We start from the raw sequence: 57390 nt of genomic DNA on the forward strand, positions 1-57390 counted from the left end.
CCACAGTTTCCTGGGGCGGGCAGCGCCCGCCCTGCACAACGCCAACATAGGCGACCGCCGGGCCGGCTGTCCGCATCCCGCACGACGGAATATCGGTGCGGGGGAGGCGGGCCGGCCGGGCCCGGGGCCGCGTGACCCGTCAGTTCTTGGTGACGGCGCCCTTCTGGATGGTCACCGGGTTCTTCGGGGCCCCGTCCTGGGCTCCGTCGGAGGTCCCGGCCTTGGCCACCTCCTCCAGCACCTTCAGGCCCGCGGCGTCGATCCTGCCGAAGGGCGTGTAGGACGGGGCGAGGGGGCTGTCCTTGTAGACGAGGAAGAACTGGCTGCCGCCGGTGCCGGGCCGGCCGGTGTTCGCCATCGCCACGGTGCCGGCCGGGTAGATCACCTGGCCCTGCTCGTTCGGCTTGCCCAGGGCGTCCAGGTTCTCGTCCGGGACGTTGTAGCCGGGCCCGCCCATGCCCGTGCCCTCCGGGTCGCCGCACTGGAGGACGAAGATCCCGCCCGTCACCAGGCGGTGGCACTTGGTGCCGTCGAAGAAGCCCTTGTCGGCGAGCGACTTGAACGAGTTCACCGTCTGCGGGGTCTTCGCGGCGTCCATCTCGAACTTCACGTCGCCCGCGCTGGTCTTCAGGTCGAAGGTGTACTTCGCCTTGTCGTCGATCGCCATCGCGGGGGAGGGGGACTTCTTCGGCGCCGGCGCCGACGGGCTCGCCGACGGGTCCGCCGCCGCGTCCTTCGTGTCCTCGCCGTCGAACACGCCGCCCGCGACGAGGCCGACCAGCGTGGCGACCACGACGGCCGCCGCCGCGCCGATGACCGCCATGCGCTGCCGCGACTTGCGGCGGGCCTCCGCGCGGCGCTTCTGCTGGCGCTCGAACTTCTCCCTGGCGAGCTGTCGCCGACGCTGATCGCTCGTGACCACCGGGTCGTCTCCTTGTGCGTCTCTGGTACCGCTGTCCGGGCTGGGTTAGGCCGTACCGTATATGGGTTCGCTGTGTGATGAGGGGCGCCGGTAGGCTCTGAGCAGCAGATTCCGATCCGCTGCCTCCCGCCGGACGACGATTGAGGACGAACGTGCTGATTGCCGGATTCCCCGCCGGGGCCTGGGGCACCAACTGCTACCTGGTCGCCCCCGCCGCCGGTGAGGAGTGCGTCATCATCGACCCGGGCCACCAGGCCGCCCAGGGCGTCGAGGAAACGCTGAAGAAGCACCGTCTCAAGCCCGTCGCGGTCGTCCTCACCCACGGCCACATCGATCATGTGGCCTCGGTGGTCCCGGTGTGCGGAGCACACGACGTACCGGCCTGGATCCACCCCGAGGACCGCTACATGATGAGCGACCCGGAGAAGGCGCTCGGCCGCTCCATCGGGATGCCGCTCATGGGGGAGCTGACCGTGGGCGAGCCGGACGACGTCCGCGAGCTGTCCGACGGCAGCAGCCTCAAGCTGGCCGGGATGGAGTTCTCGGTGGCGCACGCGCCCGGGCATACCAAGGGGTCGGTGACCTTCCGGATGCCCGAGCAGGCGGAGGTCCCGCCGGTCTTCTTCTCGGGTGACCTGCTCTTCGCCGGCTCCATCGGACGCACCGACCTGCCCGGCGGCTCCCACGCCGAGATGCTCCAGTCGCTGGCCCGCGTGTGCCTGCCGCTGGAGGACTCGACGGTGGTGCTGTCCGGCCACGGTCCCCAGACCACCATCGGCCGCGAGCGAGCGACCAACCCGTACTTGCGGGAAGTCGCTGCCGGCCTGGGGGACGGCACCGCCGCCCCACGACGAGGAATGTGACGAGAGTTTCGTGGCTACTTTTCAGGCCCCCAAGGGCACGTACGACCTGATCCCGCCGGTCTCCGTGAAGTACCTGGCGGTGCGCGAGGCCATCTCCGCGCCCCTGCGCAACTCCGGCTACGGCTACATCGAGACCCCCGGCTTCGAGGACGTCGGCCTCTTCGCCCGCGGCGTCGGCGAGTCCACCGACATCGTCTCCAAGGAGATGTACGCCTTCGAGACCAAGGGCGGCGACCAGCTCGCCCTGCGCCCGGAGGGCACCGCCTCCGTCCTGCGCGCCGCGCTGGAGGCCAGCCTGCACAAGAAGGGCAACCTGCCGGTCAAGCTCTGGTACTCGGGCTCGTACTACCGCTACGAGAAGCCGCAGAAGGGCCGCTACCGCCACTTCTCGCAGGTCGGTGCCGAGGCCATCGGCGCCGAGGACCCGGCGCTGGACGCCGAGCTGATCATCCTGGCCGACCAGGCGTACCGCTCGCTGGGCCTGCGGAACTTCCGCATCCTGCTGAACTCGCTCGGCGACAAGGAGTGCCGCCCCGTGTACCGGGAGGCGCTCCAGACCTTCCTGCGCGGCCTCGACCTCGACGAGGAGACCGTCCGCCGGGCCGAGATCAACCCGCTGCGCGTCCTCGACGACAAGCGGCCCGAGGTGCAGAAGCAGCTGGTGGGCGCGCCCGTGCTGCGCGACTACCTCTGCGACGCGTGCAAGGCGTACCACGAGGAGGTCCGGGCCCTGGTCACGGCCGCCGGCGTCGCCTTCGAGGACGACGAGAAGCTCGTGCGCGGCCTCGACTACTACACCCGCACCACCTTCGAGTTCGTCCACGACGGCCTGGGCTCGCAGTCCGCGGTCGGCGGCGGCGGCCGCTACGACGGCCTGTCCGAGATGATCGGCGGACCGGCGCTGCCGTCGGTCGGCTGGGCGCTCGGCGTGGACCGCACCGTCCTCGCCCTGGAGGCGGAGGGAGTGGAGCTGGACATCCCGGCCTCGACGGCGGTGTTCGCGGTCGCGCTGGGCGCGGCCAAGCCGGCCGTCTTCGCCCTGGTGACCGAGCTGCGCAAGGCCGGGGTCGCGGCCGACATGTCCTACGGTGGAAAGGGCCTCAAGGGCGCCATGAAGGACGCCAACCGCAGCGGCGCGCGCTTCGCGATCGTCGCGGGCGACCGCGACCTCGCCGAGGGCGTCGTCCAGCTCAAGGACATGGAGTCCGGCGAGCAGGCCGCCGTGCCGGTCGCCGACGTGGTCGCCCAGGTCCGGGCCCGTCTGGCCTGACGTACGCGTCCGCCCGGGGCGGGGCGGGGGACGTCCTCCCCCGCCCCGCCCCGGGCCGTTTTCCGAGGGGGCGCCCCGCCCGTCCTTATCCCCGCCGAACGGAAGGCGCAGGCCCCCGTACGGCACAATGGCCCCTGCTTGATGACCTTGCGGACGCGGAGCGGGCGGGATCGGGATGACGACAACAGGCGCGGGCGCGGACACCGCCCGGCGGACCTTCGGCGGGAGCCGGGCACTGGCCCTGCTGCTGGTCATCACGGGAGCGGCGGGCCTGCTGGCCGCCTGGGTGATCACCATCGACAAGTTCAAGCTGCTCGAGGACCCGAACTTCACGCCGGGCTGCAGCCTGAACCCGATCGTCTCCTGCGGCAACATCATGAAGAGCGAGCAGGCGGCCGTCTTCGGCTTCCCGAACCCGATGCTGGGCCTGGTCGCCTACGGGATCGTGGTCTGCGTCGGCATGAGCCTGCTGGCCGGCGCCCGCTTCGGCCGCTGGTACTGGCTGACCCTGAACGCCGGCACCCTGTTCGGCGTCGGCTTCTGCACCTGGCTGATGTACCAGTCGCTGTACAACATCAACTCGCTGTGCCTGTGGTGCTGCCTGGCCTGGGTCGCCACCATCCTGATGTTCTGGTACGTCACCTCGCACAACGTCCGCCAGGGCCTGCTGCCCGCCCCCGGCCCGCTGCGCGGCTTCCTGGACGAGTTCACCTGGGTCCTGCCCGTCCTGCACGTCGGGATCATCGGCATGCTGATCCTGACCCGCTGGTGGGACTTCTGGACCTCCTGAGCCCCGCCGCTCTGTCAGTGGCCTCGCATAGGCTTCCGGTGTGGAACCAGATCTCTTCACCGCCGCCGCCGAGGACCGCCGGGAGAAGGACCCCGCGAGTTCCCCGCTCGCCGTCCGCATGCGCCCGCGCAACCTGGACGAGGTCGTCGGCCAGCAGCACCTGCTGAAGCCGGGCTCGCCGCTGCGCCGGCTGGTGGGGGAGGGCGCCGGGGGACCGGCCGGGGCCTCGTCGGTGATCCTGTGGGGGCCGCCCGGCATCGGCAAGACCACCCTCGCCTACGTCGTCAGCCAGGCCACCCAGAAGCGGTTCGTCGAGCTGTCGGCGATCACCGCGGGCGTCAAGGAGGTCCGGGCCGTCATCGAGGGCGCCAAGCGCGCCGCCGGCGGCTACGGCAAGGAGACCGTCCTCTTCCTCGACGAGATCCACCGCTTCAGCAAGGCGCAGCAGGACTCGCTGCTGCCCGCCGTGGAGAACCGCTGGGTCACCCTGATCGCGGCTACCACGGAGAACCCGTACTTCTCGATCATCTCCCCGCTGCTGTCGCGCTCGCTCCTCCTCACCCTGGAGCCGCTGACCGACGAGGACCTGAGCGCGCTGTTGCGGCGCGCGCTGACGGAGGAGCGCGGGCTGGGCGGGGCGGTGGCCCTGCCGGCCGACGCCGAGGCGCACCTGCTGCGCATCGCCGGCGGCGACGCCCGCCGGGCGCTGACCGCGCTGGAGGCGGGGGCCGGTGCGGCCATCGCCAAGGGCGAGGAGGAGATCACCCTCCAGACGCTGGAGGAGGCGGTCGACCGGGCGGCGGTCCGCTACGACCGGGACGGCGACCAGCACTACGACGTGGCGAGCGCCCTGATCAAGTCGATCAGGGGTTCGGACGTGGACGCCGCCCTGCACTACCTGGCCCGGATGATCGAGGCGGGGGAGGACCCGCGGTTCATCGCGCGGCGCCTGATGATCTCCGCGAGCGAGGACATCGGTCTGGCGGACCCGACGGCCCTGCCGCTGGCGGTCGCGGCCGCCCAGGCGGTGGCGATGATCGGCTTCCCGGAAGCCGCCCTGACCCTGTCGCACGCCACCATCGCGCTGGCGCTCGCCCCCAAGTCGAACACCGCGACGACCGCGATCGGCGCCGCGCTGGCCGACGTCCGCGCCGGGCTGGCCGGGGCCGTGCCCGCGCACCTGCGGGACGGGCACTACAAGGGCGCGGCGAAGCTGGGGCACGCGGTCGGCTACGTCTACCCGCACGACGTGCCGGGCGGGATCGCGGCGCAGCAGTACGCCCCGGACGAGATCCACGGCAAGCGGTACTACGAGCCGACGCGCTACGGCGCCGAGGCGCGCTACGCGGACGTGGTCGACAAGGTGCGCGAACGCCTGCGCGGCGGCGGCTCCTGAGACCTCGGCAGCGCCGGGTTCCGGCCCGGGGCGGGCCTCAGCGAGCGGCGGCGAAGAGGGCGCCCATCGCCCGCCGCAGGCCGCAGACGTCCACCACCGGCTCCGGGAAGTCGAAGCGCGCGTCGAAGGAGGCCCGGCCGGGTCCGCCGGTGAAGCGCACGCGCAGCCCCAGGCGGTCCAGGGCCAGGGGTATGGCGCTCATCCCGGCCGTGCGCCGGGAGCCGAGCAGCCCGCACAGGTCGGCGACGCGTTCGGCGTGGGCGGAGGCCAGGTGCTGGAGCAGCTCCGTCTCGTGGGCGGTCAGCGGGTCCGGCGCGGCGGCCACCAGCTCGTCCGGGTCCACCGGCTCGGCGCCCCACAGGTCGTCCACCGCGATCTCGCCGACCTCCAGGCGCAGCATCATCTGGGCGGGGCGGCCGGTGTACGGGGGGTCCAGCGACTCGGTCAGGCCCAGCAGCTCGCCCACCGGGTGCCGCTCCGCGAGCAGCGCCGCACAGGGCGCGCGGTCGTCCCCGCGCACCGGCGTCAGCCACCCGGCCAGCCGCGCGCGGCCTCGGATACGATGGGGCACGGACACCGGCGCCACGTCCGTGATCTCGATCACGGCCGGGAGGTCGTCGTCCTGGGCGTGAGCGGCTGCCCTGGCAGCCGCGGATCCCCCTGGTACCAGGAGGAGCACGTCCCCGTCCGGGGTGACGGTCCGCGCGGCCGGCACCCCTGTCCACCACTCCGCCTGGTCAGGGGACCGCACCTGGTCGAAAGCACCGGGCAGCGTGAGGGATACTGAGGCGTTGGACTCTACGAGGGTTCGTACGCGTTCGGCTCCGGTGAGCTGCCGAACGCCTTCCCTGGGACGCGGCTGACCTTGCTTATCGTCGTCGAAAGCGGATTCCGTTTCGTTGGAATCCGAACTGCGGCGCGCACTGGGCAGGGGGATCCCATGTGGTCGAGACATTACGTCCTCCTCGATAAGGTAAGCCTCACCTAACTTACATGGAGGTAGGTTCCCCGTGAACCAGAAGCGACCCAAGGTCAAGAAGTCTCGTGCCCTCGGCATCGCCCTGACGCCGAAGGCCGTCAAGTACTTCGAGGCCCGCCCCTACCCGCCGGGCGAGCACGGCCGTGGCCGCAAGCAGAACTCGGACTACAAGGTCCGTCTGCTCGAGAAGCAGCGTCTGCGCGCCCAGTACGACATCTCCGAGCGCCAGATGGCCCGCGCGTACGACCGCGCGAAGAAGGCCGAGGGCAAGACGGGCGAGGCGCTCGTCGTCGAGCTCGAGCGTCGTCTGGACGCCCTGGTCCTGCGTGCCGGCATCGCCCGCACCATCTACCAGGCCCGCCAGATGGTCGTCCACGGCCACATCGAGGTCAACGGCGACAAGGTCGACAAGCCGTCGTTCCGCGTGCGTCCCGACGACGTCATCACGGTCCGCGAGCGCAGCCGCGAGAAGCACCCCTTCCAGGTCGCCCGCGAGGGTGGCTACGCCGGCGAGGGCGAGACCCCGCGTTACCTCCAGGTGAACCTGAAGGCCCTGGCCTTCCGCCTGGACCGCGACCCGAACCGCAAGGAAATCCCGGTCATCTGCGACGAGCAGCTCGTCGTCGAGTACTACGCCCGCTGATCCAGCGGCCGTAGCCCTCACAGGCTGGTATCGGCCCGCCGTCCCCTCCGGGGGGCGGCGGGCCTTTCCGTTCCCGGAAGCCGTCCGGGAATTCCGGTACTGCGGCGGATCTCCGGCGCGATAGGGTCGGAGAAGACTTTTCTCCGTAGGCAGTCCGTAGGCGAGCAGATCAGAAAGCGGTGCAACGTGTCCGGTGGAGAGGTGGCCGGCATCCTCGTGGCCGTCTTCTGGGCCATCCTGGTGTCCTTCCTCGCCGTGGTGCTGGTGCGGCTCGCGCAGGTGCTGCGGGCGGCCACCAAGCTCGTGGCCGACGTCACCGAGCAGGCGGTCCCGCTGCTGGCGGACGCCTCGACCACCGTCCGCTCCGCGCGCACCCAGCTCGACCGGGTCGACGCCATCGCGAGCGACGTCCAGGAGGTCACCTCCAACGCCTCAGCGCTCTCCTCCACCGTGGCCTCCACCTTCGGCGGACCCCTGGTCAAGGTCGCGGCCTTCGGCTACGGCGTCCGCAAGGCCCTTGGCCGCACGCAGGACGAGCCGCAGAAGACCACCCGGCGAACCGTGATCGTCGGCCGTACGGTGCCGCAGGCCCGGCGCCGGAAGCAGAAGGGCTGAAACCGCCGATGTTCCGCCGAGCCTTCTGGTTCACCGCAGGCGCCGCCGCTGGCGTGTGGGCCACCACCAAGGTCAACCGGCAGCTGAAGAAGCTGACGCCGGAGAGCCTCGCCGCCCAGGCCGCCGACAAGGCCGTGGAAGCCGGGCACCGCCTCAAGGAGTTCGCCCTCGACGTCAAGGCGGGAATGACGCAGCGCGAGGACGAGCTGAACGACGCACTGGGGTTGCACCAAGATCCCGACCGGCCCGACAACGTCACCGCCCTGCCCGGGCCGCGACGGCTGCGGGCCATCGAGTACCACCAGAACGACCAGACCACCCACCGTCCGAACCGCTCGACGGTCACGCACAACCGGAATGAGGACCACTGATGGAGTCGGCTGAGATCCGCCGCCGCTGGCTGAGCTTCTTCGAGGAGCGCGGTCACACCGTTGTCCCTTCGGCGTCGCTCATCGCGGACGACCCGACTCTGCTGCTGGTCAACGCGGGCATGGTGCCCTTCAAGCCGTACTTCCTCGGCGAGACCAAGCCCCCGGCCCCTCGCGCCACCAGCGTGCAGAAGTGCGTCCGCACGCCGGACATCGAAGAGGTCGGCAAGACCACCCGCCACGGCACGTTCTTCCAGATGTGCGGCAACTTCTCCTTCGGGGACTACTTCAAGGAAGGCGCCATCAAGTACGCCTGGGAGCTGCTCACCAGCTCCGTGGCGGACGGCGGCTACGGCCTCGAGCCCGAGAAGCTGTGGATCACGGTCTACCTCGACGACGACGAGGCGGAAACGATCTGGCGCGACGTGATCGGCGTCCCGCAGGAGCGCATCCAGCGGCTGGGCAAGAAGGACAACTTCTGGTCCATGGGCGTTCCCGGCCCCTGCGGCCCCTGCTCCGAGATCAACTACGACCGGGGCCCCGAGTTCGGCGTCGAGGGCGGCCCCGCCGTCAACGACGAGCGCTACGTGGAGATCTGGAACCTGGTCTTCATGCAGTACGAGCGCGGCGCCGGCGACGGCAAGGAGGACTTCCCGATCCTCGGGGACCTGCCGTCGAAGAACATCGACACCGGTCTCGGCCTCGAACGCCTCGCCATGATCCTGCAGGGCGTGCAGAACATGTACGAGACCGACACCCTGCGCGTGGTGATGGACAAGGCCACCGAGCTGACCGGCGTGCGCTACGGCGCCGCGCAGAGCACCGACGTCTCGATGCGCGTGGTCGCCGACCACATGCGCACCTCCGTCATGCTCATCGGCGACGGCGTCACCCCCGGCAACGAGGGCCGCGGGTACGTGCTGCGCCGCATCATGCGCCGCGCCATCCGCAACATGCGCCTCATGGGCGCCACCGGCCCCGTCGTCCAGGACCTGATCGACGTCGTCATCGACACGATGGGCCGGCAGTACCCGGAGCTGCTCACCGACCGCAAGCGCATCGAGACCGTGGCCCTCGCCGAAGAGGCCGCCTTCCTCAAGGCGGTCAAGGGCGGCACCAACATCCTCGACACCGCCGTGACCGAGACCAAGGCCGCCGGCGGCACCGTCCTCTCCGGCGACAAGGCGTTCCTGCTCCACGACACCTGGGGCTTCCCGATCGACCTCACCCTGGAGATGGCCGCCGAGCAGGGCCTCACCGTGGACGAGCCCGGCTTCCGCCGCCTGATGCAGGAACAGCGCGACCGCGCCAAGGCCGACGCCAAGGCCAAGAAGACCGGCCACGCCGACATGTCGGCCTACCGGGAGATCGCCGACGGCTCCGGCGCCACCGAGTTCACCGGCTACGCCACCAACCAGGGCGAGGCCACCATCGTCGGCCTCCTGGTCAACGGCGTCTCCGCGCCGGCCGCCTCCGAGGGCGACGACGTCGAGGTCGTCCTCGACCGCACCCCCTTCTACGCCGAGGGCGGCGGCCAGCTCGCCGACCAGGGCCGCATCAAGCTCGACTCGGGCGCCGTCATCGTCGTCCGCGACGTGCAGCAGCCGGTCCCGGGCGTCTCCGTGCACAAGGGCTCGGTACAGGTCGGCGAGGTGACCGTGGGCGCCTCCGCCTACGCCGCCATCGACGTCCACCGCCGCCGGGCCATCGCCCGGGCCCACTCGGCCACGCACCTGACCCACCAGGCGCTGCGCGACGCCCTCGGCCCGACGGCCGCCCAGGCCGGCTCCGAGAACTCGCCCGGCCGCTTCCGCTTCGACTTCGGCTCGCCGAACGCCGTTCCCGGCTCGGTGCTCACCGACGTCGAGCAGAAGATCAACGACGTGCTCTCCCGCGAGCTCGACGTCCACGCCGAGATCATGAGCATCGACGAGGCGAAGAAGCAGGGCGCCATCGCCGAGTTCGGCGAGAAGTACGGCGAGCGGGTCCGCGTCGTCACCATCGGAGACTTCTCCAAGGAGCTGTGCGGCGGCACGCACGTCGGCAACACCTCCCAGCTGGGTCTGGTGAAGCTGCTCGGCGAGTCCTCCATCGGCTCCGGCGTGCGCCGCGTCGAGGCCCTGGTCGGCGTCGACGCGTACAACTTCCTCGCCAAGGAGCACACGGTCGTCGCCCAGCTCCAGGAACTGGTCAAGGGCCGTCCGGAGGAGCTGCCGGAGAAGATCGCCTCCATGCTCGGCAAGCTGAAGGACGCCGAGAAGGAGATCGAGAAGTTCCGTGCGGAGAAGGTCCTCCAGGCCGCCGCCGGTCTCGCCGCGGGCGCCCAGGACATCCGCGGCACCGCCCTCGTCGTCGGCCAGGTGCCGGACGGCACGGGCGCCGACGACCTGCGCAAGCTGGTGCTGGACGTCCGCGGCCGCATCCAGGGCGACCGCCCGGCCGTCGTCGCGCTGTTCACCGTGGCGAACGACCGCCCGCTGACCGTCATCGCCACCAACGAGGCGGCCCGCGAGCGCGGCCTCAAGGCCGGTGACCTGGTCCGCACCGCCGCCAAGACCCTCGGCGGCGGCGGTGGCGGCAAGCCGGACGTGGCCCAGGGCGGCGGCCAGAACCCGGGCGCCGTCCCGGAGGCCATCGCCGCGGTCGAGCGCCTTGTGGCAGAGACGGCCTGACGATGAGCCTGCGCCGCGGCCGCCGACTGGCCATCGACGTCGGAGACGCCCGGATCGGGGTCGCGTCCTGCGACCCCGACGGGGTGCTGGCCACGCCGGTGGAGACCGTCCCGGGCCGGGACATCCCCTTCGCCCACCGGCGGCTGCGGCAGCTCGTCGAGGAGTACGAGCCCCTCGAAGTCGTGGTCGGCCTCCCCCGCTCGCTCAGCGGGCGGGAGGGGCCGGCCGCGGCCAAGGTGCGCGCATTCGCGAACGAACTGGCCAAGGGGATCAAGCCGGTGACGGTGCGGCTGGTGGACGAGCGGATGACCACGGTCACCGCCGCCCAGGGCCTGCGCGCCTCCGGCAGGAACGCGAAGAAGGGCCGGTCGGTCATCGACCAGGCGGCCGCTGTGGTCATCCTCCAGAACGCTCTTGAGACCGAACGGGTATCAGGTAATCCGCCCGGTGAGTGCGTCGAAGTGGTTGTCTGATCGCGATACGGTAACGTTCCGCGCGATGAGACGGCATTCGAACAGCCGTCGCTCACAAGAGGCGGAACCGGGTGTCGCGGCCGATGGAAGCCGTGGCCTTCGTCTCGCGGCTCTAGGGGACCGATGACTGAGTATGGCCGGGGCGGTGGCTCCGAACCGTGGCACCCCGGGGACCCGTTGTACGGGGACCAGGGGTGGACCGCGCACCAGACGCAGCAGGCGCAGGTGCCCTACTCCGGGGACCCGCAGCAGCACTACGCCCACCCGCAGGAGCCGCAGTACCAGCAGCAGTACGAGGGCCAGTACCCGCAGCAGTACCCCGAGCAGGGCTATGACCAGCAGGTCCAGCACCAGCCCATGGCCCAGCAGCCGATGGCGCCGCAGCCCCTGTACGACGGCAGCGGCGGCCAGGGCTGGGACACCGGCCAGGGCCAGTACGCGGCCGCCGCCGTGCAGGTCGACGCGTACGCGGTCGCGGACCCGTACGCCGGCGCGGACCCGTACGCGCAGCAGGCCGTGGCGGCCTACCCCGGCGAGGCCCCCGACCTGTACACCACGGCCGAGGCCTACCCGCCGCCCACGCCGCCCGGCCTGCGCCACCTCGAACCGGAACCGGTCGAAGAGGCTCCGGTCGAGGAGCCCGAGGAGGACTTCCTCGCCGAGGGCGGCCGCTCGGACGACGGCGACGAGCCGCCCTCGCGCGGGCGTCGCGCCGGCGGCCGCGCCAAGGGCGGCAAGGGCGGCAAACAGAAGAAACGCAGCGGCGCGGCCTGCCTGATCGCCGCCGTGGTGATCGTCGGCGTCGTCGGCGGTGGCGGCTACTACGGCTACACGTACCTCAAGGACCGCTTCGGCGCGGCCGAGGACTTCGCCGGCGAGGGCAGCGGCGAGACGGTCGAGGTCGAGATCCCCAAGAACGCCGGCCTGGGCCAGATGGGCCGGATCCTCAAGCAGGCCGGCGTGGTCGCCAGCGCCCAGGCCTTCGTCGACGCCGCCAACGCCAACCCCCGGGGCAAGTCGATCCAGCCCGGCGTCTACCCGCTGAAGAAGAAGATGTCGGCGGCGGCCGCCGTCGCGGTGATGATCGACCCCACCAAGCTGAACGTCCTCACCGTCACCGAGGGCATGCGCAACTCCAAGGTGTACGAGGCGATCGACAAGAAGCTCGGCAAGCCGGACGGCACCACGAAGGACATCGCCCAGCGCGAGGCGAAGAACCTCGGCCTGCCGGCCTGGGCCGGGAACAACCCGAAGATCGTGGACCCGCTCGAGGGCTTCCTGTTCCCGATGCGCTACGACCTCAGCAAGGACAGCACCCCCGAGTCCCTGCTGCGGCAGATGGTCAAGAACGCGGCCGACAAGTACCTGGAGATGGGGATCGAGGGCAAGGCCAAGGAGCTGGGCCTGGAGAACCCGCTCCAGGTGGTCACCGTCGCCAGCCTCGTCAACGCCGAGGGCAAGAACCACGACGACTTCCGGAAGATGTCCGAGGTGGTCTACAACCGCCTCAAGAAGACCAACGACGTCACGAACCAGAAGATCGAGTTCGACTCGACGTACAACTACGTCAAGAACCAGAGCGAGATCAACTTCAACCTCAAGGAAGCGCAGAGGTTCGACAACCCGTACAACACCCACTTCGTCAAGGGACTGCCGCCCGGCCCGATCGGGAACCCCGGCGCGGACGCGGTGACCGCTACGCTCAACCCCGACCACGGCGGCTGGATGTTCTTCGTGTCGGTCGACGGCGACAAGACGACCTTCACCAAGACCTACGACGAGCACCTGAAGCTCGTCGCGGAGTTCCAGGAGCGGCAGGCGCAGAAGAAGAACGGCGGGTAGGCACGACATGTCACGGATACGGGCCGCGGTGCTGGGTTCGCCCATCGAGCACTCCCTCTCACCGGTGCTGCACCGCGCCGCGTACCGGGAGCTGGGCCTCGCCGACTGGTCCTACGACCGGTTCGAGATCGACGAGGCCGCGCTGCCCGCCTTCGTGGCCGGCCTCGGCCCCGAGTGGGCCGGGCTGTCGCTGACCATGCCGCTCAAGCGGGCGGTCATGCCGCTGCTCGACGCGGTCAGCGACACCGCGGCCTCCGTGGAGGCCGTCAACACGGTCGTCCTCACCGAGGACGGACGCCGCCTCGGCGACAACACCGACATCCCCGGGATCGTCGCCGCCCTGCACGAGCGCGGCGTCGAGAAGGTGCCCGCCGCCGCCGTCCTGGGCGCGGGCGCCACCGCCTCCTCGGCGCTCGCCGCCCTCGCCCGCATCTGCACCGGCGAGGTCACGGCGTACGTCCGCTCCCGCGCCCGCGCCGACGAGATGCGCCAGTGGGGCGAGCGGCTCGGCGTCGACGTCCGCACCGCCGACTGGTCCGACGCGGCGCAGGCGCTGGCCGCCCCGCTGGTCATCGCCACCACCCCGGCCGGCGCCACGGACGACCTGGCCCCCGCCGTCCCGGCCGCCCCCGGCACCCTCTTCGACGTCCTCTACGACCCCTGGCCCACCGCCCTGGCGGCCTCCTGGACGCAGCGCGGCGGCACCCTCCTCGGCGGCCTCGACCTGCTCGTCCACCAGGCCGTGCTCCAGGTCGAGCAGATGACCGGCCGCACCCCGGGCCCCCTCGCGGCCATGCGGGCCGCCGGCGAAGCGGCACTGCGCGCCCGCCACTGACGCGTACGCGGCCGTACGCGACGGCCGCGGGCGCGGAACGTAGGGAACGGATAGCCGCGCCCGGCAGAGTCCCCGCGTACCCCTCGTCCGTCAGCTGGACCGAGATCCGCCGGACGGCCCGGACGTGGGAGGATTCGGGTACGGCGGTCCGGTCCGCGCATCCGGACGCGTCGTCGCAGTGCCAGGCGCGAGCATGAGGAGCATCGTTGAGCAGGTTGCGTTGGCTGACCGCAGGAGAGTCGCACGGACCGGCACTGGTCGCGACGCTGGAGGGCCTTCCCGCCGGCGTCCCGGTCACCACCGAGCTGGTGGCCGACCACCTGGCGAGGCGCCGGCTCGGCTATGGCCGCGGTGCCCGGATGAAGTTCGAGCAGGACGAGATCACCTTCCTCGGCGGCGTCCGCCACGGCCTGTCCCAGGGCGGCCCGGTCGCGGTCATGATCGGCAACACCGAGTGGCCCAAGTGGGAGACGGTCATGTCGGCCGACCCCGTCGACCCCTCGCTGCTCAAGGAAACCGGCCGCAACGCGCCGCTGACCCGCCCCCGCCCCGGCCACGCCGACCTCGCGGGCATGCAGAAGTACGGCTTCGACGAGGCCCGGCCGATCCTGGAGCGCGCCAGCGCCCGTGAGACGGCCGCCCGCGTCGCCCTCGGCGCCGTAGCCCGCTCCTTCATCAAGGAGGTCGCCGGCATCGAGATCGTCTCGCACGTGGTGGAGCTGGCCTCGGCCAAGGCGCCCTACGGCGTCTACCCGACCCCGGCCGACGTCGAGAAGCTCGACGCCGACCCGGTGCGCTGCCTCGACGCCGACGCGTCGAAGGCGATGGTCGCCGAGATCGACCAGGCCCACAAGGACGGCGACACCCTTGGCGGCGTCGTCGAGGTCCTCGCGTACGGCGTGCCCGTCGGCCTCGGCTCCCACGTCCACTGGGACCGCCGCCTCGACGCCCGCCTCGCCGCCGCGCTCATGGGCATCCAGGCCATCAAGGGCGTCGAGGTCGGCGACGGCTTCGAGCTGGCCCGCGTGCCCGGCTCGAAGGCGCACGACGAGATCGTCTCCACCCCCGAGGGCCTCAAGCGCACCTCCGGCCGCTCCGGCGGCACCGAGGGCGGCCTGACCACCGGCGAGCTGCTGCGCGTACGCGCCGCCATGAAGCCCATCGCCACCGTGCCGCGCGCCCTGGCCACCGTCGACGTCGCCACCGGCGAGGCGACGGTCGCGCACCACCAGCGCTCCGACGTCTGCGCCGTGCCCGCCGCGGGCATCGTCGCCGAGGCCATGGTCGCGCTCGTGCTGGCCGACGCGGTCGTCGAGAAGTTCGGCGGCGACTCGGTCCCCGAGACCCGCCGCAACGTCCGGTCGTACCTCGACAACCTGCAGATCCGGTGACGGGCGGCCCCCTGGTCGTACTCGTCGGACCCATGGGCTCCGGCAAGTCCACGGTCGGCGCGCTGCTCGCCCGGCGGCTCGGCGTCCCCTACCGGGACACCGACGCGGACATCGTCGCGGCCCAGGGCCGGGCGATCTCCGACATCTTCGTCGACGAGGGCGAGCCCTACTTCCGCGAGCTCGAGCGCGGGGCCGTCGCGGCCGCCGTCGCCGAGCACACCGGAGTGCTCGCCCTCGGCGGCGGCGCCGTCCTCGACGAGGGCACCCGCGCCCTGCTCGCCGGGCTGCCCGTCGCGTACCTGTCGATGGACGTCGAGGAGGCGGTGCGCCGCGTCGGCCTCGGCGCGGCCCGCCCCCTGCTGGCCGTCAACCCGCGCCGCCAGTGGCGCGAGCTGATGGAGGCCCGGCGCCCCCTGTACACCGAAGTCGCGCGCGTCGTCGTGGCCACCGACGACCGCACCCCCGAAGAGGTCGCCCAGGCGGTCCTCGACGCTCTGGAGTTGAAGGACGTATGACAGACCAGGTGACGCGGATCCAGGTCGGCGCCAGCGCCGGACACGACGCGTACGACGTGCTGGTCGGCCGGCAGCTGCTCGGCGAGCTCGGCGGCCTGATCGGCCCGAAGGCCCAGCGGGTCGCCGTGATCCACCCCGAGGCGCTCGCCGACACCGGCGAGGCGCTGCGCGCGGACCTCGCGGAGCAGGGCTACGAGGCGATCGCCATCCAGGTGCCGAACGCCGAGGAGGCCAAGACCATCGAGGTGGCCGCGTACTGCTGGAAGGCCCTCGGCCAGTCCGGCTTCACCCGCACCGACGTCATCGTCGGAGTGGGCGGCGGAGCCACCACCGACCTGGCGGGCTTCGTCGCCGCCGGCTGGCTGCGCGGAGTGCGCTGGGTCGCCGTACCGACCACGGTGCTGGGCATGGTGGACGCGGCCGTCGGCGGCAAGACCGGCATCAACACCGCCGAGGGCAAGAACCTCGTCGGAGCCTTCCACCCGCCGGCCGGGGTGCTCTGCGACCTCGCGGCGCTGGAGTCGCTGCCGGTCAACGACTACGTCAGCGGCCTGGCCGAGGTCATCAAGGCCGGCTTCATCGCCGACCCGGTGATCCTCGACCTGATCGAGGAGGACCCGGCCGCCGCCCGTACGCCCGCCGGCCCGCACACGGCCGAGCTGATCTGCCGCTCCATCCGGGTCAAGGCCGACGTGGTCTCCAGCGACCTCAAGGAGTCGGGGCTGCGCGAGATCCTGAACTACGGCCATACCCTCGCGCACGCCATCGAGAAGAACGAGCGCTACAAGTGGCGCCACGGCGCGGCGGTCTCCGTCGGCATGGTCTTCGCGGCCGAGCTCGGCCGGCTGGCCGGGCGCCTGGACGACGCCACGGCCGACCGCCACAGGGCGGTCCTGGCCTCGGTGGGCCTGCCGCTGACCTACCGCGGCGACCAGTGGACCAAGCTGCTCCAGACCATGCAGGTCGACAAGAAGTCCCGCGGCAACCTGCTGCGCTTCATCGTCCTGGACGGCCTGGCCAAGCCCACCGTGCTGGAGGGCCCCGACCCGGCCCACCTGGTCGCCGCGTACGGCGAGGTCTCGGCGTGAGCCGCCGGGTGCTGGTCCTGAACGGCCCGAACCTGGGCCGGCTCGGGTCCCGCGAGCCCGACGTGTACGGGGCCACCTCGTACGCCGGGCTGGTGGAGAGCTGCCGCGCCCTGGGCACGGAGCTCGGCTTCGACGTGGAGGTCCGCGAGACCAACGACGAGGGCGAGCTGGTGCGCTGGCTGCACGAGGCGGCGGACGGCAGGATCCCGGTGGTCATCAACCCGGGCGCCTTCACGCACTACTCGTACGCCATGCGGGACGCGGCCGCGCAGCGCACCGCGCCGCTGATCGAGGTGCACATCTCCAACCCGTACGCGCGGGAGGAGTTCCGGCACACCTCGGTCATCGCGGCCGTGGCGACCGGCACCGTCGCGGGCTTCGGACTGGGCTCCTACCGGCTGGCGCTGCGTGCGCTGGCGGAAGAGGTCACGGCCTGAGATAACGTTCTCGCATCAGTCGCCTGAACGAGACGGAGTGGCGCGGATGCAGCACGGAGTGGGGGGCTGGGGTCTGCCGGGACAGCCCCCGGCGGTTCCCCCGCAGCCGCCGATACCCCCTGCGCAGGGCTGGCCGGTGGCGCCGGTCCCCGACGCGACGGGGCACATACCGCTGCCTCCCGCCGCCGCGGCACCGCCCGAGGCGTCCGCGCCCGGCACCGGCGGGGCCACGCTCGCCGTGCTGCTCATCGGCCCGGCGGGCGCCGGCAAGACCACCGTGGCCCGGCACTGGGCGGGCACCCGCCCGGTGCCGACCGCGCACATCAGCCTGGACGACGTCCGCGAGTGGGTCTGCTCGGGCTTCGCGGACCCGCAGGCCGGCTGGAACGACCACTCCGAGGCCCAGTACCGCCTCGCCCGCCGCACCTGCGGCTTCGCCGCCCGCAACTTCCTGGCCAACGGGATCTCCTGCATCCTCGACGACGCGGTCTTCCCGGACCGTCCCGTGGTGGGCCTCGGCGGCTGGAAGCGCCATGTGGGGCCCGCGCTGCTGCCGGTGGTGCTGCTGCCCGGCCTGGAGATCGTCCTGGAGCGCAACGCGGCCCGCTCCGGCAACCGCCGCCTCTCCGACGAGGAGGTCGCCCGCATCCACGGCCGGATGGCGGGCTGGTACGGGTCCGGGCTGCCGATCATCGACAACTCCCAGCTGGACGTCGAGGGCACCGCACGGGCCCTGGACGAGGCCCTCGCCCGGGCGCTGGCCAGCCCGCCCCGCTGGTAGGGAGCCTGCTGGGGGGCGCGGTCGCGGCCCCGTCCGGACGCGCTCGCCGGGCCGGATGCGCGGGGCGCTCGTAGGCTCGAAGACATGTCAGACGTGTACGCGGCCCGCAGGGGCCTGCTCCGGGAGCGCTGCGGCGCCGCTGGCAACTCCGCCGCACTGGTCACGCGTCCGGCGAACGTCCGCTACCTCGCCGGGGCGTCCCCGCTGGGCGCAGTCCTGCTGGTCGGGCCCGCCGAGGACGTGCTGTTCTGCGCCGGGCCGCCCACCGGCGAGGCGGACGAAGGACGGCTGGACGAGGGGCTGCGGGTGTCCGTGCTGCCCACCCCGGGCGCCGATCCGGCCGTGGCCGCGGCGGACCTGGCGGCCTCCGGGCGGGCCGACTCGCTCGCGGTGGAGGAGCACCACCTCACCGTCGGCCGACACCGGGCCGTGCACTCGGTCGCCCCCCGGCTGCGGCTGGCGGACCTCGGCGCGGCCGTGGAACAGCAGCGGCTGGTCAAGGACGAGGAGGAGATCGCCTGCCTGCGGATCGCCGCGGAGATCGCCGACCAGGCCCTCGGCGAGCTGCTGGAGTCGATCCTGGTGGGCCGCACCGAGCGCCACCTGGCCCTGGAGCTGGAGCGCCGGCTCGTCGACCACGGCGCCGACGGCCCCGCGTTCCCCACCTCCGTCGGCACCGGCCCCCACTCGGGCCGCTCCCGGCACCGGCCCTCGGACCGGCGGGTCGAGGAGGGCGACTTCCTCTCCGTCTGCCTGGGGGCGAACTACCGGGGCTACCGCTGCGAGATCGGCCGCACCTTCGTGATCGGCACCACCCCGGCGGACTGGCAGATCGAGCTGTACGACCTCGTCTTCGCCGCCCAGCGGGCGGGCCGACAGGCCCTCGTACCGGGCGCCGCGTACCGCGAGGTGGACCACGCGGCACGGTCCGTACTGGACTCGGCGGGGTACGGCGAGGCGCTGGCGGGATGGATGGGGCACGGGGTCGGCCTGGAAATCGACGAGGACCCGCAGCTTGCACCTACGGCAATGGGTAAACTGGACGCTTGCGTGCCGGTCACCGTCGAACCGGGGGTTCACCTCCCCGGCCGGGGAGGTGTCCGGATCGATGACACGCTCGTCGTGCGCCCCGAGGCGGACGGCGGTCCCGAGCTACTCACCATTACGACCAAGGAGCTGCTCGCGCTCTAGTCCGTACCGCCGGACCGTGCGCGCGTCCTTGGTCTTCCAGTGCAGGAGATTCCGCAACCGTGGCTTCCACGAACGACCTCAAGAACGGCATGGTGCTCAAGCTCGACGGTGACCAGCTCTGGTCCGTCGTCGAGTTCCAGCACGTCAAGCCCGGCAAGGGCCCGGCCTTCGTGCGCACCAAGCTCAAGCACGTGCTCTCCGGCAAGGTCGTCGACAAGACCTTCAACGCCGGCACGAAGGTCGAGACCGCCACGATCGACCGGCGTGACATGCAGTTCTCGTACATGGACGGCGACTACTTCGTCTTCATGGACATGCAGACCTACGACCAGCTGATGGTCGACCGCAAGGCCGTCGGCGACGCCGCCAACTTCCTGATCGAGGGCTTCACCGCCTCCGTCGCCCAGCACGAGGGCGAGGTGCTGTACGTCGAGCTGCCGGCCGCCGTCGAGCTGACCATCGAGCACACCGACCCGGGCGTCCAGGGCGACCGCTCCACCGGCGGCACCAAGCCCGCCAAGCTGGAGACCGGCCACGAGATCCAGGTCCCGCTCTTCGTCACCACCGGCGAGAAGATCAAGGTCGACACCCGCACCAGCGCCTACCTCGGCCGGGTGAACAGCTAACCGTGGCTGCCCGGAGCAACGCGCGCAAGCGCGCCTTCCAGATCCTGTTCGAGGCCGACCAGCGCGGTGTGCCCGTGCGCGAGGTCCTCGCGGACTGGATCCGCCACGCCCGTTCGGACGACCGGCAGCCGCCGGTCAGCGCCTTCACGATGGATCTCGTCGAGGGCTACGCCGACAAGGTGAAGCGCATCGACGACCTGATCGTCACCTACGCCGTGGACTGGGACCTCGACCGGATGCCGGTCGTCGACCGGAACATCCTGCGTCTCGGCGCCTACGAGCTGATCTGGGTGGACGACACCCCGGACGCCGTGGCGATCGACGAGGCCGTCCAGCTGGCCAAGGAGTTCTCCACGGACGACTCCCCGGCCTTCGTGAACGGCCTGCTGGGCCGTTTCAAGGACCTGAAGCCGAGTCTGCGCCGGGGCGAGTAGCCTCCTGCGGAACCGGCTGTGCGGAGGGCCCGCGGCGCATCGCGCCGCGGGCCCTCCGCATGTCACCCCACCGGTTCGGAGTACGGAAAACGGCGGGTGCCGGCGCCCCCGCCGGGGCACCGGCACCCGCCGGTAACGTTTCTGCTGAGCTGGGCCGGAGCCCGTGGGACTAGATGTCCTCGTGGGCCACGGCGCGACGCGCGTCGGCGTCCAGGACGCCCCAGCTGATCAGCTGCTCGGTCAGGACCGAGGGGGACTGGTCGTAGATGACGGCCAGGGTGCGCAGGTCGTCCTGGCGGATCGACAGCACCTTGCCGTTGTAGTCGCCGCGCTGGCTCTGGATGGTCGCCGCGTAGCGCTGGAGGGGGCCGGCCTTCTCCGCGGGGACGCCCGCCAGGCGCTCCAGGTCGAGGCGCAGCTTCGGCGGCGGCTCGGCCGCACCGCCGGGGGTCGTGCCCGGCAGCAGTTCCTGGACCGGAACCCCGTAGAAGTCCGCCAGCTCGGCGAGGCGCTGGACGGTCACGGCGCGGTCCCCGCGCTCGTACGACCCGACCACCACGGCCTTCCAACGGCCCTGGGACTTCTCCTCGACACCGTGGAGGGAGAGGCCCTGCTGGGTGCGGATGGCGCGGAGCTTGGCCCCGAGCTGTTTGGCGTATTCGCTGGACATAACGCTCCCGGACGCTGTGACGCTGTGACGACATGGAGACCATGCGGCTCCGCCGCGCGGCTGGTAACTCACTGTGAGGTTACGCAGCGTTACGTGGATGCGTCAAGCCGAATGCTCTTGTACGCCCTCGTACGAGGGGAGGTCCCCGGGCCGGGTGCGGGGCCGGGCACCGGCGCCTGGTACCGTGGACGGCGTACATCAGACGTCCTTTAAGGTCCGTCCCGTGAGGCGGAGAAGGAGGTCCTTTTCATGGACAGCACGACTTCCCGGGTTCCGGCCGACGAAGCGATGCGCCCCGTTCTGGAGGCGCAGGACATCGCCCGGGTCCTGACCCGCATCGCCCACGAGATCGTCGAACGCGCCAAGGGCGCCGACGACGTGGTGCTCCTCGGCATCCCCACCCGCGGTGTGTACCTGGCCCGCCGGCTGGCCGCCAAGCTCGAGGAGATCACCGGGACGAAGGTCCCGGTCGGCTCGCTCGACATCACCATGTACCGCGACGACCTGCGCCTGAAGCCCGCGCGGGCGATCGGCCGCACCGAGATCCCCGGCGACGGCATCGACGGCCGCCTGGTGGTCCTCCTCGACGACGTCCTGTTCTCCGGCCGCACCATCCGGGCCGCCCTCGACGCCCTCGGCGACATCGGCCGCCCCCGCGCCGTCCAGCTCGCGGTCCTCGTCGACCGCGGCCACCGCGAACTTCCGATCCGCGCCGACTACGTGGGCAAGAACCTGCCCACGTCGCTGCGGGAGACCGTCATGGTCCAGCTCCAGGAGGAGGACGGCCGCGACGCCGTGCTGCTCGGCCAGCGGACCGCCCGGGCCGCAGGGCAGTAACCCCCACGCGTACGGGACCCCGCGGGGCCCGTGCCGCGGCCTGCCCTGCCCGCACCACCGTCAGCCCCGCCTGCCTGCCTGCCCTCCCGACTTACGGAGCACCCAGATGAAGCGCCACCTCATCTCGGCCGCCGACCTCACGCGCGACGACGCCGTCCTGATCCTCGACACCGCCGAGGAGATGGCCCGCGTCGGCGACCGGCCGATCAAGAAGCTGCCCACCCTGCGCGGCCTCACCATCTGCAACCTGTTCTTCGAGGACTCGACCCGCACCCGGATCTCCTTCGAAGCAGCCGAGAAGCGCCTCTCCGCCGACGTCATCAACTTCGCCGCGAAGGGCTCCAGCGTCTCCAAGGGCGAGTCCCTCAAGGACACGGCCCAGACCCTGGAGGCCATGGGCGTGGACGCCGTGGTCATCCGCCACCACGCCTCCGGAGCCCCCTACCGGCTCGCCAACTCCGGCTGGATCGACGCCCCGGTGATCAACGCCGGCGACGGCACCCACCAGCACCCCACCCAGGCCCTGCTCGACGCGTTCACCATGCGCCGCCGCCTGGTCGGCCGGGACGCCGGACTCGGCAAGGGCCTCGACGGCCGCCGGATCACCCTCGTGGGCGACGTCCTGCACAGCCGCGTGGCCCGCTCCAACGTCGACCTGCTGCACACCCTCGGCGCCGAGGTCACCCTGGTGGCCCCGCCGACCCTGGTGCCCGTCGGCATCGAGAACTGGCCCTGCGAGATCTCGTACAGCCTTGACGAGGTGCTGCCGAAGTCCGACGCCGTCATGATGCTGCGTGTGCAGCGCGAGCGGATGAACGCCGCCTTCTTCCCCACCGAGCGCGAGTACTCCCGCCGCTACGGCCTGGACGCCGCCCGGATGGCCCGGATGCCCGAGCACGCCATCGTGATGCACCCCGGCCCCATGGTCCGCGGCATGGAGATCACCGCCGAGGTCGCCGACTCCGACCGCTGCACGGTCGTCGAGCAGGTCTCCAACGGCGTCTCCATCCGCATGGCCGTCCTGTACCTGCTGCTCGGAGGATCCGAGCCCGCCGTCACCACCAGCCCCGCCGCCCGCACCGAGGAGAACAAGTAACCATGAGCAAGATCCTTATCCGCGGTGCGAAGGTCCTCGGCGGCGAGGCGCAGGACGTCCTGATCGACGGCGAGACCATCGCCCAGGTCGGCCAGGACCTCTCCGCCGAGGGCGCCCAGGTGATCGAGGCCGCCGGCCAGGTCCTCCTCCCGGGCCTGGTGGACCTGCACACCCACCTGCGCGAGCCCGGCCGCGAGGACTCCGAGACCGTCCTCACCGGTACCCGCGCCGCGGCCTCCGGCGGCTACACGGCCGTCTTCGCCATGGCCAACACCTTCCCGGTCGCCGACACCGCCGGCGTCGTCGAGCAGGTCTGGCGCCTGGGCAAGGAGTCCGGCTACTGCGACGTGCAGCCCATCGGCGCCGTCACCGTCGGCCTGGAGGGCAAGAAGCTCTCCGAGCTCGGCGCCATGCACGAGTCCGCCGCCCGCGTCACCGTCTTCTCCGACGACGGCAAGTGCGTGGACGACGCCGTGATCATGCGCCGCGCCCTGGAGTACGTGAAGGCCTTCGGCGGCGTCGTCGCCCAGCACGCCCAGGAGCCCCGCCTCACCGAGGGCGCCCAGATGAACGAGGGCGTCGTCTCGGCCGAGCTGGGACTCGGCGGCTGGCCGGCCGTCGCCGAGGAGTCGGTCATCGCCCGCGACGTCCTGCTCGCCGAGCACGTCGGCTCCCGCGTGCACATCTGCCACCTCTCCACCGCCGGCTCCGTCGAGATCGTCCGCTGGGCCAAGTCCCGCGGCATCGACGTCACCGCCGAGGTCACCCCGCACCACCTGCTCCTCACCGACGAGCTCGTGCGCTCGTACAACCCGGTCTACAAGGTCAACCCGCCGCTGCGCACCGAGCGCGACGTGATGGCCCTGCGCGAGGCGCTCGCCGACGGCACGATCGACATCGTCGCCACCGACCACGCCCCGCACCCGCACGAGGACAAGGACTGCGAGTGGGCCGCCGCCGCCATGGGCATGGTGGGCCTGGAGACCGCGCTCTCCGTCGTCCAGCAGACGATGGTGGAGACCGGGCTGCTCGACTGGGCGGGCGTCGCGGAGCGGATGTCCCACGCTCCGGCGCGCATCGGCAGCCTCCCGGGCCACGGCCGGCCCGTCTCGGCAGGTGAACCCGCGAACCTGACCCTGGTCGACACCTCGTACCGTGGTGTCGTGGACCCCGCACACTTCGCCTCCCGCAGCCGCAACACGCCTTACGAGGGCCGTGAGCTGCCGGGGCGCGTCACTCACACCTTCCTGCGGGGCCGGGCAACGGTCGTGGACGGGAAACTGGCGTGACACCTGCAGTGATCCAACTGGCCGCCGAGGCCGCCGGACGACAGTCGGCGGAGGTGACGGACTGGGACGCCCGCATCGCGTGGGTGCTCGGCCTGCTCGTCTTCATCGCCTTCGTGTACTGGCTGATGCGGCAGGGCTGGAAATGGCGCGGCGCACTGCAGAGCGATCTGCCGGAGCTCCCCGCCGCCCCCGGCGGACTCCCCGAGCACCGGCTGGCCCTGACCGGCCGGTACCACGGGTCCACCACCGCGGGGCAGTGGCTCGACCGGATCGTCGCCCACGGACTCGGAGTCCGCAGCCGGGTCGAGCTCACCCTCACCGACGCGGGCCTCGACGTGGTCCGTCCGGGCGCAACCGACTTCTTCGTACCGGCCGCGCAGCTGCGCGGCGCCCGCCTCGACAAGGGAATCGCGGGCAAGGTACTCACCGAGGGCGGTCTGCTCGTCGTCACCTGGGCGCACGGCGACAAGCTGATCGACTCCGGATTCCGCTCCGACCGGGCTGCCGAGCACGCCGCCTGGGTCGAAGCCATCAACCTCATGAACCAATCCATCACGACGGAAGGCGCCGAACGATGACGACCTCCACCAGGGGAGCAGCCAAAGCTCCCGCCGTACTCGTCCTGGAGGACGGTCGGATCTTCCGCGGCCGCGCCTACGGCGCTGTGGGGGAGACCTTCGGCGAGGCCGTGTTCTCCACCGGAATGACCGGCTACCAGGAGACCCTCACCGACCCGTCGTACCACCGGCAGGTCGTCGTGATGACCGCCCCCCACGTGGGCAACACCGGCGTCAACGACGAGGACCCCGAGTCCTCCCGCATCTGGGTCGCCGGCTACGTCGTGCGCGACCCCGCCCGCGTCCCCTCCAACTGGCGCTCGCAGCGCTCGCTGGACGAGGAGCTGGTCAAGCAGGGCGTCGTCGGGATCTCCGGCGTCGACACCCGCGCCCTGACCCGCCACCTGCGCGAGCGCGGCGCCATGCGCGTCGGCATCTTCTCCGGCGACGCCGTCATGGACGACGCCGTGCTGCTGGCCAAGGTCCAGGACGCCCCCCAGATGAAGGGCGCCGACCTCTCCGCGGAGGTCGCCACCAAGGAGGCGTACGTCGTCCCCGCGATCGGCGAGAAGAAGTTCACCGTCGCCGCCGTGGACCTCGGCATCAAGGGCATGACCCCGCACCGGATGGCCCAGCGCGGCATCGAGGTGCACGTACTGCCCGCCACCGCCACCGTCGAGGACGTGTACGCGGTCCAGCCGGACGGCGTGTTCTTCTCCAACGGCCCCGGCGACCCGGCCACCGCCGACCACGCGGTCTCGGTCATGCAGGGCGTCCTGGAGCGCAAGACCCCGCTCTTCGGCATCTGCTTCGGCAACCAGATCCTCGGCCGCTCGCTCGGCTTCGGCACCTACAAGCTGAAGTACGGCCACCGCGGCATCAACCAGCCGGTCCAGGACCGCACCACCGGCAAGGTCGAGGTCACCGCGCACAACCACGGCTTCGCCGTCGACGCGCCCCTCGACAAGGTCTCCGAGACCCCCTACGGCCGCGCCGAGGTCTCCCACGTCTGCCTGAACGACAACGTCGTGGAAGGCCTCCAGCTGCTCGACCAGCCGGCCTTCTCCGTCCAGTACCACCCCGAAGCGGCAGCCGGCCCGCACGACGCCGCCTACCTCTTCGACCGTTTCGTATCCCTGATGGAGGCCGAGCGTGCCTAAGCGCACCGATATCCAGTCCGTCCTGGTCATCGGCTCCGGCCCGATCGTCATCGGCCAGGCCGCGGAGTTCGACTACTCCGGCACCCAGGCCTGCCGCATCCTCAAGGCCGAGGGCCTGCGGGTCATCCTGGTGAACTCCAACCCCGCGACGATCATGACCGACCCGGAGATCGCCGACGCCACGTACGTCGAGCCGATCACCCCCGAGTTCGTCGAGAAGATCATCGCCAAGGAGCGCCCCGACGCGCTGCTGCCGACGCTCGGCGGCCAGACGGCCCTGAACACCGCCATCTCCATGCACCAGCAGGGTGTGCTGGAGAAGTACGGCGTCGAGCTCATCGGCGCCAACGTCGAGGCCATCAACAAGGGCGAGGACCGCGACCTCTTCAAGGGCGTCGTCGAGGCCGTCAAGCGCAAGATCGGCTACGGCGAGTCGGCCCGCTCGGTCATCTGCCACTCGATGGACGACGTCCTGGGCGGCGTCGAGACGCTCGGCGGCTACCCCGTCGTCGTCCGCCCCTCCTTCACCATGGGCGGCGCCGGCTCCGGCTTCGCCCACGACGAGGAGGAACTGCGCCGCATCGCCGGCCAGGGCCTGACGCTCTCCCCGACCACCGAGGTGCTCCTGGAGGAGTCCATCCTCGGCTGGAAGGAGTACGAGCTGGAGCTGATGCGCGACACCAAGGACAACGTGGTCGTCGTCTGCTCCATCGAGAACTTCGACCCGATGGGCGTCCACACCGGCGACTCCATCACCGTCGCCCCCTCGATGACGCTCACCGACCGCGAGTACCAGCGGCTGCGCGACATCGGCATCGCGATCATCCGCGAGGTCGGCGTCGACACCGGCGGCTGCAACATCCAGTTCGCGATCAACCCGGACGACGGCCGCGTCATCGTCATCGAGATGAACCCGCGCGTCTCCCGCTCCTCCGCGCTCGCCTCCAAGGCCACCGGCTTCCCGATCGCCAAGATCGCCGCCAAGCTGGCCATCGGCTACACGCTGGACGAGGTCCCCAACGACATCACCGAGAAGACGCCGGCCTCCTTCGAGCCGACCCTCGACTACGTCGTCGTCAAGGCCCCGCGCTTCGCCTTCGAGAAGTTCCCGGCCGCCGACGCCACCCTCACCACCACCATGAAGTCGGTGGGCGAGGCCATGGCCATCGGCCGCAACTTCACCGAGGCCCTCCAGAAGGCCCTGCGCTCCCTGGAGAAGAAGGGCTCGCAGTTCACCTTCGTCGGCGAGCCCGGCGACAAGGACGAGCTGCTGGCCACCGCGGTCCGCCCGACCGACGGCCGCATCAACACCGTCATGCAGGCCATCCGCGCCGGCGCCACCCAGGAAGAGGTCTTCGAGTCCACGAAGATCGACCCCTGGTTCGTCGACCAGCTCTTCCTGATCAAGGAGATCGCGGACGAGCTGGCCGCCGCCGAGAAGCTCCACCCCGAGCTGCTCGCCGAGGCCAAGCGCCACGGCTTCTCCGACGCCCAGATCGCCGAGATCCGCGGCCTGCGCGAGGACGTCGTCCGCGAGGTCCGCCACGCCCTGGGCGTCCGCCCGGTCTACAAGACGGTCGACACCTGCGCCGCCGAGTTCGCCGCGAAGACCCCGTACTTCTACTCGTCCTACGACGAGGAGTCCGAGGTCGCGCCCCGCGAGAAGCCCGCGGTGATCATCCTGGGCTCCGGCCCGAACCGCATCGGCCAGGGCATCGAGTTCGACTACTCCTGCGTCCACGCCTCCTTCGCGCTCAGCGACGCCGGCTACGAGACCGTGATGGTCAACTGCAACCCGGAGACCGTCTCGACGGACTACGACACCTCCGACCGCCTGTACTTCGAGCCGCTGACGCTCGAGGACGTGCTGGAGATCGTCCACGCCGAGTCGCTGGCCGGCCCGATCGCCGGTGTCGTCGTCCAGCTCGGCGGCCAGACCCCCCTCGGTCTCGCCCAGGCGCTCAAGGACAACGGCGTCCCGGTCGTCGGCACCTCCCCGGAGGCCATCCACGCCGCCGAGGACCGCGGCGCCTTCGGCCAGGTCCTCGCCGACGCCGGCCTGCCGGCCCCCAAGCACGGCACCGCCACCACCTTCGCGGGCGCGAAGGCGATCGCCGACGAGATCGGCTACCCGGTCCTCGTCCGCCCGTCCTACGTGCTCGGCGGCCGCGGCATGGAGATCGTCTACGACGAGGCCCGCCTGGAGTCGTACATCGCGGAGTCCACCGAGATCAGCCCGACCCGCCCCGTGCTGGTCGACCGCTTCCTCGACGACGCCATCGAGATCGACGTGGACGCGCTCTACGACGGTGAGGAGCTCTACCTCGGCGGCGTCATGGAGCACATCGAGGAAGCCGGCATCCACTCCGGCGACTCGGCCTGCGCCCTGCCCCCGATCACCCTCGGCGGCTTCGACATCAAGCGCCTGCGCGCCTCCACCGAGGCCATCGCCAAGGGCGTCGGCGTCCGCGGCCTGATCAACATCCAGTTCGCGATGGCGGGCGACATCCTCTACGTCCTCGAGGCCAACCCCCGCGCCTCCCGGACCGTCCCCTTCACCTCGAAGGCGACCGCCGTCCCGCTCGCGAAGGCCGCCGCGCGCATCTCGCTCGGCGCCACCATCGCCGAGCTGCGCGCCGAGGGCATGCTCCCGAAGACCGGCGACGGCGGCACCCTGCCGCTGGACGCGCCGATCTCCGTCAAGGAGGCCGTCATGCCGTGGTCGCGCTTCCGCGACATCCACGGCCGCGGCGTGGACACCGTCCTCGGCCCGGAGATGCGCTCCACCGGCGAGGTCATGGGCATCGACACGGTCTTCGGCACCGCCTACGCCAAGTCGCAGGCCGGCGCCTACGGCCCGCTGCCGACCAAGGGCCGCGCGTTCATCTCCGTCGCCAACCGCGACAAGCGCTCGATGATCTTCCCGGCCCGCGAGCTCGTCGCCCACGGCTTCGAGCTGCTCGCCACCTCCGGCACCGCCGAGGTGCTGCGCCGCAACGGCATCAACGCCACCATCGTGCGCAAGCTCAGCGAGGGCGAGGGCGCGAACGGCGAGAAGACCATCGTCCAGCTCATCCACGACGGCCAGGTCGACCTGATCGTCAACACCCCGTACGGCACCGGCGGCCGCCTCGACGGCTACGAGATCCGTACGGCCGCCGTGGCGCGCAGCGTCCCGTGCCTGACCACGGTCCAGGCGCTCGCCGCCGCCGTCCAGGGCATCGACGCGCTCAACCGCGGCGACGTCGGCGTGCGCTCCCTCCAGGAGCACGCGCAGGACCTCAACGCGGCCCGCGACTAGCAGCCCGTAGGGGAGAGGGGGACACCGACGGCGCGGACCGCGCCGGGTGTCCCCCTCTTCATGAGCGCAGAAGGGACACTTCGGACGATGTACAAACTGTTCTTCAACCTGGTTTTCAAGCGGATGGACCCCGAGAAGGCCCACTACACGGCCTTCCGGTGGATCCGCCTCGCCGCCCGCGTCCCGGTGCTGCGCACCCTCGTCGCGGCCGTCCTGGCGCCGCGCTACGAGTCCCTGCGCACCGAGGCGCTCGGCCTGCGGATGCACGGCCCCTTCGGGCTCGCGGCCGGCTTCGACAAGAACGCCGTGGCCATCGACGGCATGTCGATGCTCGGCTTCGACCACGTCGAGATCGGCACGGTCACCGGCCAGGCACAGCCCGGCAACCCCAAGAAGCGGCTCTTCCGCCTGGTCCCCGACCGGGCGCTGATCAACCGCATGGGCTTCAACAACGAGGGCTCGGCCGCCGTCGCCGCCCGCCTCGCCGCCCGCAACCCTGTCTTCAGGACCGTCGTGGGCGTCAACATCGGCAAGACCAAGGTCGTGCCGGAGGCCGAGGCCGCGGCCGACTACGTGCTCTCCACCGAGCGCCTCGCCCGCCACGCCGACTACCTGGTCGTCAACGTCTCCTCGCCGAACACCCCGGGGCTGCGCAACCTCCAGGCCACGGAGTCGCTGCGGCCGCTGCTGACCGCCGTACGGGAGGCCGCGGACCGCGCGGTCACCGACCGCCGGGTCCCGCTGCTGGTCAAGATCGCCCCGGACCTCGCGGACGAGGACGTCGACGCGGTCGCCGACCTGGCCCTGGAGCTCGGCCTGGACGGCATCATCGCCACCAACACCACCATCGCCCGCGAGGGCCTCGGCCTGAGGTCGGACGCCGCCCTCGTCAAGGAGACCGGCGGCCTGTCGGGCGCCCCGGTCAAGGAGCGCTCCCTGGAGGTCCTGCGCCGCCTGTACGCGCGCGTCGGCGACCGCCTGGTCCTGGTCGGCGTGGGCGGCATCGAGAACGCCGAGGACGCCTGGCAGCGCATCCTGGCCGGCGCCACCCTGATCCAGGGCTACAGCGCCTTCGTCTACGAGGGGCCGTTCTACGCCCGCGCCCTCCACAAGGGCCTGGCCGCGCGCCTGGCCGCCAGCCCGTACGCGACCCTGGCCGAAGCCGTGGGCGCCGAGACCCGAAAGGCCGCGCTGTGAGCCCTGTGACCCCCTTCGGAACCCGTCTGCGCGCCGCCATGGACGCCCGCGGGCCGCTGTGCGTGGGAATCGACCCGCACGCCGCCCTGCTGGCCTCCTGGGGGCTGGACGACGACATCACCGGTCTGGAGCGGTTCTCCCGCACGGTGGTCGAGGCCCTGGCCGACTCCGTCGCCGTCTTCAAGCCGCAGGCCGCCTTCTTCGAGCGGTTCGGCTCGAAGGGCGTCGCGGTCCTGGAGCGGACGGTCGCCGACGCCCGGGCCGCCGGGACGCTGGTGGTCATGGACGCCAAGCGCGGCGACATCGGCTCGACCATGGCCGCGTACGCCTCGGCCTTCCTGGACCCCGCGTCCCCGCTGTTCTCGGACGCGCTGACGGTCTCCCCGTACCTGGGCTACGGCTCGCTCGCCCCGGCCGTGGAGCTGGCCCGGGAGTCGGGTGCCGGACTCTTCGTCCTGGCCCTCACCTCCAACCCGGAGGGCGCCGAGGTGCAGCGCGCGGTCCGCGAGGACGGCCGTACGATCGGCGCGACCATGCTGGCCCACCTGGCGGCGGAGAACGCGGGCGCCGAGCCGATGGGCTCCTTCGGCGCGGTGGTCGGTGCCACGCTGGGCGACCTGTCCTCCTTCGACCTGGACATCAACGGACCGCTGCTGGCCCCGGGCATCGGCGCCCAGGGCGCGACCGCGGCCGACCTCCCCGCCGTCTTCGGCGCCGCCGTCGCCAACGTGGTCCCGAACGTCTCGCGGGGCGTCCTGCGGCACGGCCCGGACGCGGCCGCGCTGCGCGCCTCCGCGAAGCGCTTCGCCGACGAGGTCCGCGAGGCCGTCGCGGCCTGATCGGGCGGGTGCCGGGCACCCCGGCGACGCGCGATGACGAAATTCGAACGTCTTTCCCCGGACAAAACCGGGGTGGTTTGTCTGTGATGTACGGTTCAGTGGAGGCTGACCAGGACTTTTCGTCCGTTCTCGCTGACTGGAGCGGCCTTGGCCGCTAGTCTCCGACCAGAGCGAACGCGCAGCGAGGCAGTTCCATCGCTGTTCGGGACCTCGCCCGGCGTGGTGCCCACGGGCTCCCCGCCGGTCCGTATCCGACAGTTCGACATCCGAGGTGACGTAGGCGTGGCTCTTCCGCCCCTTACCCCTGAACAGCGCGCAGCAGCGCTCGAAAAGGCCGCCGCGGCTCGCCGGGAGCGGGCCGAGGTGAAGAATCGACTCAAGCACTCCGGCGCCTCCCTCCACGACGTCATCAAGACGGGTCAGGAGAACGACGTCATCGGAAAGATGAAGGTCTCCGCCCTTCTCGAGTCGCTGCCCGGCGTCGGCAAGGTCCGCGCCAAGCAGATCATGGAGCGCCTCGGCATCTCCGAGTCCCGGCGTGTCCGAGGTCTCGGCTCCAACCAGATCGCCTCTCTGGAGCGTGAGTTCGGCGGTAGCAGCGCCTGAGGCGCCGCCCGAAGTTCTCCCGGCGTTCCCAGGCAGTCCCGGGAACCTGGATAATCGCTCTATGGCAGCAGAGGTTCGTCCGCGGCTGACCGTGCTCTCCGGCCCTTCGGGTGTCGGCAAGAGCACGGTCGTCGCGCATATGCGCAAGGTCCACCCCGAGGTGTGGCTCTCGGTGTCGGCCACCACCCGCAAGCCGCGGCCCGGTGAGCGACACGGAGTCCACTACTTCTTCGTCAACGACGACGAGTTCGACAAGCTGATCGCCAACGGCGAGCTGCTGGAGTGGGCCGAGTTCGCGGGCAACCGCTACGGCACACCGCGCGGCGCGGTACTGGAACGCCTGGACAACGGCGAACCGGTGCTGCTGGAGATCGACCTCCAGGGCGCCCGGCTCGTCCGCGAGTCCAAGCCCGACGCCCAGCTCGTCTTCCTGGCCCCGCCCAGCTGGGACGAACTGGTCCGCCGCCTCACCGGCCGGGGCACCGAGTCGCCCGAGGTCATCGAGCGCCGGCTGGCGAGCGCGAAGATCGAACTCGCTGCCGAGTCCGAGTTCGACACCACCCTGGTGAACACCTCCGTCGAGGACGTGGCGCGTGAGCTGCTAGCCTTGATGAAAGTTGTTTGATCGATTTGTTTCGATCTTCACCCATCTTCGGAAGGTAGAGCGTGTCCTCTTCCATCACTGCGCCCGAGGGCATCATCAACCCGCCGATCGACGAGCTGCTCGAGGCCACGGACTCGAAGTACAGCCTCGTGATCTACGCGGCCAAGCGCGCGCGTCAGATCAACGCGTACTACTCGCAGCTCGGTGAGGGCCTGCTCGAGTACGTCGGCCCGCTGGTGGACACCCACGTCCACGAGAAGCCGCTTTCGATCGCGCTGCGCGAGATCAACGCGGGTCTGCTGACCTCCGAGGCCATCGAGGCCCCGGCCCAGTAGGCAGCAAGGAATTCCTTTCATCACAGGCCCGGCAGAACATCTGCCGGGCCTGTGGTGTGTCATAGGTGTCGTAGCGAATCGTGAATGGGGAGTGCGTGGTGGACAAGCCGAAGGTCGTGCTGGGCGTCAGCGGCGGGATCGCCGCCTACAAGGCCTGCGAGCTGCTGCGCCGGCTGACCGAGTCCGGGCACGACGTACGGGTGGTGCCCACGGCGGCGTCCCTGAACTTCGTCGGCGAGGCCACCTGGGCCGCGCTCTCCGGGAACCCGGCCTCCACGCAGGTCTGGGAGACCGTCCACGAGGTGCCCCACGTACGCATCGGCCAGGGGGCCGACCTCGTCGTCGTCGCCCCGGCCACCGCCGACCTGCTCGCCAAGGCCGCGCACGGGCTGGCCGACGACCTGCTCACGAACACCCTGCTCACCGCCCGCTGCCCCGTCGTCTTCGCCCCCGCCATGCACACCGAGATGTGGGAGCACCCGGCCACCCAGGAGAACGTCGCCACGCTGCGCCGCCGCGGCGCGGTCGTCATCGAGCCCGCCGTCGGCCGGCTGACCGGCAAGGACACCGGCAAGGGCCGGCTGCCCGACCCGGACGAGATCTACGAGGTCTGTCGCCACGTCCTGCGCAGGCACGGTATGGCCCGCGGGGCGGCGGAGCCCGACCTCGCCGGGCGGCACGTGGTCGTCAGCGCCGGCGGCACCCGCGAGCCCCTGGACCCGGTGCGCTTCCTCGGCAACCGCTCCTCCGGCAAGCAGGGCTACGCCCTGGCCCGCACCGCCGCCGCCCGGGGCGCCCGGGTCACCCTGGTGGCCGCCAACACCGCGCTGCCCGACCCGGCCGGGGTGGACGTCGTACGGGTGGGAACGGCCCTCCAGCTGCGCGAGGCGGTGCTCAAGGCCGCCGCGGACGCCGACGCCGTGGTGATGGCGGCGGCCGTGGCCGACTTCCGGCCCGCCCGGTACGCCGACGGCAAGATCAAGAAGCAGGACGGGAAGGATCCCGAGCCCGTGGCCCTCGTGCGCAACCCCGACGTCCTCGCGGAGATCTCCGCCGAGCGGCCCCAGGAGGGCCAGATCGTGGTCGGTTTCGCGGCCGAGACGGACGACGTGCTCGCCAACGGCCGGGCCAAGCTGCGGCGCAAGGGGTGCGACCTCCTCGTGGTCAACGAGGTCGGCGAGGCCAAGACCTTCGGATCAGAGGAGAACGAGGCCGTCATCCTGGCCTCCGACGGGGGCGAGACCCCGGTAGCCCACGGTCCCAAGGAAGCGCTGGCGGACGTCATCTGGGACCAGGTCGTCCCGCGACTCGCGCCCCCGCGCGATCTCCGACGCGCCTGAGCGTCGCCCTTCTCGCCGGTAGGTCCGTGCGCCAGAATGGAGTGCCGCAGGTCACATGGCTCCCATAAGGCGAGACGGGTGGTCCGGTGAACGGTGGCGACCGATAAACTGCATCTGGAACGTGACCGGGCGCAGCCTCCGGTGTGGTTCCGCCAAATGATCAGCCAGCAGCCGCTGCAACCCCAGGGAGCGTTGTGTCCCGTCGCCTGTTCACCTCCGAGTCCGTGACCGAGGGTCACCCCGACAAGATCGCTGACCAGATCAGCGACACGATCCTCGACGCGCTCCTCACCGAGGACCCGACCTCGCGTGTGGCCGTGGAGACTCTCATCACCACCGGTCTCGTGCACATCGCGGGCGAGGTGACCACCAAGGCCTACGCGCCGATCGCCCAGCTCGTGCGCGACAAGATCCTCGAGATCGGCTACGACTCGTCGAAGAAGGGCTTCGACGGCGCCTCCTGCGGCGTGTCGGTGTCCATCGGCGCCCAGTCCCCGGACATCGCGCAGGGCGTCGACACGGCCTACGAGTCCCGGGTCGAGGGCGACGAGGACGAGTTGGACCGGCAGGGCGCCGGCGACCAGGGCCTGATGTTCGGCTACGCGACGGACGAGACGCCCGAGCTGATGCCGCTGCCGATCCACATCGCGCACCGCCTCTCGCGCCGCCTGTCCGAGGTCCGCAAGAACGGCACCATCCCCTACCTGCGGCCCGACGGCAAGACCCAGGTCACCATCGAGTACGACGGTGACAAGCCGGTCCGCCTCGACACGGTCGTCGTGTCCTCGCAGCACGCGGCCGACATCGACCTCGACTCGCTCCTCGCTCCCGACATCCGCGAGTTCGTCGTCGAGCACGTCCTCGCGCAGCTCGTCGAGGACGGCATCAAGCTGGACACCGAGGGCTACCGGCTGCTGGTGAACCCGACCGGCCGCTTCGAGATCGGCGGCCCGATGGGCGACGCCGGCCTGACCGGCCGCAAGATCATCATCGACACCTACGGCGGCATGGCCCGCCACGGCGGCGGTGCCTTCTCCGGCAAGGACCCGTCCAAGGTCGACCGCTCCGCCGCGTACGCGATGCGCTGGGTCGCCAAGAACGTCGTCGCCGCCGGCCTGGCCGCGCGCTGCGAGGTGCAGGTCGCGTACGCCATCGGCAAGGCCGAGCCCGTCGGCCTCTTCGTGGAGACCTTCGGCACCGCCAAGGTCGACGTCCAGAAGATCGAGGACGCCATCGGCGAGGTCTTCGACCTCCGCCCGGCCGCCATCATCCGCGACCTCGACCTGCTGCGCCCGATCTACGCCCAGACCGCCGCCTACGGCCACTTCGGCCGCGAGCTCCCCGACTTCACTTGGGAGCGCACCGACCGCGTCGACGCCCTGCGCGCCGCCGCCGGCCTGTAAGCGGTACCGCTCCGCGTGAACGGCCCCGGACCCTCGCGGTCCGGGGCCGTTCGCTGTCGGTGGCGTTTGGTAAGAATGCCTGTGTGAGCAGCGCGAACGATTCCCCGCCGGAACAGCTCGCCCTGATCCGGGAGATGGTCGCCGAGGCGAAGGCCAAGGCGCCCAAGGCCAAGCCGCGTACCTGGCGCGGGGCCGCCGTCGCCGAGCAGCTGCCCGTCGCCCGTGTCCTCGTGAACAAGGGCGTGCTCCACCTCGACCGGCTCTTCGACTACGCCGTCCCCGCCGAGCTGTCCGAGGCCGCCCAGCCCGGTGTGCGCGTCCGGGTGCGCTTCGGAGCCGGCTCCCACCGGGTGCACGGCGGCCGCCGCGAGGGCGGTGGGCTCATCGACGGCTTCATCGTGGAACGGCGCGCCGACTCCGACTACGACGGCGCCCTGGCCGCCCTCGCCCAGGTCGTCTCGCCCGAGGTGGTCCTCGGCCCCCGCCTGCTGGCCCTCGCCCGGGCCGTCGCCGACCGGTACGCCGGGAGCCTGGCCGACGTGCTCCAGCTGGCCCTGCCCCCGCGCAGCGCCCGCGCCGAGGCCAGGCCCTCGCCGGAGCCGCTGCCGCCGCCCGCCGCGCCCGAGCCCGGCGGCTGGAGCCGCTACGGCGCCGGCCCCGCCTTCCTGCGGGCCCTGGCCACCGGGGGCACCCCCCGCGCGGTGTGGACCGCGCTGCCCGGACCCGGCTGGGCCGACGAACTGGCCCGGGCCATGGCCGCCACCCTCGCCTCCGGGCGCGGCGCCCTCGCGGTGGTGCCCGACGGGCGCACCGCCGCCCGGGTCGACGCCGCCCTCACCGCCCTGCTCGGCGAGGGCCGGCACGCGCTGCTGACCGCCGAGTCCGGCCCCGAGAAGCGCTACCGGCAGTGGCTCGCGGTCAGCCGGGGCTCCGTACGCGCCGTCGTCGGCACCCGGGCGGCGATGTTCGCCCCCGTACGGGACCTCGGGCTGGTCGCGGTGTGGGACGACGGCGACTCCAGCCACAGCGACGACCACGCCCCCTTCCCCCACGTCCGCGAGGTGCTGGAGCTGCGCGCGGTCAGCGACGGCTGCGGCTTCCTGGCCGGGAGCACCAGCTGCACGGTGGAGGCCGCGCAGCTGGTGGAGTCCGGCTGGGCCCGGCCGCTCGTCGCGGACCGGGAGACCGTACGGGCCGCCGCGCCCCGCATCCGCACCGTCGGCGACGAACTGCTGGCCCGCGACGGGGCGGCCCGCGCGGCGCGGCTGCCGAGCCTGGCGTGGGAGACCGTCCGGGAGGGCCTGAAGAGCGGGCCCGTACTGGTGCAGGTGCCCCGGCGGGGGTACGTGCCCCGCCTCGCCTGCGAGCGCTGCCGGACCCCCGCCCGGTGCACGGTGTGCGCCGGACCGCTGGAGGCCCCCGACGAGCGGGAGCTGCACTGCGGGTGGTGCGGGCGGACCGAGAGCGCCTGGCACTGCGAGGAGTGCGGCTCCTTCCGGCTGCGGGCCCAGGTGGTGGGCGCGCGGCGCACCGCCGAGGAGCTGGGCCGGGCCTTCCCCGCGGTGGCCGTACGCACCTCCGGGCGCGACCACGTGCTGGACGAGGTGCCCGACCGGCCCGCGCTGGTGGTGAGCACGCCGGGCGCCGAACCGGTCGCGGCGGGCGCCGGGTACGCGGCCGCGCTGCTGCTGGACGGCTGGGCGATGCTCACCCGGCCCGACCTGCGGGCGGGGGAGGACGCCCTGCGCCGCTGGATCGCCGCCGCCTCGCTGGTCCGCAGCGACGGGCAGGTGGTGGTGGTCGCCGAGCCGACGCTGCGCCCCGTCCAGGCCCTGGTGCGCTGGGACCCCGTCGGGCATGCCGTACGGGAACTGGCCGAGCGGGCTCAGCTGGGCTTCCCGCCGGTGTCGCGGATGGCCGAGGTGGCCGGCCGGGCGGACGCGCTGGAGGCCTTCCTCGAAGCCGCCGACCTGCCGGCCGACGCGGAGGTGCTGGGCCCGGTGCCGCTGCCCGGGCGGCGGGGCGGGGGCTCGCCGGGGGAACGGGCGCTCGTGCGGGTCCCGCCGGGGAGCGGGGCCGCGCTCGCCCGGGCGCTGAAAGAGGCGCAGGCCGCCCGGCTCGCGCGGGGGATCGCGGCGGGGGAGGCGGTCCGGGTGCGGATCGACCCTCCGGACATCGGCTGAGCCGTACGAGTGCCCGCCGCCCGGGCACGGTGCGGGGGCGGCGGGCACGCGGTGGCGTGCCGTCGGGGGTCGGCGTCCCGGCGGCGGGGACGGGTCAGCCGTTGCGGGGGCCGGGGAAGGCCGACTGGCGTGCGGCGGCCGACACCACGGGGGCGTGGGCCTCCTCGCGTACGGGCTGCGGGGGCACCGAGCGGGCCGCCGGGATCGTGGGGAGCGGTCCCAGGGTGCGGGTGGTGGTGCCCTCGGCCAGCGGTTCGGCGGCCTCGGCGGCCTGCGCGCGGCGCGCACCGTAGCGGCGGTGCACGGCCTGCTTGGTCACGCCGAGCGCCGAGCCGACCGCGTCCCAGGAGAAGCCGAGGGAGCGGTCGAAGTCCACCGCCGCGGTGACCAGCGTCTCGACGCTGTCCCTCAGCTCCTGGGCGAGGCGGACGGTGGGGGCGGGGGCCCTGCCGTAGACGACGAAGCCCGTCGAGGGCCCGGAGCGGCGCGGGCGGTAGACGTTGCCGAGCTGGGCCGTGAGCGTACGCAGTGCGTCCACCTGCCGGCGAACCCGCTCGATGTCCCGCACGAGGAGGTGCAGGCTGGCCCGTGCTTGGGCGTCATGGGTGGCGTGGTCGGCCATGGAGAAGCCTCTCGAACCGGTGCTGGAGAGCGGATCGGGCCGCAGACACCGTTCTTGATCGCGGCCCGGGTCGGTCAATCTCACTTGACCAACGCGCCAGCGGGCGCCCAGGTCACGCACTGGGGGCGTGTCGGCATATGCGAGGGGCGCGCGGGTGTCCGTACGCCCCCCGATACCGCAGGTGGGCCGGGGTGGACGTCCCCTAGACTGGTGTGCTGCTGACAGCCGAGATAGCGAGGTAGGACCCAGTGAAGCTCGTCTTCGCCGGCACCCCCGAGGTCGCCGTGCCCGCCCTGGACGCCCTGATCGCCTCCGGGCGGCACGAGGTCGCGGCCGTCGTCACCCGGCCCGACGCCCCCGCCGGGCGGGGCCGCCGGCTCGTCGCCAGCCCCGTCGCCGAACGCGCCGAGGAGGCGGGGATCGAGGTCCTCAAGCCCGCCCGGCCGCGCGACGAGGAGTTCCAGGCCCGGCTGCGGGAGATCGCCCCGGACTGCTGCCCGGTCGTCGCGTACGGGGCGCTGATCCCCAAGAGCGCGCTGGACATCCCCCGCCACGGTTGGATCAACCTGCACTTCTCGCTGCTGCCCGCCTGGCGCGGCGCCGCCCCCGTCCAGCACTCGATCATGGCGGGCGACCAGGTCACCGGCGCCTCCACCTTCCGCATCGAGGAGGGCCTCGACACCGGCCCGGTCTTCGGGGTCCTCACCGAGGAGATCCGCCCGACCGACACCAGCGGCGACCTGCTGACCCGCCTCGCGTTCGCCGGCTCCGGACTGCTGTCGGCCACCATGGACGGCATCGAGGACGGCAGCCTGCGCGCCATGGAGCAGCCCGCCGAGGGCGTCTCCCTCGCGCCGAAGATCACCGTCGAGGACGCCCGGGTGGACTGGAACGCCCCCGCGCTGCGCGCCGACCGCGTGGTGCGCGGCTGCACCCCGGCCCCCGGCGCCTGGACCGTCTTCCGCGGCGAGCGCCTCAAGCTGATCTCCCTCGGGCTCGTCCCGGACCGCACGGACCTGGCCCCGGGCGTGCTGGCCCCCGCCAAGAACAACGTCTACGCCGGCACCGGCTCGCACGCCGTCGAGCTGCTCTGGGTGCAGCCGCAGGGCAAGAAGCCGATGAAGGGCGCCGACTGGGCCCGCGGGGTGCGCATCGCTCCCGGCGAGCGCCTGGGCGGGGCCGACGTAGGCTGATCCCGAGCCCCACCGCAACCGCACCTCGTAACCCCGGAGCACCTTTCACGTGAGCGAACAGCCCCGTCGTCGTCCCGCCCCCAAGACGGGCGCCGGCAAGCAGGCCAAGCCCTACCGCCGGCCCCAGAAGGACCCCGTCCGGTTGCTGGCCTACGAGGTGCTGCGGGCGGTGGACGAGCGCGACGCGTACGCCAACCTGGTCCTGCCCCCGCTGCTGAAGAAGGCCCGGCAGGACGAGCGGTTCCAGGCGCGCGACGCGGCCCTGGCCACCGAGCTGGTCTACGGCACCCTGCGCCGGCAGGGCACGTACGACGCGGTCATCTCCGCCTGCGTGGACCGGCCGCTGCGCGAGGTGGACCCGCCGGTCCTGGACGTGCTCTCGCTGGGCGCCCACCAGCTCCTCGGCACCCGCATCCCCACGCACGCGGCGGTCTCCGCCAGCGTGGAGCTGGCCCGCGTGGTGCTCGGCGACGGACGGGCGAAGTTCGTCAACGCCGTGCTGCGCAAGATCGCCGCGCACGACCTCGACACCTGGCTGGAGCGGGTCGCGCCGCCGTACGAGGAGGACGCCGAGGAGCACCTCGCGGTCCGCCACTCCCACCCCCGCTGGGTCGTCAGCGCCCTGTGGGACGCGCTGGGAGGCGGCCGCGCCGGGATCGAGGACTTGCTGGAGGCCGACAACGAGCGGCCCGAGGTGACGCTGGTGGCCCGCCCGGGCCGGTCCACGCCCCAGGAACTGCTGGAGGCGCTCGGCGAGGAGTCGGCGCTGCCGGGGCGCTGGTCCCCGTACGCCGTCCGGATGGCCGAGGGCGGCGAGCCGGGCGCGCTGGAGGCGGTCCGCGAGGGGCGCGCCGGGGTGCAGGACGAGGGCAGCCAGCTGGTGGCCCTGGCCCTGGCGGCGGTCCCGGTCGAGGGCCGCGACGAGCGGTGGCTGGACGGCTGCGCCGGCCCGGGCGGCAAGGCGGCCCTGCTCGGGGCCCTCGCCGCGCGGCGCGGGGCCTTCCTGCTGGCCTCCGAGAAGCAGCCGCACCGGGCGCGCCTGGTGGAGAAGTCGCTGGCCGGCAACCCGGGCCCGTACCAGGTCATCGCGGCCGACGGCACCCGGCCGGCCTGGCTGCCGGGCTCCTTCGACCGGGTCCTGATGGACGTGCCCTGCTCCGGCCTGGGGGCGCTACGCCGCCGCCCGGAGGCCCGCTGGCGGCGCCGCCCGGAGGACCTGGAGGGCTTCGCGCCGCTCCAGCGGGGCCTGCTGCGCGAGGCCCTGTCCGCCGTGCGCGTGGGCGGGGTCGTGGGCTACGCGACCTGCTCCCCGCACCTGGCGGAAACCCGGGTGGTCGTCGAGGACGTCCTGCGGGGCCGGGGCGCGGGAGCGCAGCCGGTGGCGGCGGAACTGATCGACGCCCGGCCGTACATGGAGGGCGTACCGGCGCTGGGCGACGGCCCGGACGTCCAGCTGTGGCCGCACCTGCACGGTACGGACGCCATGTACCTGGCGCTGCTGCGGCGCACGGCGTAGCAGCCCGCCCGCTGTGCCCGCCGGAGCGGGTCCACCGCGCCCGGCGGGCGGCCGGCAGGCCGTGACCGGCCGCGTGCCGCTGCGCGCAATCGGAGTGCCGGGGCCGTGGCCGGAACTGCCCGGCGGCATGGCAGGCTTGGGGCATGGCCGTTCAGATCAATCCCAGCATCCTGTCCGCCGACTTCTCCCGCCTCGCCGAAGAGGCGAGGGCCGTCGAGGGGGCCGACTGGCTGCACGTCGACGTCATGGACAACCATTTCGTCCCGAACCTCACCCTCGGCGTGCCGATCGTGGAGTCGCTCAGCCGGGCCACGGACATCCCGCTGGACCTGCATCTGATGATCGAGGACCCGGACCGCTGGGCGCCGCAGTACGTGGAGGCCGGCGCCGGGTCGGTCACCTTCCACGCCGAGGCCGCCGCGGCCCCCGTCCGCCTCGCGCGGGAGATCCGGGCCAAGGGCGCCCGGGCGGCGATGGCGCTCAAGCCCGGCACCCCGATCGAGCAGTACGAGGACATCCTTCCCGAACTCGACATGGTGCTGATCATGACGGTCGAGCCGGGCTTCGGCGGCCAGGCCTTCCTCGACATCATGCTGCCCAAGGTCCGCCGGACCCGTGAGCTGATCGCCAAGCACGGGCTGGACCTGTGGCTCCAGGTGGACGGCGGGGTCTCGGCCAGCACGATCGAGCGGGTGGCCGAGGCCGGCGCCGACGTGTTCGTGGCGGGCAGCGCGGTCTACGGGGCGGTCGATCCGGCCGCCGCGGTCCGGACCCTGCGCGAGCAGGCCGGGGCGGCGATCGCCGCGGCGCCCTGGGCGTGCGACCACTGAGGCGTGCCCCGGGGGACGGCTCGGTGAACGGAAGCCGTCCAGGCTGATCAACGGCCGTCGGATCTGACAGGATGAACGGCGAGTCGAGAGTGTGAACACGACAGTGTGAACAGCAGTGAGGAGAGCGCGGTGTCTGCAATGTCGGCGGGACGGTCAGCCCTGCGGATGGGACCCGCGGAGCTGGTTCAGGCGGCGGCCATGGCGCGCCGCTTCTACCTGGAGGGCAAGTCCAAGATCCAGATCGCCGAGGAGTTCGGCGTGAGCCGCTTCAAGGTGGCCCGGGTCCTGGAGACCGCCCTCGAACGCGACCTCGTACGCATCGAGATCCGGGTGCCGGCGGAACTGGACGCGGAGCGCTCCGACGCGCTCCGCGCCCGGTACGGGCTGCGGCACGCCGTCGTGGTGGAGTCGCCCGCCGACGCGAGCGAGGACGCCCCGGACCCGGAGAACCTCGGCGCGGTCGCGGCCGATCTGCTGGGCGAGCTGGTCAACGAGGGCGACGTGCTCGGGCTGGCGTGGGGGCGTTCGACCATCCACATGGCCGCCTCCCTGCACCGGCTGCCCCCCTGCACCGTCGTCCAGCTGACCGGCGTCTACGACGCGGGGACCGCCGAGCGCGGCTCCGTGGAGGCCGTGCGCAGGGCCGCGCAGGTCTCCGGCGGGGACGCGCACCCGATCTACGCCCCGATGCTCCTCCCGGACCCGGCGACCGCGGCCGCGCTGCGCAGCCAGACCGGGATCGCGCGGGCCTTCGAGTACTTCGACAAGGTGACCGTCGCGGCCGTGTCCATCGGCTCCTGGGAGCCGGGGATCTCCACGGTCCACGACATGCTGACCGACGAGGAGCGGGCGCACTACGCCTCGCTCGGTGTCGCCGCCGAGATGTCCGCCCACCTCTTCGACTCGCAGGGCCGGCGGGTCGGCCGGGACCTGGGCGAGCGCTGCATCACCGTCGAGGCCGACCGGCTGCGACGGATCCCCGAGGTCGTGGCGATCGCGGGCGGCCTGCGCAAGGCCTCCGCGATCGGTGCGGTGCTCCGCTCCGGGCTCGTGACCAGCCTCGTCACGGACACGGCCGTCGCCGACTACCTGCTGACCGAGTCCGCTCCGGGGCTGCGGCCGGCGCTGGAGCGGGCCGACCCGGACGACTGACGGGCCGGCGCCGGACCGGGTTCTTCCGGGCCCCCGCGGCGTGCCGCGGAGGTGCTGTGGCGGTGCTGTGGCGGCCCGCGGGACGAATGGTGCCGTAATCGAGACCCTCCGATGGGGCGCGGGACGGCCTCGCGGGCGCATACTGATTCCGATGACCAAGTCTGCAGTGCCTCGCCGTCATTTGCCGTCAAGCCCGTTCAAGGCTCCCGTGGAACCGCCGTTGCGGCAGTTCGCCGTGGGCGACCGGGTCAGTCACGACGAGCACGGCCTCGGCCGTGTCGTCGGTGTGGAGGAGGGGGTCGCCGTCCTCGTCGACTTCGGTTCGGTCCAAAAACGAGTTCTGAGTCCGTACACCAAGATGTCCGCGCTCTGACGCCGTCGGGCCGTTAGCGGCCGGACCGGATGTTTGGGACGATCGGGGCATGATCCTAGGGAACGTGCCCCGATCGCCGGCGCGTGTGCTGGGAGCCCTGTTCCTGTGCGCCGCACTGACCGCCGCGCTGTTGGGCTGCGGCGGTGGGGGCGCCCCGGCGCCGTCCGCCGCGCGCTCCACCGCCGCGGCCGCTCCCGCCTGGGCGAAGGGGATGCCCACCGTACGGGCCGACGCGCTGCCGCCGCAGGCGCGCGAGGTCCTGGCGCTCATCGACCGGGGCGGGCCGTACGCGTACCGGCAGGACGGGACCGTCTTCGGGAACTTCGAGAAGGCCCTGCCGAAGCAGAAGCGCGGCTACTACCACGAGTTCACGGTACGGACACCGGGCGAGCACGACCGCGGCGCCCGGCGGATCGTGACGGGCCAGGGCGGGGAGTTCTTCTACACGGACGACCACTACGAAACCTTCAAGGCGGTTCTCCGATGAGCCTCGACCCGCAGCCGCTCGCCCCGGCTCTGGCCGCCGCCGAGGAGGCCGGCTGGAGCGTCGTACGGCTCGACCTGGACGGCGTACGGAGCAAGGCGGCGCTGATGCGGCGCTGCGCGCGGATCCTGGGGGCGCCGCAGTGGTTCGGCGGGAACTGGGACGCGCTGGCCGACGTGCTGACCGACCTGTCCTGGCTGCCGGACGCCCCCGGACGGCTGCTGGCGGTGACCTCGTGGCGCGGCTACGCCGCCGAGCGGCCGGACGACTGGGACACCCTGCGGGAGGTCCTGGAGGAGGCGGCCGGCTTCTGGCGCGAGCAGGACGGGGCTCCCGCGCTGAAGGTGCTGCTGGCCGGGCCGGCGTCGTCCTAGCCGGCCGGGCCCCCGTCCGTACACCCGCTGATGCCCCCGGGCGGCACGCCGACCCCGGTACGGAGGGGAGCGCGTTCCGCACCGGGGTAACCTGCCGGGCTAGCCCGGCCGGCCCTTCACGTGGTCGATGACCCTGCGGAACTCGCCGCTCGGGGAGAAATCGACGTACTCGGTGTCGGCCAGCGCCACGGGAACGTGCCCGGGCCCCCAGTAGAAGGCGTCTCCCGCCACGTACTCCTCGTCCCCGTCCGCGGTGCGCAGCCTGAGGCGGCCCTTGAGCAGGTACCCCCAGTGGGGGCACTGGCACATGTCGCCCTCCAGCCCCTGGAGCGCCTCGGTCAGGTCCGCACCCTCGGGGAAGCGGAAGAACCCCACGCTGAGGTCCCCGCCGATCTCCTTGACCCGGACCTCCAGTGCGCCGTCCTCGATCTCGACGGGCGTTTCCTCCCGCGTCGTCTTCGCCATGGCTCCTCCTGCCCGGCCGGTGGTTCCCCCTCCTCCCACTGTCCGTCCGCCGGCCCACTCCCGCCCCGCGGGAGCAGGTCCCGTAGGAAACGACCAGGCGGCCCGTAATGTCCTGGACGATCAGCCCGGGCGGCATAAACGCCAGGCCGTGGGAGAATGAAGTACGTGCGTTTCCTCGGCTGGCTGCCCCGTCGAGGCCGTAGAAAGATCCTTCGATCGACTGGGATGTTCAGCACGTGCGTTTCCTCAATGACCTGAAGCCGCCGTACGACCTGACGTACGACGATGTGTTCATGGTGCCGAGCCGCTCCGCGGTCGGCTCCCGCCAGGGCGTGGACCTCTCTTCGCCCGACGGGACCGGCACCACCATTCCGCTCGTGGTGGCGAACATGACCGCCATCGCGGGCCGACGTATGGCCGAGACCGTCGCCCGCCGCGGTGGAATCGTCGTCATCCCCCAGGACATCCCGATCGAGGTCGTCACCGACGTCATCTCCTGGGTCAAGACCCGCCACCTCGTGCTCGACACCCCGATCACGCTGGCGCCCACCCAGACCGTCGCCGACGCGCTGTCGCTGCTGCCCAAGCGCGCCCACGGCGCCGGCGTCGTCGTCGACGAGGAGAACCGCCCCGTCGGCGTCGTCACCGACCACGACCTCACCGGCGTGGACCGCTTCACCCAGCTCTCCGAGGTCATGTCGAAGGAGCTCCTGCTCATCGACGCCGACATCGACCCCCGCGATGCCTTCAACCAGCTCGACGCGGGCCACCGCAAGCTGGCCCCGGCCGTCGACAAGGACGGCCGCCTGGTCGGCATCCTGACCCGCAAGGGCGCCCTGCGCGCGACGCTGTACACCCCGGCCACCGACGCCGACGGCAAGCTGCGCATCGCGGCGGCCGTCGGCATCAACGGCGACTTCGTCGGCAAGGCCAAGCAGCTGCTCGACGCCGGCGTGGACACGCTCGTCATCGACACGGCCCACGGCCACCAGGAGTCGATGATCAGCGCGATCAAGGCCGTGCGCGCGCTGGACCCGCAGGTCCCGATCGTGGCCGGCAACATCGTCGCCGCCGAGGGCGTCAAGGACCTCATCGACGCCGGCGCCGACATCATCAAGGTCGGTGTGGGCCCCGGCGCCATGTGCACCACCCGCATGATGACCGGCGTGGGCCGCCCGCAGTTCTCCGCGGTGCTGGAGTGCGCGGCCGAGGCCAAGAAGTACGGCAAGCACGTGTGGGCCGACGGCGGCGTCCGCCACCCGCGCGACGTGGCCATGGCGCTGGCCGCCGGCGCCTCGAACGTCATGATCGGCTCCTGGTTCGCCGGTACGTACGAGTCCCCGGGCGACCTCCAGCAGTCGGCCGAGGGCCGCCTGTACAAGGAGTCCTTCGGCATGGCCTCGGCGCGCGCCGTGCGCAACCGCACGTCGGAGGAGTCGGCCTACGACCGCGCCCGCAAGGCGCTGTTCGAGGAGGGCATCTCCACCTCGCGGATGTTCCTCGACCCGGCCCGCCCGGGCGTCGAGGACCTGATCGACTCGATCATCGCGGGCGTCCGCTCCTCCTGCACGTACGCCGGTGCCGGCTCGCTGGCCGAGTTCGAGGAGAAGGCCGTCGTCGGCATCCAGTCCGCGGCGGGCTACGCCGAGGGCAAGCCGCTGCACGCCAGCTGGAGCTAGTCCGTCCGCCCGTGGCCCCCGCCCCGCCCTCCCGGGCGCGGCGGGGGCCACGCGCACACCCCCGGTCGCGGCGGTGCGGGCGGCGGCCCGCCCGCTTCAACGGGCGGCGCGTCAGAAGGGGAGCACGCCCGCGCGGTACTTCGGGATCCGCACCGTGACCTTCATGCCGGCGCCCACACCCGTCTCGACGACCAGGCCGTAGGCGTCCCCGTACACCTGCCGCATCCGCTCGTCCACGTTGGGCAGCCCGATCCCCGACGCGGAGCCCGCCCGCTCCCCGGCCAGGATCCGTCGCAGCCGCGCCGGGTCCATCCCCACGCCGTTGTCCTCGATCGTCAGGACCGCCTCCGCGCCCGCGTCCCGCGCCGCGATCGTGATCCGGCACTCCTCGGTCGAGTCCTCCACCCCGTGCTTGACGGCGTTCTCCACCAGCGGCTGCAGGCACAGGAACGGCAGCGCCACCGGCAGCACCTCCGGCGCCACCTGCAGCGTCACCTTCAGCCGGTCCCCGAAGCGGGCGCCGGCGAGGGCCAGATACTGCTCGATGGAACGCAACTCGTCGGCCAGGGTGGTGAATTCGCCGTGCCTGCGGAAGGAGTAGCGGGTGAAGTCCGCGAACTCCAGCAGCAGCTCCCGCGCCCGCTCCGGATCGGTCCGCACGAACGAGGCGATCGCCGCGAGGGAGTTGAAGATGAAGTGCGGGGAGATCTGCGCCCGCAGCGCCTTGATCTCCGCCTCCATCAGCCGGGTGCGGGCCCGGTCCAGCTCCGACAGCTCCAGCTGTACGGAGACCCACCGCGCCACCTCCGTCGCGGCCCGCACCAGCACCGCCGACTCCCGAGACCCGTACGCGACCAGCGCCCCCAGCACCCCGTCCTCACCGGTCAGCGGCGCGAACACGGCCCACTTCAGCGGGCATCCGGGACGCAGGCACTCCGTGCGCACGCTCTGGCTGCGCCCCGACTCCAGCATCACCGCCACCCGGGCCATCGCCCGCCGCTGGTGGTGGTCGGCGCCCGGCCCGTCCCAGGCCAGCACCGCTTCCCGGTCCGTCAGGCACAGCGCCTCCGTCCCCAGCAGCGAACGCAGCCGCCGCGCCGCCTTGCGGGCGGCGTCCTCGGTCAGGCCCGCCCGCAGCGGGGGAGCGGCCAGCGAAGCGGTGTGCAGGGTGTGGAAGGTGGCCCGCTCGACCGGCGTGCCCAGGTCCAGCCCCGCCGTCCGCTCCCCGCGCCGGGCCTGCCACCGGCCCCCGGCCCAGCCCAGCCCCAGCAGCAGGGCCGCACCCGCCGCCTCCAGCAGCACCAGCGCCCCCGTCACCACGCGCCCCCCGCCGCGCGTTCCCCGGTCACGTCCTCGGGCAGGTGCAGCCGCGCCAGCGCCGCCGCCGTCCCGGCCGGGACCCGGGACCGGGTGGCCAGCGACACCAGCACCATCGTCAGGAACCCCAGCGGCACCGACCACACCGCCGGCCAGGCCAGCAGCGCGTGCGCCCACCCCCGGGGGGCCAGCCCGACCCGCGTCGCCAGCACCGCCCCGAGCGCGGCCCCGCCACCCGTGAGCAGCCCCGCCACCGCACCCGGCGGGGTCAGACCCCGCCACCAGATCCCGAGCACCAGCAGCGGGCAGAACGAGGACGCCGACACCGCGAAGGCCAGCCCGACCGCGTCCGCGACCGGCACCCGGGTGGCCACCACCCCGCACGCCAGCGGCACCGCCATCGCCACCACCACCGCCAGGCGGAAACTGCCCACCCCCCGCCGGGGCAGCACGTCCTGGTGCAGCACCCCCGCCACCGCCATCGTCAGCCCCGAGGCCGTCGACAGGAACGCCGCGAAGGCCCCGCCGGCCAGCAGCGCCCCCAGCAGCTCTCCGAGCAGTCCGCCCAGCATCCGTTCCGGCAGCACCAGCACCGCCGCGTCCGCGTTGCCGGTCAGCGCCAGCTCGGGCGCGTAGATCCGGCCGAGCGCCCCGTACACCTGCGGCAGCAGGTAGAAGACCCCGAGCAGCCCGAGCACCACCAGGGTGGTGCGGCGGGCCGCCCGGCCGTCGGGGCTGGTGTAGAAGCGCACCGCGACGTGCGGCAGGCCCATCGTGCCGAGGAACGTGGCGAGGATCAGCCCGTACGTGGCGTACAGCCGGTGCTCGCGCCCGCCCCCGGACAGCGGCTTCGACCAGCCGGGCGAGTCCGGTACCCGGCCCGCACGGGACTCCGGGACGGGGGTCCCCGGGATGAACTCCAGCCGGGTGCGCGCCCCCACCGCGTGCCGGCCCGGCGTCAGGGTCAGCCGGGTGCCCGCGTGGGACCGCCCGTCCACCCGGCCCGTCACCGTCAGCGTGAGCGGGGTGTCCACCGACAGCCGGACGTCCTGCCCCACGGTCACGGAGGTGTGCTCGCGGAACACCGCCGGGGCGTCGAAGGAGGCGCGCGGCGCGCCGTCCCCCGCCCAGGCGGCCAGCAGGAAGAAGGCGGGCACCAGCAGGGCGCACAGCTTGAGCCAGTACTGGAACGCCTGGACGAAGGTGATGCTGCGCATGCCGCCCGCCGCGACGGCCGCCGTGACCACGAAGGCGACCACGACCCCGCCCGCCCAGTCCGGGGCCCCGGTCAGCACGGTCAGGGTCAGCCCGGCCCCCTGGAGCTGCGGCAGCAGGTACAGCCAGCCCACCCCGAGCACGAACCCGACCGCGATCCGGCGCACCGCCCGCGACTGGAGCCGGGCCTCCGCGAAGTCGGGCAGCGTGTACGCCCCCGAACGCCGCAGCGGGGCCGCGACCAGCACGAGCAGCACCAGGTACCCGGCCGTGTAGCCGACGGGGTACCAGAGCATCTCCGGCCCCTGGAGCAGCACCAGCCCGGCGACGCCGAGGAAGGAGGCGGCGGAGAGGTACTCCCCGCTGATGGCCGCCGCGTTCAGCCGGGGGCCCACGGTGCGCGAGGCCACGTAGAAGTCGGAGGTGGTCCGGGATATGCGCAGTCCCAGCGCGCCGACCAGCACCGTCACCAGGACGACGACGGTGACCGCGGTCAGCGCGTACGTCTGGTTCACCGGAGTCCTTCGACGGGGGAGGGGATCCTCGGAGTCTACGCAGCGCCTCCGGCGGCACAACAGGCCCGTTCCGGCAGGCGCCCCGGGCCGGTCCGCCGGGCGCCGCGGCGCCCGTCAGAGGGCCGGGTCGCGGTGCTCCGCGCAGTCGCGCAGGGCGATCTCCAGCTCCACGTACGACTCCTCCGCGCGCCGGAAGGCGAGGGTCAGGGCCGCCTCCGCGCGCGGCGGCAGCCGGCGGCGGGTGCCCTCCTGCGCCTCGTACAGGACGTCGGCCCAGCGGGCGGCGGCGCTGCGCAGCCGGGCCAGCAGCTCCTCGGCCTCGGCGGGGCCCGAGGGCGGGGTGCGGGGGAGGCCGCTCAGCGCGTCCAACAGCGCCTCGATCTCGGACATGTCGCTCCTCCCGGGCCGGATGGTCCACGATAGGCGCGGCCGGTCCCGGCGAGGGGGCCGCCGGGCGTGCCCCTGCGGCCGACGGGCCCGGCGGATCGCCGTACGCCCGTCCCGGTGCGACGAACGGCTCGCCGGTACGCCGGGCGGTCGTCCGGGCTGCGGGCCGTGCTCAGCCGGTGGCCTGCCGCATCAGCAGGTCCCGGAGCTGGCGTGCGTGGCGGCGGCTGACCTGGAGTTCCGCCGCGCCCACGCGGACGCTGGTGGCGCCCGCGTCCAGGCGGAGCTCGTCGATCCGGCCCAGCGCCACCAGATGCCGCCGGTGGATCCGTACGAAGCCCCGGGCCGCCCAGCGCTCCTCCAGCGTCGACAGCGGGATCCGCACGAGGTGGCTGCCCTCCTCGGTGTGCAGCCGGGCGTAGTCCCCCTGGGCCTCCACGTACGCGATGTCGGCGATCGCCACGAACCGGGTGACCCCGCCCAGTTCGACGGCGATCTGCTCCGGCGCCCGGTCGGCGACGGCCGCCCCGGAAGCCGGGCGGCGCGGCGCCGGCGCGGCGGCGCGCTCCGGCTCCCGCTCGGGCCCGGCCAGCAGCGCGCGGGCCCGCCGGACCGCCTCCGCCAGCCGCTCCGGCCGCACCGGCTTGAGCACGTAGTCCACGGCCTTGAGGTCGAAGGCCTGCACGGCGAACCCCTCGTGCGCGGTGACGAACACGATCAGCGGCGGCCGGGCGAAGCCGGCCAGCAGCCGGGCGATGTCCAGCCCGGTCAGCCCGGCCATCTGGATGTCCAGGAAGACCACGTCGATGGCGTCGGGCCCGTCCGGGCCGCTCTCCAGCGCCCGGGTGATCCGGCGCAGCGCCCCGGTGGCGTCCGAGGCGCCCTCCGCGCTCCGCACCCGGGGGTCGGAACGCAGCAGGTAGAGGAGTTCCTCCAGGAGCGGCTTCTCGTCGTCGACGGCCAGTACGCGCAGCATGGGCCGAGTCTAGGGAAGGCCCGCGGGCGGGCCAACGGGTGCGCGGCCCCCGCCGGGGGGAGGGGGCGGGGGCCGCGCGGTTCCGGGCGGGGGTCACGGGGCGGTGATGAGCCCGCCGTCGGGGGCGACGGCGTACCAGGTGCCGCCGGCGCCCTGGCCGTTGGTGTCGCCCGCCTCGGTGTCCTTGGCGAAGCGGTACGCGGGCCGGCCCGCCACCGTCAGCTGCTTGCCGCCGTCCTTGCGGACGGCCTCTCCCAGCAGCGCCGGGTCCATCCCGGAGGCGGCGGTGACGTCGCCCGCCGCGACCACCGGCCAGGCCTTCGCGCAGTCCCCGTCGCAGTTCGATGCGGGCGCCTCGGCGGTGTTCTTGTCGATCCGGTACAGGGCGGTTCAGGCACGGATTCCGTGAGGGTGATCAGGCGGCGTTCGGTGGTCGGCCGGAGTCTTGCTCGGAGGCTGTGATGGGTGGAGCTCTGTGAGGGAGAATGTCGGCATGACGACTTGAAGAGCACCGGCCGGGCGGCAGAATTGGCGAAAGGTCGGGAGCTGGGACACGATTCCCGACGGCGATCGACGCGTCTGCGCCGTCTGCGGAACGCCCGTCTGTTCGTACCAGCGTCGCTTCCATCCGCGAGAGTCCTCGATGTTCGAGCGGTGCATCGGACTCGCCTGGTGTTCCACTTGCCGGATCTACTCCGGCAACATGGTGCACGTCCCGCGGAAGCGAGTTCTGGTCGACCTCCTCGCGTCTCTTCCTCCTGAGCAGCGGGAACGGCTTCTGCGTTCGGAGACGCGACTGATCGATTTCCTGGACCGTCAGGCCCGAGGTGCCAGAGGCTAAGGGCGGCGGCTGGCCGCAAACAGGAGGAGCGCGGGCGGGGGCGGCTGCGGCCGGTGCGGTTGCGGCGGCGCCGCCGTTCGTACCGCAGGCGGTCGCCGCCAGGGTGGCGACCGCGACGGCGGCCAGGGACGTTCCGCGCTTGATGCCCATGGTGTTCTCTCCCACTGTCTCCGACGGGGCCGTGGCCCGGTCCGGTGCGTCGCGCCGCTCCGGCTGCTCGTGGGGGACACGGCGCCACGGCGGGGCCCGTTCAGCGGGAGCGGTATGGCGTGTTTCACTCACCCCCCGTCGAACCCGGCCCGCCGCAGGGCCGTGACCACAGCGAGGCCGAGGACCTGGTGTCCGGCGTCGTTGGGGTGCAGGCCGTCCGCGAGGTGCTCGGGTCCGAGGACGTCGCGGCCCGGCAGCAGGGCGAGCCGGCCGTCCCCGGCGGCGATCCGGTCCCGGACGGCGCGCTCCATCGCGTCCCGCAGGGCGCCCAGGGTGGCGCCGAGGCGGTTGGGGGCGCGTTCGGCGTCGGGGCGCAGCACGGGGGACAGGAGCAGCAGGGGGGTGCGCGGGTGGCCCTGGCGGACCAGGTCGAGGAACACGCGCGTGGTCTCGTACAGCAGCGGGGCCGTGTACGGGACCCGGGTCCAGCAGTTGGTGCCGAAGGCGAGGGTGAGGACGTCGGCCGGGAGGGCGGAGAGCTGTTCGGCGGTGGCGAGCTCCCCGCGCGCGCCGCCCGCGTAGCCGAGGTTCACGGTGTCCCAGCCCAGGGTCCGGCCGACGACGGCGGGCCAGCCGTGGGCGGGGCGGGTGGACCACCAGCCCTCGGTGATGGAGTCCCCGTGCACCACCCAGCGGGGGGCCTCGGGGGCGGGTGCGAGGTCGCCGCCGACCCCGCGCAGGCCGAGGACCAGCGGGGACTGCCCCTCGGGCGGGTACAGCGTGAAGGGCGCCTGCTGCCGGGGCAGTTCGAGGCGTACGACGGACTCCGCGGCCGGCTCGGTGAAGACCTCGGCGAGCAGCCCGTGCCGGTTCCACAGGGCGAAGCCGTGCGCGAGGTCGTGCAGTGCGTCGGTGGGCCCGGGCACGGTGGCCCGGTAGCGGATCTCCACGGCGTGCGCCGTCCGGGTGGTGAACTCCAGCCGCACCCCGATGGGCAGGGTGGCCCGCTCGCCGGTGTCCCAGGGCAGCCGCATGGTGTCGGCCGGGTCGGCGCGCACCGGCCGGCCCTCGTCCAGCCAGGCGACCCCGCGCAGGAAGGGTCCGGGATCCTGCCAGCGCCCGTCGGGGCCCAGGGGTGGTCTCACTGTGCTTCTCCGATCCTCGGGTACGGGAACCGCACGCCGCTCCCGCCGTCCATGAACGGCGTCTGCCCCGTCACGTACGAGGACAGCGGCGCGGCGGGGAAACAGGGCGGCCCCGGTGCCGGCGGGGCCGCGGCACGGAGATCCCGTAGAGCCCGTCCAGGTCCATGGCGGCACGCTGCGGCAGATCTGACGAGGTGTCAAGGACAGGCCTCCGGGGAGGCCCGTGCAGCGATCGATCATCCGTGCGCAACAAACGTCCATGGTGAGCGGATCCGCGCAACGATCGTCCGCCAATGTGCAAGGATGGTGCATTACGGGCGGTATCACTCAGCTCGTAGGCTCACCCCCTGTACGTGGAGTGGCGCGGACCGCCTGCTCGGCGGTCCCCCATGCCCAGACGGGCCCATACCCGTCTGCCAACTGCTCCGGACCGCTGCGGTCGACGCCTGACCCGTCCCCATCCGCAGTGTCAAAGGAGTCCCCTCGTGCTCGATCAGGGCCAGGCACCCCCGCTCTCCCCGGAGACGCGCAAGCCCGTGAACCCGCTCATGCGGCGCAAGCCCGTCGAGCGGCTCGTCGCCGAGGGCGGCCAGGGCGAGGGCGGCTCGCTGCGCCGCTCGCTCACCATGTGGCAGCTGACCATGATCAGCATCGGCGCCACCCTGGGCACCGGCATCTTCGTCGTCCTCGGCACCGCCGCCCCCAAGGCCGGCCCCGCCGTGACGATCTCCTTCGTGATCGCGGGCCTGACCGCCCTGTTCTCGGCCCTCTCCTACGCCGAGTTGGCGGGCTCCGTCCCCGTATCCGGCTCCTCGTACTCGTACTCGTACGCCACCATGGGCGAGCTCATAGCCTGGATCTGCGGCTGGTGCCTGGTCCTGGAGTACGCGGTCTCCGTCGCGGCCGTCGCCGTCGGCTGGGGCCAGTACCTCAACGAGTTCCTCGACGGGACCATCGGCGTCACCGTCCCCGAGTCGGTCTCCGCACCGCTGGGCGAGGGCGGGTTCATCAACCTGCCGGCCCTGGTCGTCGTCCTGCTCTCGATGGTCTTCCTGATGCGCGGCGCCAAGGAGAGCGCCACCGTCAACTCGGTCATGGTCGCGGTGAAGATCGTCACCCTGCTGCTCTTCATCGGCATCGGCGTCATGGGCATCAAGGCGGGCAACTACACCCCCCTCGCCCCGCTGGGCATGAGCGGCATCGCCGCCGGCGCCTCCACCCTCTTCTTCTCCTACATCGGCTTCGACGCCGCCTCCACCGCCGGTGAGGAGGCCAAGGACCCGAAGAAGGACCTGCCGCGCGCGATCATGCTGTCGCTGGCCATCGTCACCGTCCTCTACGTCCTCGTCGCCTTCGTCGCCGTCGGCGCCATGCCGTGGCAGGACTTCGAGGGCACCGAGGCCGCGCTCGCCCAGATCATGACCGACGTCACCGGCACCACCGTCTGGGGCGTCGTCCTCGCCGCCGGCGCCATCGTCGCGATCTTCTCCGTCGTCTTCGCCGTCCTCTACGGACAGACCCGCATCCTCTTCGCGATGTCCCGCGACGGCCTCGTCCCCAAGGTCTTCGCCAAGGTCGACGAGAAGACCGGCGCCCCCCGCGCCAACGTGGTGATCGTCTCCCTGTTCTGCGGCGTCCTCGCGGCCTTCATCCCGCTGGGCAAGCTCGCCGACGCCACCAGCATCGGCACCCTCTTCGCCTTCGGCCTGGTCAACGTCGCCGTCATCATCCTGCGCCGGTCCCGCCCCGACATGCCGCGCACCTTCAAGGTGGCGCTCTTCCCCGTCACCCCGATCCTGGGCGCCCTCGCCTGCGGCTACATGATGTTCGAGCTCGATACCGCCACGTGGATGGTCTTCGGTGGCTGGATGATCGTGGGCCTCGTGTTCTACTTCCTGTACGGCATCCGCCGCTCCCGACTGGCCACGGAAGAAGTGGCCACAGCAGAGAAGTGATCCGCCCGCAGTGCGACTGAACGATCTCGACGAACGCATCGTGCACGCCCTCGCCGAGGACGCCCGCCGTTCCTACGCGGACATCGGCTCCGAGGTCGGCCTCTCCGCACCCGCCGTCAAGCGGCGCGTGGACCGGCTGCGCGCCGAAGGCGCCATCACCGGGTTCACCGTCCGCGTCGACCCGGCCGCGATGGGCTGGGAGACCGAGGGCTTCATCGAGATCTACTGCCGCCACAACACCTCGCCGGACGACATCCGGCGGGGGCTGGAGCGGTACCCCGAGGTGGTGTCCGCGTCGACCGTCACCGGCGACGCGGACGCCCTCGTCCAGGTCTTCGCCTCCGACATGAGGCACTTCGAGCGCGTCCTGGAGCGCATCGCCGGCGAGCCCTTCGTGGAGCGCACGAAGTCCGTGCTCGTCCTGTCCCCACTGCTGCGGCGCTTCACGTCGGGCGCGCCCGCCTGAGCGGGCCTGACCCGGCCGCCTGACCGGGGCCTGACCGGGGCCTGACCGGGCGTCTCGAAGGGCGTGCCGGAGGGCCTGTCACAGCGGCGTGCCAGGATCGGGCGCATGAAGATCCAGATCCCGCTGCCGGCCGACCCGCGGACCTCGACCGTCTACCCGGACTGGGCGCGCGCCCACGACCCGGGAGCCGCGGCCGCCGCCCTCGCCCTGTTCGGCGAGGTCCTCGGTTCGATCCACCAGGCCTACGAGAAGCCCGGCCGGTTCGTGGACGGGCTGGAGCGGCGGGTACGGGAGCTGGATCCGGCCCACCTGCCCTGGTTCTGGGACACCGTCGGCCACCGGCTCATCGGCTGGCACCTGCGCTCCGCCGCCCGCGCCCACACCCTGGCCCGCACGGCCGAGCGCACCCACCGCCTCCCCGTCGACCCCGACTGGCACCGCGCCAACGTGCTGCTGTTCGCCCGGGCGGGCGCCCTGCCCGCGACCGGCCTCAGCGGGCACCAGGCCTGGCTCGCCGGCGCCCTGGAGCCCGGCGCGGCACACGAGGAGTACGTACGCGTCCTGGGCGCCTGGGCCGCCTCGCCCGGTGAGCTCCCCGCCGACCTGGCCCGCCGCGTCCGGCTCTCCGCCCGCGCCGCCGGCCTGGACACCGCCGAGGAGGCCCGCGTACTGGGCCTCGTACTCGGCGCGGCGCGGGGCAAGGCGGTCCCCGACCGGCTGCTCGACGCCGCCGCGCCCCTGCTGCGCGCCCACCCCCCGGCGCCGGACGTCGCGGTCCGGCTCCTCGACCTGTTCCCCGAGAGCCGCGGCGACGCCTCCTCCTGGCTGCGCCTGCTCCTCGGCTGCGGCGCGGCCGACGCCGCCGCGGCCGGGCGGATCGTCCCCGAGGGCGGCCTCACCGAGTGGTTCTCCCGGTACGCGGGCCGCTACGCCCACGGCCGCAGCGGCAGCGGCCTCGTGCGCCGGCCCATGCCCGCCGAGCTGTTCGAGCTGCTCGCCCTCTTCGCCCCCCGGCTGCGCGCCGCCGATTCCCCGCTGCGGCTGCACGAGGACCGCCACCGCCACCGGGGGCTGGACGCCGACCTCCTCGACGCCTGCCTCGCCGAGGGCATCGCCGTCGAGGACCCCGGTGTCGCCGTCGAGCTGGTGTTCCGGGACGGCCGCTCGCGGCGCGACCTCAAGGCCCTGGCCGCCGACCCGGTCTTCGGGCCCCGCCTGGAGGGCACCGTCCACTCCGGCCTGCGCGGCTCCGGCAGCGCCATCACCCGCCTCCCGCGCAACGCGGGCATCACCGCCGAGGTGCACGGCCGCGTCGAGAGCCTGCTCCGCGCCCTGCGCGGCGGCGGCCTCGCCGCGGCCGACGAGGCCGTCGAGGAGCTCCGCACCCTCCTGGACCGCCCCACGGCCCGTGCCCTGGACGGCCTCGACGAGGCCCTCGCCGCCCCGGACCTGACCGGTCCGCTCGGCCGCACCCTGCGCGCCGGACTGCCCGAGGAGTACGGCTGGCCCGCCCTCGATGAGGCCGTCGCCGCCCTCGGCGGCCCCGCCGGGGTCACGGGTGTGACCTGCACCTGGCCCGTCCTGACCGTCTACGGGCCCGACCGGGCCGTCGCCGTCGACCACGCGGGCCCGCGCGCCTCCTGCACCTTCCGCCTCCCCGGCGAAGCGACCGCGCACACCGTCCACTACGTCGGCGGCGCCTTCCTGGTCGGCTTCGGCACCACGCCCAAGGCCTCCTTCGGCGACCGCGCCTTCTGGGCCGACCGGCCGGAGGACGTCTTCACCCCCGAGCGGCAGCTCGGCCTGCGCCGCTACGGCGGGATGATCCAAGGCGGCCTCGGCTACCAGTTCGAGACCCCGGACGGCGGACGGCTGGAGGAAGGCCGGGTGCTGCGCCCGGGCGACCGCGACGGCATCGGCTCCCACGACGTCCAGATGAGCGACGGCGAGCACTTCTGGTATACCGGCGTCCACGACCCCTGGCGCACCTGGACCCGCGTCGACCCCGCCACCGGAGCGGCCGGCCCCGGCCACGACGCGCCGCCCTTCCACACCGCCGCCCCGCTCCCGCCCGGCACGGAGCACTTCGGGGACCTCCAGACCCTCGCCGCCCTCCCCGACGGCGCCCCGGCCTCCCCGCTCGGCCAGGACGGCCCGCTCGTCGGCTTCCGCGTCCTGCACCGCACC

At 72.6% G+C, this 57390-nt stretch carries 54 protein-coding genes and 1 pseudogene (1 of these 55 cut by a window edge); 44 read left to right on the forward strand and 11 right to left on the reverse strand.

Annotated elements, in window-relative coordinates; all coding sequences use genetic code 11:
• Positions 1 to 139 precede the first annotated feature (139 nt).
• On the reverse strand, positions 140 to 922 hold the full coding sequence (locus ACZ501_RS22705) for a peptidylprolyl isomerase (RefSeq protein ID WP_361599739.1): 783 nt from the start codon (positions 920 to 922) through the stop codon (positions 140 to 142).
• A 152-nt stretch (positions 923 to 1074) separates the two neighbouring features.
• On the opposite strand from ACZ501_RS22705, the gene ACZ501_RS22710 reads away from it, so the two are divergent.
• The 4 genes from ACZ501_RS22710 to ACZ501_RS22725 all read left to right on the forward strand — a co-directional run bounded on the left by ACZ501_RS22710 (position 1075) and on the right by ACZ501_RS22725 (position 5241).
• Positions 1075 to 1785, forward strand: coding sequence for an MBL fold metallo-hydrolase (locus ACZ501_RS22710; protein ID WP_361599742.1), 711 nt, complete (start codon positions 1075 to 1077; stop codon positions 1783 to 1785).
• A gap of 10 nt (positions 1786 to 1795) precedes the next feature.
• The gene (gene hisS / locus ACZ501_RS22715) at positions 1796 to 3055 is read left to right on the forward strand and encodes a histidine--tRNA ligase (protein WP_361599745.1); all 1260 of its coding nucleotides are present in this window, start codon (positions 1796 to 1798) and stop codon (positions 3053 to 3055) included.
• Between the two features lie 175 nt (positions 3056 to 3230).
• Entirely contained in the window at positions 3231 to 3845 is a 615-nt protein-coding gene (locus tag ACZ501_RS22720) for a vitamin K epoxide reductase family protein (RefSeq protein WP_362463005.1), read from the forward strand.
• A 40-nt stretch (positions 3846 to 3885) separates the two neighbouring features.
• On the forward strand, positions 3886 to 5241 hold the full coding sequence (locus tag ACZ501_RS22725) for a replication-associated recombination protein A (protein ID WP_361599751.1): 1356 nt from the start codon (positions 3886 to 3888) through the stop codon (positions 5239 to 5241).
• A gap of 37 nt (positions 5242 to 5278) precedes the next feature.
• On the opposite strand, the gene ACZ501_RS22730 is transcribed toward ACZ501_RS22725, so the two are convergent.
• Positions 5279 to 6196 (reverse strand): DUF2470 domain-containing protein, encoded by a 918-nt coding sequence (locus ACZ501_RS22730; protein ID WP_361599754.1) that lies wholly within the window; start codon positions 6194 to 6196, stop codon positions 5279 to 5281.
• Positions 6197 to 6251: 55 nt separating this feature from the next.
• Here ACZ501_RS22730 and rpsD point away from each other — a divergent pair, with 55 nt between their 5' ends.
• From rpsD to nusB, 15 genes are all read left to right on the forward strand, one after another.
• Positions 6252 to 6863 carry a 30S ribosomal protein S4 gene (rpsD, locus tag ACZ501_RS22735; RefSeq protein WP_468797575.1) on the forward strand — a complete coding sequence of 204 codons (612 nt, stop codon included), beginning with the start codon at positions 6252 to 6254 and terminating at the stop codon, positions 6861 to 6863.
• Positions 6864 to 7049: 186 nt separating this feature from the next.
• The gene (locus tag ACZ501_RS22740) at positions 7050 to 7478 is read left to right on the forward strand and encodes a DUF948 domain-containing protein (protein WP_361599758.1); all 429 of its coding nucleotides are present in this window, start codon (positions 7050 to 7052) and stop codon (positions 7476 to 7478) included.
• A gap of 8 nt (positions 7479 to 7486) precedes the next feature.
• On the forward strand, positions 7487 to 7849 hold the full coding sequence (locus tag ACZ501_RS22745) for a DUF6167 family protein (protein ID WP_361599761.1): 363 nt from the start codon (positions 7487 to 7489) through the stop codon (positions 7847 to 7849).
• Positions 7849 to 10518: an alanine--tRNA ligase gene (alaS, locus tag ACZ501_RS22750; protein WP_361599764.1), complete on the forward strand. Its 2670-nt coding sequence runs from the start codon at positions 7849 to 7851 to the stop codon at positions 10516 to 10518. The genes ACZ501_RS22745 and alaS overlap by 1 nt, the downstream gene beginning before the upstream one ends.
• Before the next feature lie 2 nt (positions 10519 to 10520).
• Positions 10521 to 10991, forward strand: a complete 471-nt coding sequence (gene ruvX, locus ACZ501_RS22755; RefSeq protein WP_359121373.1) for a Holliday junction resolvase RuvX — start codon at positions 10521 to 10523, stop codon at positions 10989 to 10991.
• A gap of 123 nt (positions 10992 to 11114) precedes the next feature.
• Positions 11115 to 12833 carry an endolytic transglycosylase MltG gene (gene mltG, locus ACZ501_RS22760; RefSeq protein WP_361599770.1) on the forward strand — a complete coding sequence of 573 codons (1719 nt, stop codon included), beginning with the start codon at positions 11115 to 11117 and terminating at the stop codon, positions 12831 to 12833.
• Positions 12834 to 12840: 7 nt separating this feature from the next.
• Entirely contained in the window at positions 12841 to 13668 is an 828-nt protein-coding gene (locus ACZ501_RS22765) for a shikimate dehydrogenase (RefSeq protein ID WP_468797578.1), read from the forward strand.
• Positions 13669 to 13874: 206 nt separating this feature from the next.
• Positions 13875 to 15059, forward strand: a complete 1185-nt coding sequence (gene aroC / locus ACZ501_RS22770) for a chorismate synthase (RefSeq protein ID WP_361599776.1) — start codon at positions 13875 to 13877, stop codon at positions 15057 to 15059.
• Complete coding sequence (locus ACZ501_RS22775; protein ID WP_362463023.1) at positions 15056 to 15574, forward strand: shikimate kinase; 519 nt, start codon at positions 15056 to 15058, stop codon at positions 15572 to 15574. Before aroC ends, ACZ501_RS22775 begins: the two co-directional genes overlap by 4 nt.
• Positions 15571 to 16662, forward strand: coding sequence for a 3-dehydroquinate synthase (gene aroB, locus ACZ501_RS22780; protein ID WP_361599782.1), 1092 nt, complete (start codon positions 15571 to 15573; stop codon positions 16660 to 16662). Before ACZ501_RS22775 ends, aroB begins: the two co-directional genes overlap by 4 nt.
• Positions 16659 to 17099 (forward strand): type II 3-dehydroquinate dehydratase, encoded by a 441-nt coding sequence (gene aroQ / locus ACZ501_RS22785; protein ID WP_361599785.1) that lies wholly within the window; start codon positions 16659 to 16661, stop codon positions 17097 to 17099. Before aroB ends, aroQ begins: the two co-directional genes overlap by 4 nt.
• 46 nt (positions 17100 to 17145) lie before the next feature.
• A complete protein-coding gene (locus tag ACZ501_RS22790; RefSeq protein WP_468797581.1) occupies positions 17146 to 17880 on the forward strand; it encodes an AAA family ATPase in 735 nt (244 codons plus the stop codon).
• An 84-nt stretch (positions 17881 to 17964) separates the two neighbouring features.
• Positions 17965 to 19071 carry an aminopeptidase P family protein gene (locus ACZ501_RS22795; protein ID WP_361599791.1) on the forward strand — a complete coding sequence of 369 codons (1107 nt, stop codon included), beginning with the start codon at positions 17965 to 17967 and terminating at the stop codon, positions 19069 to 19071.
• A 59-nt stretch (positions 19072 to 19130) separates the two neighbouring features.
• Complete coding sequence (gene efp / locus ACZ501_RS22800) at positions 19131 to 19697, forward strand: elongation factor P (RefSeq protein WP_361599794.1); 567 nt, start codon at positions 19131 to 19133, stop codon at positions 19695 to 19697.
• A gap of 2 nt (positions 19698 to 19699) precedes the next feature.
• Complete coding sequence (gene nusB / locus ACZ501_RS22805; RefSeq protein ID WP_361599797.1) at positions 19700 to 20131, forward strand: transcription antitermination factor NusB; 432 nt, start codon at positions 19700 to 19702, stop codon at positions 20129 to 20131.
• Positions 20132 to 20300: 169 nt separating this feature from the next.
• On the opposite strand, the gene bldD is transcribed toward nusB, so the two are convergent.
• Entirely contained in the window at positions 20301 to 20801 is a 501-nt protein-coding gene (gene bldD, locus ACZ501_RS22810; protein ID WP_007263032.1) for a transcriptional regulator BldD, read from the reverse strand.
• A gap of 249 nt (positions 20802 to 21050) precedes the next feature.
• Between bldD and pyrR the strand changes: the two genes are divergently transcribed.
• The 14 genes from pyrR to ACZ501_RS22880 all read left to right on the forward strand — a co-directional run bounded on the left by pyrR (position 21051) and on the right by ACZ501_RS22880 (position 37548).
• A complete protein-coding gene (pyrR, locus tag ACZ501_RS22815) occupies positions 21051 to 21638 on the forward strand; it encodes a bifunctional pyr operon transcriptional regulator/uracil phosphoribosyltransferase PyrR (RefSeq protein WP_361607415.1) in 588 nt (195 codons plus the stop codon).
• Between the two features lie 106 nt (positions 21639 to 21744).
• Positions 21745 to 22734, forward strand: a complete 990-nt coding sequence (locus ACZ501_RS22820; RefSeq protein WP_362457234.1) for an aspartate carbamoyltransferase catalytic subunit — start codon at positions 21745 to 21747, stop codon at positions 22732 to 22734.
• Positions 22735 to 22736: 2 nt separating this feature from the next.
• Positions 22737 to 24023, forward strand: coding sequence for a dihydroorotase (locus tag ACZ501_RS22825; RefSeq protein ID WP_361607409.1), 1287 nt, complete (start codon positions 22737 to 22739; stop codon positions 24021 to 24023).
• A complete protein-coding gene (locus ACZ501_RS22830) occupies positions 24020 to 24601 on the forward strand; it encodes a PH-like domain-containing protein (protein ID WP_361607406.1) in 582 nt (193 codons plus the stop codon). The genes ACZ501_RS22825 and ACZ501_RS22830 overlap by 4 nt, the downstream gene beginning before the upstream one ends.
• Positions 24598 to 25740, forward strand: coding sequence for a glutamine-hydrolyzing carbamoyl-phosphate synthase small subunit (gene carA / locus ACZ501_RS22835; protein WP_361607403.1), 1143 nt, complete (start codon positions 24598 to 24600; stop codon positions 25738 to 25740). Before ACZ501_RS22830 ends, carA begins: the two co-directional genes overlap by 4 nt.
• Positions 25733 to 29041: a carbamoyl-phosphate synthase large subunit gene (gene carB, locus ACZ501_RS22840; protein WP_361607400.1), complete on the forward strand. Its 3309-nt coding sequence runs from the start codon at positions 25733 to 25735 to the stop codon at positions 29039 to 29041. The genes carA and carB overlap by 8 nt, the downstream gene beginning before the upstream one ends.
• Positions 29042 to 29128: 87 nt before the next feature.
• The gene (locus tag ACZ501_RS22845; protein WP_362457225.1) at positions 29129 to 30238 is read left to right on the forward strand and encodes a quinone-dependent dihydroorotate dehydrogenase; all 1110 of its coding nucleotides are present in this window, start codon (positions 29129 to 29131) and stop codon (positions 30236 to 30238) included.
• Complete coding sequence (gene pyrF, locus ACZ501_RS22850) at positions 30235 to 31077, forward strand: orotidine-5'-phosphate decarboxylase (RefSeq protein WP_468797584.1); 843 nt, start codon at positions 30235 to 30237, stop codon at positions 31075 to 31077. The genes ACZ501_RS22845 and pyrF overlap by 4 nt, the downstream gene beginning before the upstream one ends.
• 282 nt (positions 31078 to 31359) lie before the next feature.
• Positions 31360 to 31683, forward strand: a complete 324-nt coding sequence (locus ACZ501_RS22855) for an integration host factor (protein ID WP_361607391.1) — start codon at positions 31360 to 31362, stop codon at positions 31681 to 31683.
• Between the two features lie 61 nt (positions 31684 to 31744).
• Positions 31745 to 32308, forward strand: a complete 564-nt coding sequence (gmk, locus tag ACZ501_RS22860) for a guanylate kinase (protein ID WP_361607388.1) — start codon at positions 31745 to 31747, stop codon at positions 32306 to 32308.
• A 41-nt stretch (positions 32309 to 32349) separates the two neighbouring features.
• A complete protein-coding gene (gene rpoZ, locus ACZ501_RS22865; RefSeq protein ID WP_004948662.1) occupies positions 32350 to 32622 on the forward strand; it encodes a DNA-directed RNA polymerase subunit omega in 273 nt (90 codons plus the stop codon).
• Positions 32623 to 32720: 98 nt separating this feature from the next.
• Positions 32721 to 33962 carry a bifunctional phosphopantothenoylcysteine decarboxylase/phosphopantothenate--cysteine ligase CoaBC gene (coaBC, locus tag ACZ501_RS22870; RefSeq protein ID WP_468797587.1) on the forward strand — a complete coding sequence of 414 codons (1242 nt, stop codon included), beginning with the start codon at positions 32721 to 32723 and terminating at the stop codon, positions 33960 to 33962.
• A 194-nt stretch (positions 33963 to 34156) separates the two neighbouring features.
• Positions 34157 to 35365, forward strand: a complete 1209-nt coding sequence (gene metK, locus ACZ501_RS22875) for a methionine adenosyltransferase (protein WP_362457216.1) — start codon at positions 34157 to 34159, stop codon at positions 35363 to 35365.
• Positions 35366 to 35448: 83 nt separating this feature from the next.
• Positions 35449 to 37548, forward strand: a complete 2100-nt coding sequence (locus ACZ501_RS22880; RefSeq protein WP_468797590.1) for a primosomal protein N' — start codon at positions 35449 to 35451, stop codon at positions 37546 to 37548.
• Positions 37549 to 37642: 94 nt separating this feature from the next.
• Here ACZ501_RS22880 and ACZ501_RS22885 read toward each other — a convergent pair whose 3' ends face one another.
• Positions 37643 to 38170, reverse strand: coding sequence for a hypothetical protein (locus tag ACZ501_RS22885; RefSeq protein WP_361609474.1), 528 nt, complete (start codon positions 38168 to 38170; stop codon positions 37643 to 37645).
• Between the two features lie 248 nt (positions 38171 to 38418).
• Between ACZ501_RS22885 and fmt the strand changes: the two genes are divergently transcribed.
• From fmt to ACZ501_RS22920, 7 genes are all read left to right on the forward strand, one after another.
• Complete coding sequence (gene fmt, locus ACZ501_RS22890) at positions 38419 to 39363, forward strand: methionyl-tRNA formyltransferase (RefSeq protein ID WP_361609472.1); 945 nt, start codon at positions 38419 to 38421, stop codon at positions 39361 to 39363.
• Between the two features lie 49 nt (positions 39364 to 39412).
• Positions 39413 to 40879, forward strand: a complete 1467-nt coding sequence (locus ACZ501_RS22895) for an RsmB/NOP family class I SAM-dependent RNA methyltransferase (protein ID WP_361609470.1) — start codon at positions 39413 to 39415, stop codon at positions 40877 to 40879.
• A gap of 143 nt (positions 40880 to 41022) precedes the next feature.
• Positions 41023 to 41709, forward strand: coding sequence for a ribulose-phosphate 3-epimerase (rpe, locus tag ACZ501_RS22900; protein ID WP_361609468.1), 687 nt, complete (start codon positions 41023 to 41025; stop codon positions 41707 to 41709).
• Between the two features lie 138 nt (positions 41710 to 41847).
• A complete protein-coding gene (locus ACZ501_RS22905; protein WP_361609480.1) occupies positions 41848 to 42861 on the forward strand; it encodes a sugar-binding transcriptional regulator in 1014 nt (337 codons plus the stop codon).
• 151 nt (positions 42862 to 43012) lie between these two features.
• A complete protein-coding gene (locus tag ACZ501_RS22910) occupies positions 43013 to 43234 on the forward strand; it encodes a hypothetical protein (RefSeq protein ID WP_361609466.1) in 222 nt (73 codons plus the stop codon).
• A 49-nt stretch (positions 43235 to 43283) separates the two neighbouring features.
• The gene (locus tag ACZ501_RS22915; RefSeq protein ID WP_468797593.1) at positions 43284 to 43721 is read left to right on the forward strand and encodes a guanyl-specific ribonuclease; all 438 of its coding nucleotides are present in this window, start codon (positions 43284 to 43286) and stop codon (positions 43719 to 43721) included.
• A complete protein-coding gene (locus tag ACZ501_RS22920; protein ID WP_361609462.1) occupies positions 43718 to 44092 on the forward strand; it encodes a barstar family protein in 375 nt (124 codons plus the stop codon). Before ACZ501_RS22915 ends, ACZ501_RS22920 begins: the two co-directional genes overlap by 4 nt.
• A 99-nt stretch (positions 44093 to 44191) precedes the next feature.
• Here ACZ501_RS22920 and ACZ501_RS22925 read toward each other — a convergent pair whose 3' ends face one another.
• Positions 44192 to 44557: a cupin domain-containing protein gene (locus ACZ501_RS22925; protein ID WP_468797596.1), complete on the reverse strand. Its 366-nt coding sequence runs from the start codon at positions 44555 to 44557 to the stop codon at positions 44192 to 44194.
• Positions 44558 to 44772: 215 nt separating this feature from the next.
• Between ACZ501_RS22925 and ACZ501_RS22930 the strand changes: the two genes are divergently transcribed.
• Positions 44773 to 46236 carry a GuaB1 family IMP dehydrogenase-related protein gene (locus ACZ501_RS22930; protein WP_361609478.1) on the forward strand — a complete coding sequence of 488 codons (1464 nt, stop codon included), beginning with the start codon at positions 44773 to 44775 and terminating at the stop codon, positions 46234 to 46236.
• Positions 46237 to 46347: 111 nt separating this feature from the next.
• Here ACZ501_RS22930 and ACZ501_RS22935 read toward each other — a convergent pair whose 3' ends face one another.
• The 6 genes and pseudogenes from ACZ501_RS22935 to ACZ501_RS22960 form a co-directional block, all read right to left on the reverse strand.
• Positions 46348 to 47553, reverse strand: a complete 1206-nt coding sequence (locus ACZ501_RS22935) for a sensor histidine kinase (RefSeq protein WP_468797599.1) — start codon at positions 47551 to 47553, stop codon at positions 46348 to 46350.
• Positions 47550 to 49283 carry a sodium/solute symporter gene (locus tag ACZ501_RS22940; protein WP_468797602.1) on the reverse strand — a complete coding sequence of 578 codons (1734 nt, stop codon included), beginning with the start codon at positions 49281 to 49283 and terminating at the stop codon, positions 47550 to 47552. The genes ACZ501_RS22935 and ACZ501_RS22940 overlap by 4 nt, the downstream gene beginning before the upstream one ends.
• 114 nt (positions 49284 to 49397) lie before the next feature.
• Entirely contained in the window at positions 49398 to 49673 is a 276-nt protein-coding gene (locus ACZ501_RS22945) for a hypothetical protein (protein ID WP_361608865.1), read from the reverse strand.
• A 169-nt stretch (positions 49674 to 49842) separates the two neighbouring features.
• A complete protein-coding gene (locus ACZ501_RS22950; RefSeq protein WP_361608867.1) occupies positions 49843 to 50646 on the reverse strand; it encodes a LytR/AlgR family response regulator transcription factor in 804 nt (267 codons plus the stop codon).
• Positions 50647 to 50760: 114 nt separating this feature from the next.
• Positions 50761 to 51030: pseudogene (locus ACZ501_RS22955) on the reverse strand (SCO0930 family lipoprotein); the annotation flags it as partial.
• A 735-nt stretch (positions 51031 to 51765) separates the two neighbouring features.
• Positions 51766 to 52782, reverse strand: coding sequence for a GDSL-type esterase/lipase family protein (locus ACZ501_RS22960; RefSeq protein WP_361608871.1), 1017 nt, complete (start codon positions 52780 to 52782; stop codon positions 51766 to 51768).
• 485 nt (positions 52783 to 53267) lie between these two features.
• Between ACZ501_RS22960 and ACZ501_RS22965 the strand changes: the two genes are divergently transcribed.
• The 3 genes from ACZ501_RS22965 to ACZ501_RS22975 form a co-directional block, all read left to right on the forward strand.
• On the forward strand, positions 53268 to 54737 hold the full coding sequence (locus ACZ501_RS22965) for an amino acid transporter (protein WP_361608873.1): 1470 nt from the start codon (positions 53268 to 53270) through the stop codon (positions 54735 to 54737).
• Between the two features lie 10 nt (positions 54738 to 54747).
• On the forward strand, positions 54748 to 55203 hold the full coding sequence (locus ACZ501_RS22970) for an Lrp/AsnC family transcriptional regulator (protein ID WP_007262967.1): 456 nt from the start codon (positions 54748 to 54750) through the stop codon (positions 55201 to 55203).
• A 105-nt stretch (positions 55204 to 55308) separates the two neighbouring features.
• On the forward strand, positions 55309 to 57390 hold the beginning of the coding sequence (locus ACZ501_RS22975; protein ID WP_468797605.1) for a hypothetical protein. The gene runs 2514 nt beyond the window's last position; the window shows 2082 of its 4596 coding nt (coding positions 1–2082); it begins with the start codon at positions 55309 to 55311; its stop codon lies beyond the right edge, outside the window.

Source organism: Streptomyces sp. NPDC034085 (assembly GCF_055575555.1).

Coding starts and splice junctions, on each gene's coding strand:
- ACZ501_RS22720 (WP_362463005.1), top strand. CDS start 3,231: ATGACGACAACAGGCGCGGGCGCGGACACCGCCCGGCGGACCTTCGGC.
- ACZ501_RS22730 (WP_361599754.1), bottom strand. CDS start 6,196: ATGTCTCGACCACATGGGATCCCCCTGCCCAGTGCGCGCCGCAGTTCG.
- ACZ501_RS22745 (WP_361599761.1), top strand. CDS start 7,487: ATGTTCCGCCGAGCCTTCTGGTTCACCGCAGGCGCCGCCGCTGGCGTG.
- alaS (WP_361599764.1), top strand. CDS start 7,849: ATGGAGTCGGCTGAGATCCGCCGCCGCTGGCTGAGCTTCTTCGAGGAG.
- ruvX (WP_359121373.1), top strand. CDS start 10,521: ATGAGCCTGCGCCGCGGCCGCCGACTGGCCATCGACGTCGGAGACGCC.
- mltG (WP_361599770.1), top strand. CDS start 11,115: ATGACTGAGTATGGCCGGGGCGGTGGCTCCGAACCGTGGCACCCCGGG.
- ACZ501_RS22765 (WP_468797578.1), top strand. CDS start 12,841: ATGTCACGGATACGGGCCGCGGTGCTGGGTTCGCCCATCGAGCACTCC.
- aroB (WP_361599782.1), top strand. CDS start 15,571: ATGACAGACCAGGTGACGCGGATCCAGGTCGGCGCCAGCGCCGGACAC.
- ACZ501_RS22790 (WP_468797581.1), top strand. CDS start 17,146: ATGCAGCACGGAGTGGGGGGCTGGGGTCTGCCGGGACAGCCCCCGGCG.
- ACZ501_RS22795 (WP_361599791.1), top strand. CDS start 17,965: ATGTCAGACGTGTACGCGGCCCGCAGGGGCCTGCTCCGGGAGCGCTGC.
- bldD (WP_007263032.1), bottom strand. CDS start 20,801: ATGTCCAGCGAATACGCCAAACAGCTCGGGGCCAAGCTCCGCGCCATC.
- pyrR (WP_361607415.1), top strand. CDS start 21,051: ATGGACAGCACGACTTCCCGGGTTCCGGCCGACGAAGCGATGCGCCCC.
- ACZ501_RS22820 (WP_362457234.1), top strand. CDS start 21,745: ATGAAGCGCCACCTCATCTCGGCCGCCGACCTCACGCGCGACGACGCC.
- ACZ501_RS22825 (WP_361607409.1), top strand. CDS start 22,737: ATGAGCAAGATCCTTATCCGCGGTGCGAAGGTCCTCGGCGGCGAGGCG.
- carA (WP_361607403.1), top strand. CDS start 24,598: ATGACGACCTCCACCAGGGGAGCAGCCAAAGCTCCCGCCGTACTCGTC.
- ACZ501_RS22845 (WP_362457225.1), top strand. CDS start 29,129: ATGTACAAACTGTTCTTCAACCTGGTTTTCAAGCGGATGGACCCCGAG.
- gmk (WP_361607388.1), top strand. CDS start 31,745: ATGGCAGCAGAGGTTCGTCCGCGGCTGACCGTGCTCTCCGGCCCTTCG.
- ACZ501_RS22885 (WP_361609474.1), bottom strand. CDS start 38,170: ATGGCCGACCACGCCACCCATGACGCCCAAGCACGGGCCAGCCTGCAC.
- rpe (WP_361609468.1), top strand. CDS start 41,023: ATGGCCGTTCAGATCAATCCCAGCATCCTGTCCGCCGACTTCTCCCGC.
- ACZ501_RS22905 (WP_361609480.1), top strand. CDS start 41,848: ATGTCGGCGGGACGGTCAGCCCTGCGGATGGGACCCGCGGAGCTGGTT.
- ACZ501_RS22910 (WP_361609466.1), top strand. CDS start 43,013: ATGACCAAGTCTGCAGTGCCTCGCCGTCATTTGCCGTCAAGCCCGTTC.
- ACZ501_RS22915 (WP_468797593.1), top strand. CDS start 43,284: ATGATCCTAGGGAACGTGCCCCGATCGCCGGCGCGTGTGCTGGGAGCC.
- ACZ501_RS22920 (WP_361609462.1), top strand. CDS start 43,718: ATGAGCCTCGACCCGCAGCCGCTCGCCCCGGCTCTGGCCGCCGCCGAG.
- ACZ501_RS22925 (WP_468797596.1), bottom strand. CDS start 44,557: ATGGCGAAGACGACGCGGGAGGAAACGCCCGTCGAGATCGAGGACGGC.
- ACZ501_RS22945 (WP_361608865.1), bottom strand. CDS start 49,673: ATGTCCGAGATCGAGGCGCTGTTGGACGCGCTGAGCGGCCTCCCCCGC.
- ACZ501_RS22950 (WP_361608867.1), bottom strand. CDS start 50,646: ATGCTGCGCGTACTGGCCGTCGACGACGAGAAGCCGCTCCTGGAGGAA.